Origin of the sequence: Streptomyces roseus (assembly GCF_001044425.1) — a bacterium.
GTDB lineage: Bacteria > Actinomycetota > Actinomycetes > Streptomycetales > Streptomycetaceae > Streptomyces > Streptomyces roseus.
Genome location: NZ_LFML01000161.1, coordinates 108,486 through 164,425, shown reverse-complemented (window position 1 = coordinate 164,425; position 55,940 = coordinate 108,486). Strand labels below are relative to the sequence as shown.

At 72.3% G+C, this 55,940-nt stretch carries 52 protein-coding genes and 3 tRNA genes (2 of these 55 cut by a window edge); 29 read left to right on the top strand and 26 right to left on the bottom strand.

The features are described 5' to 3' along the window. Together ACS04_RS33855 and ACS04_RS33850 are read right to left on the bottom strand one after the other, a co-directional pair. Positions 1-449: the 5' portion of a peroxiredoxin gene (locus ACS04_RS33855; protein WP_048480687.1), read on the bottom strand. The gene continues 10 nt to the left of window position 1, outside the view; the window shows 449 of its 459 coding nt (coding positions 1-449); its start codon is at positions 447-449; its stop codon lies off the left edge, out of view. 149 nt (positions 450-598) lie between these two features. After that, on the bottom strand, positions 599-1,024 hold the full coding sequence (locus ACS04_RS33850; protein WP_030869022.1) for a DUF3052 domain-containing protein: 426 nt from the start codon (positions 1,022-1,024) through the stop codon (positions 599-601). A 446-nt stretch (positions 1,025-1,470) separates the two neighbouring features. On the opposite strand from ACS04_RS33850, the gene aceE reads away from it, so the two are divergent. Together aceE and ACS04_RS33840 are read left to right on the top strand one after the other, a co-directional pair. Beyond that, the gene (gene aceE / locus ACS04_RS33845) at positions 1,471-4,203 is read left to right on the top strand and encodes a pyruvate dehydrogenase (acetyl-transferring), homodimeric type (protein ID WP_048480686.1); all 2,733 of its coding nucleotides are present in this window, start codon (positions 1,471-1,473) and stop codon (positions 4,201-4,203) included. 179 nt (positions 4,204-4,382) lie between these two features. Next, a complete protein-coding gene (locus ACS04_RS33840; RefSeq protein WP_048480685.1) occupies positions 4,383-5,204 on the top strand; it encodes a potassium channel family protein in 822 nt (273 codons plus the stop codon). On the opposite strand, the gene ACS04_RS33835 is transcribed toward ACS04_RS33840, so the two are convergent. Further along, positions 5,185-5,586 carry a peptidase inhibitor family I36 protein gene (locus tag ACS04_RS33835; protein ID WP_048480684.1) on the bottom strand — a complete coding sequence of 134 codons (402 nt, stop codon included), beginning with the start codon at positions 5,584-5,586 and terminating at the stop codon, positions 5,185-5,187. The two genes, ACS04_RS33840 and ACS04_RS33835, sit on opposite strands and share 20 nt — an antisense overlap. A gap of 228 nt (positions 5,587-5,814) precedes the next feature. Continuing rightward, positions 5,815-7,407 carry an MFS transporter gene (locus tag ACS04_RS33830; protein ID WP_048480683.1) on the bottom strand — a complete coding sequence of 531 codons (1,593 nt, stop codon included), beginning with the start codon at positions 7,405-7,407 and terminating at the stop codon, positions 5,815-5,817. A 141-nt stretch (positions 7,408-7,548) separates the two neighbouring features. Here ACS04_RS33830 and ACS04_RS33825 point away from each other — a divergent pair, with 141 nt between their 5' ends. From ACS04_RS33825 to ACS04_RS33815, 3 genes are all read left to right on the top strand, one after another. Next, the gene (locus ACS04_RS33825) at positions 7,549-8,199 is read left to right on the top strand and encodes a TetR/AcrR family transcriptional regulator (RefSeq protein ID WP_048480682.1); all 651 of its coding nucleotides are present in this window, start codon (positions 7,549-7,551) and stop codon (positions 8,197-8,199) included. Between the two features lie 91 nt (positions 8,200-8,290). After that, positions 8,291-9,520: an alpha/beta hydrolase gene (locus ACS04_RS33820; RefSeq protein WP_245236689.1), complete on the top strand. Its 1,230-nt coding sequence runs from the start codon at positions 8,291-8,293 to the stop codon at positions 9,518-9,520. 66 nt (positions 9,521-9,586) lie between these two features. Beyond that, entirely contained in the window at positions 9,587-10,447 is an 861-nt protein-coding gene (locus tag ACS04_RS33815; protein WP_048480681.1) for a DUF4429 domain-containing protein, read from the top strand. A 113-nt stretch (positions 10,448-10,560) separates the two neighbouring features. Here the strand turns inward: ACS04_RS33815 and ACS04_RS33810 are convergent, their stop codons facing one another. Further along, the gene (locus ACS04_RS33810) at positions 10,561-11,580 is read right to left on the bottom strand and encodes an aldo/keto reductase (protein WP_048480680.1); all 1,020 of its coding nucleotides are present in this window, start codon (positions 11,578-11,580) and stop codon (positions 10,561-10,563) included. Further along, positions 11,577-11,972, bottom strand: coding sequence for a MerR family transcriptional regulator (locus ACS04_RS33805; protein ID WP_245236684.1), 396 nt, complete (start codon positions 11,970-11,972; stop codon positions 11,577-11,579). The genes ACS04_RS33810 and ACS04_RS33805 overlap by 4 nt, the downstream gene beginning before the upstream one ends. A gap of 70 nt (positions 11,973-12,042) precedes the next feature. Here ACS04_RS33805 and ACS04_RS33800 point away from each other — a divergent pair, with 70 nt between their 5' ends. Then, positions 12,043-12,864 (top strand): serine hydrolase domain-containing protein, encoded by an 822-nt coding sequence (locus ACS04_RS33800; RefSeq protein ID WP_048480719.1) that lies wholly within the window; start codon positions 12,043-12,045, stop codon positions 12,862-12,864. A gap of 37 nt (positions 12,865-12,901) precedes the next feature. On the opposite strand, the gene ACS04_RS33795 is transcribed toward ACS04_RS33800, so the two are convergent. After that, positions 12,902-13,555: a pirin family protein gene (locus ACS04_RS33795; RefSeq protein WP_048480678.1), complete on the bottom strand. Its 654-nt coding sequence runs from the start codon at positions 13,553-13,555 to the stop codon at positions 12,902-12,904. A gap of 81 nt (positions 13,556-13,636) precedes the next feature. Here ACS04_RS33795 and ACS04_RS33790 point away from each other — a divergent pair, with 81 nt between their 5' ends. The 5 genes from ACS04_RS33790 to ACS04_RS33770 all read left to right on the top strand — a co-directional run bounded on the left by ACS04_RS33790 (position 13,637) and on the right by ACS04_RS33770 (position 18,524). Continuing rightward, positions 13,637-14,842 (top strand): PucR family transcriptional regulator, encoded by a 1,206-nt coding sequence (locus ACS04_RS33790; RefSeq protein WP_048480677.1) that lies wholly within the window; start codon positions 13,637-13,639, stop codon positions 14,840-14,842. Between the two features lie 89 nt (positions 14,843-14,931). After that, positions 14,932-15,849 (top strand): ACP S-malonyltransferase, encoded by a 918-nt coding sequence (locus ACS04_RS33785; RefSeq protein WP_048480676.1) that lies wholly within the window; start codon positions 14,932-14,934, stop codon positions 15,847-15,849. 19 nt (positions 15,850-15,868) lie between these two features. Further along, positions 15,869-16,873, top strand: coding sequence for a ketoacyl-ACP synthase III (locus tag ACS04_RS33780; protein ID WP_048480675.1), 1,005 nt, complete (start codon positions 15,869-15,871; stop codon positions 16,871-16,873). A 57-nt stretch (positions 16,874-16,930) separates the two neighbouring features. After that, positions 16,931-17,179, top strand: coding sequence for an acyl carrier protein (locus ACS04_RS33775; protein WP_048480674.1), 249 nt, complete (start codon positions 16,931-16,933; stop codon positions 17,177-17,179). A 79-nt stretch (positions 17,180-17,258) separates the two neighbouring features. Then, positions 17,259-18,524, top strand: coding sequence for a beta-ketoacyl-[acyl-carrier-protein] synthase family protein (locus ACS04_RS33770; protein WP_048480673.1), 1,266 nt, complete (start codon positions 17,259-17,261; stop codon positions 18,522-18,524). An 86-nt stretch (positions 18,525-18,610) separates the two neighbouring features. Here ACS04_RS33770 and ACS04_RS33765 read toward each other — a convergent pair whose 3' ends face one another. After that, complete coding sequence (locus ACS04_RS33765; protein ID WP_048480672.1) at positions 18,611-19,105, bottom strand: DUF3145 domain-containing protein; 495 nt, start codon at positions 19,103-19,105, stop codon at positions 18,611-18,613. Positions 19,106-19,353: 248 nt separating this feature from the next. On the opposite strand from ACS04_RS33765, the gene ACS04_RS33760 reads away from it, so the two are divergent. Then, positions 19,354-20,262 carry an SGNH/GDSL hydrolase family protein gene (locus ACS04_RS33760; protein ID WP_048480671.1) on the top strand — a complete coding sequence of 303 codons (909 nt, stop codon included), beginning with the start codon at positions 19,354-19,356 and terminating at the stop codon, positions 20,260-20,262. A gap of 31 nt (positions 20,263-20,293) precedes the next feature. Here the strand turns inward: ACS04_RS33760 and ACS04_RS33755 are convergent, their stop codons facing one another. After that, a complete protein-coding gene (locus ACS04_RS33755) occupies positions 20,294-22,810 on the bottom strand; it encodes a beta-glucosidase family protein (RefSeq protein WP_048480670.1) in 2,517 nt (838 codons plus the stop codon). A gap of 200 nt (positions 22,811-23,010) precedes the next feature. Here ACS04_RS33755 and ACS04_RS33750 point away from each other — a divergent pair, with 200 nt between their 5' ends. Together ACS04_RS33750 and ACS04_RS33745 are read left to right on the top strand one after the other, a co-directional pair. After that, positions 23,011-23,592 (top strand): TetR/AcrR family transcriptional regulator, encoded by a 582-nt coding sequence (locus ACS04_RS33750; RefSeq protein ID WP_048480669.1) that lies wholly within the window; start codon positions 23,011-23,013, stop codon positions 23,590-23,592. A 41-nt stretch (positions 23,593-23,633) separates the two neighbouring features. Then, entirely contained in the window at positions 23,634-24,347 is a 714-nt protein-coding gene (locus ACS04_RS33745; protein WP_048480668.1) for a carbon-nitrogen hydrolase family protein, read from the top strand. 90 nt (positions 24,348-24,437) lie between these two features. Here the strand turns inward: ACS04_RS33745 and ACS04_RS33740 are convergent, their stop codons facing one another. The 3 genes from ACS04_RS33740 to ACS04_RS33730 all read right to left on the bottom strand — a co-directional run bounded on the left by ACS04_RS33740 (position 24,438) and on the right by ACS04_RS33730 (position 28,601). After that, positions 24,438-26,033 (bottom strand): DUF2142 domain-containing protein, encoded by a 1,596-nt coding sequence (locus ACS04_RS33740; RefSeq protein WP_048480667.1) that lies wholly within the window; start codon positions 26,031-26,033, stop codon positions 24,438-24,440. A 13-nt stretch (positions 26,034-26,046) separates the two neighbouring features. After that, on the bottom strand, positions 26,047-27,801 hold the full coding sequence (locus ACS04_RS33735) for a hypothetical protein (RefSeq protein ID WP_158977789.1): 1,755 nt from the start codon (positions 27,799-27,801) through the stop codon (positions 26,047-26,049). Positions 27,802-27,995: 194 nt separating this feature from the next. After that, the gene (locus ACS04_RS33730; RefSeq protein ID WP_245236683.1) at positions 27,996-28,601 is read right to left on the bottom strand and encodes a DUF1707 and DUF4190 domain-containing protein; all 606 of its coding nucleotides are present in this window, start codon (positions 28,599-28,601) and stop codon (positions 27,996-27,998) included. A gap of 133 nt (positions 28,602-28,734) precedes the next feature. On the opposite strand from ACS04_RS33730, the gene ACS04_RS33725 reads away from it, so the two are divergent. After that, complete coding sequence (locus ACS04_RS33725) at positions 28,735-29,460, top strand: hotdog fold domain-containing protein (RefSeq protein WP_048480717.1); 726 nt, start codon at positions 28,735-28,737, stop codon at positions 29,458-29,460. Here the strand turns inward: ACS04_RS33725 and ACS04_RS33720 are convergent. Further along, positions 29,457-29,804, bottom strand: a complete 348-nt coding sequence (locus tag ACS04_RS33720; RefSeq protein ID WP_048480665.1) for a winged helix-turn-helix transcriptional regulator — start codon at positions 29,802-29,804, stop codon at positions 29,457-29,459. The genes ACS04_RS33725 and ACS04_RS33720 overlap by 4 nt on opposite strands. A 96-nt stretch (positions 29,805-29,900) precedes the next feature. Between ACS04_RS33720 and ACS04_RS33715 the strand changes: the two genes are divergently transcribed. Further along, entirely contained in the window at positions 29,901-30,827 is a 927-nt protein-coding gene (locus ACS04_RS33715; protein WP_048480664.1) for an NAD(P)-dependent oxidoreductase, read from the top strand. On the opposite strand, the gene ACS04_RS33710 is transcribed toward ACS04_RS33715, so the two are convergent. The 3 genes from ACS04_RS33710 to ACS04_RS33700 form a co-directional block, all read right to left on the bottom strand. Continuing rightward, complete coding sequence (locus ACS04_RS33710; RefSeq protein WP_078865628.1) at positions 30,818-31,729, bottom strand: EI24 domain-containing protein; 912 nt, start codon at positions 31,727-31,729, stop codon at positions 30,818-30,820. The genes ACS04_RS33715 and ACS04_RS33710 overlap by 10 nt on opposite strands. A gap of 68 nt (positions 31,730-31,797) precedes the next feature. Beyond that, a complete protein-coding gene (locus tag ACS04_RS33705; RefSeq protein ID WP_030868956.1) occupies positions 31,798-32,220 on the bottom strand; it encodes an organic hydroperoxide resistance protein in 423 nt (140 codons plus the stop codon). Positions 32,221-32,284: 64 nt separating this feature from the next. After that, positions 32,285-33,304 carry an NADP-dependent oxidoreductase gene (locus tag ACS04_RS33700; RefSeq protein ID WP_048480663.1) on the bottom strand — a complete coding sequence of 340 codons (1,020 nt, stop codon included), beginning with the start codon at positions 33,302-33,304 and terminating at the stop codon, positions 32,285-32,287. A gap of 104 nt (positions 33,305-33,408) precedes the next feature. Here ACS04_RS33700 and ACS04_RS33695 point away from each other — a divergent pair, with 104 nt between their 5' ends. Continuing rightward, positions 33,409-33,831, top strand: a complete 423-nt coding sequence (locus tag ACS04_RS33695; protein WP_048480662.1) for a MarR family winged helix-turn-helix transcriptional regulator — start codon at positions 33,409-33,411, stop codon at positions 33,829-33,831. 25 nt (positions 33,832-33,856) lie between these two features. On the opposite strand, the gene ACS04_RS35660 is transcribed toward ACS04_RS33695, so the two are convergent. After that, the gene (locus tag ACS04_RS35660) at positions 33,857-34,594 is read right to left on the bottom strand and encodes an SCO2400 family protein (protein ID WP_053081099.1); all 738 of its coding nucleotides are present in this window, start codon (positions 34,592-34,594) and stop codon (positions 33,857-33,859) included. A gap of 78 nt (positions 34,595-34,672) precedes the next feature. On the opposite strand from ACS04_RS35660, the gene ACS04_RS33685 reads away from it, so the two are divergent. Continuing rightward, complete coding sequence (locus tag ACS04_RS33685) at positions 34,673-35,254, top strand: hypothetical protein (RefSeq protein WP_048480661.1); 582 nt, start codon at positions 34,673-34,675, stop codon at positions 35,252-35,254. A 23-nt stretch (positions 35,255-35,277) separates the two neighbouring features. Here the strand turns inward: ACS04_RS33685 and ACS04_RS33680 are convergent, their stop codons facing one another. Continuing rightward, on the bottom strand, positions 35,278-35,964 hold the full coding sequence (locus ACS04_RS33680; RefSeq protein WP_053081098.1) for an esterase/lipase family protein: 687 nt from the start codon (positions 35,962-35,964) through the stop codon (positions 35,278-35,280). A gap of 219 nt (positions 35,965-36,183) precedes the next feature. Here ACS04_RS33680 and ACS04_RS33675 point away from each other — a divergent pair, with 219 nt between their 5' ends. Together ACS04_RS33675 and ACS04_RS33670 are read left to right on the top strand one after the other, a co-directional pair. After that, positions 36,184-37,221, top strand: a complete 1,038-nt coding sequence (locus ACS04_RS33675; RefSeq protein WP_048480660.1) for a rod shape-determining protein — start codon at positions 36,184-36,186, stop codon at positions 37,219-37,221. Further along, on the top strand, positions 37,218-38,789 hold the full coding sequence (locus ACS04_RS33670) for a sensor histidine kinase (protein ID WP_048480659.1): 1,572 nt from the start codon (positions 37,218-37,220) through the stop codon (positions 38,787-38,789). Before ACS04_RS33675 ends, ACS04_RS33670 begins: the two co-directional genes overlap by 4 nt. A gap of 42 nt (positions 38,790-38,831) precedes the next feature. Here ACS04_RS33670 and ACS04_RS33665 read toward each other — a convergent pair whose 3' ends face one another. Further along, positions 38,832-39,272 (bottom strand): Lrp/AsnC family transcriptional regulator, encoded by a 441-nt coding sequence (locus ACS04_RS33665; protein WP_048480658.1) that lies wholly within the window; start codon positions 39,270-39,272, stop codon positions 38,832-38,834. Between the two features lie 70 nt (positions 39,273-39,342). Between ACS04_RS33665 and ACS04_RS33660 the strand changes: the two genes are divergently transcribed. Both ACS04_RS33660 and ACS04_RS33655 read left to right on the top strand, forming a co-directional pair. Next, positions 39,343-40,014 carry a LysE family transporter gene (locus ACS04_RS33660; protein WP_053081097.1) on the top strand — a complete coding sequence of 224 codons (672 nt, stop codon included), beginning with the start codon at positions 39,343-39,345 and terminating at the stop codon, positions 40,012-40,014. A gap of 77 nt (positions 40,015-40,091) precedes the next feature. Beyond that, positions 40,092-41,444: a carboxyl transferase domain-containing protein gene (locus ACS04_RS33655; RefSeq protein ID WP_048480657.1), complete on the top strand. Its 1,353-nt coding sequence runs from the start codon at positions 40,092-40,094 to the stop codon at positions 41,442-41,444. Positions 41,445-41,510: 66 nt separating this feature from the next. On the opposite strand, the gene ACS04_RS33650 is transcribed toward ACS04_RS33655, so the two are convergent. After that, entirely contained in the window at positions 41,511-42,860 is a 1,350-nt protein-coding gene (locus ACS04_RS33650) for an MFS transporter (RefSeq protein ID WP_078865626.1), read from the bottom strand. A 196-nt stretch (positions 42,861-43,056) separates the two neighbouring features. On the opposite strand from ACS04_RS33650, the gene ACS04_RS33645 reads away from it, so the two are divergent. The 3 genes from ACS04_RS33645 to ACS04_RS33635 all read left to right on the top strand — a co-directional run bounded on the left by ACS04_RS33645 (position 43,057) and on the right by ACS04_RS33635 (position 45,442). Continuing rightward, the gene (locus tag ACS04_RS33645) at positions 43,057-44,223 is read left to right on the top strand and encodes a carboxylate-amine ligase (protein ID WP_078865625.1); all 1,167 of its coding nucleotides are present in this window, start codon (positions 43,057-43,059) and stop codon (positions 44,221-44,223) included. 222 nt (positions 44,224-44,445) lie between these two features. After that, positions 44,446-45,120: a hypothetical protein gene (locus ACS04_RS33640; RefSeq protein WP_048480655.1), complete on the top strand. Its 675-nt coding sequence runs from the start codon at positions 44,446-44,448 to the stop codon at positions 45,118-45,120. Then, positions 45,095-45,442: a hypothetical protein gene (locus ACS04_RS33635; protein ID WP_048480654.1), complete on the top strand. Its 348-nt coding sequence runs from the start codon at positions 45,095-45,097 to the stop codon at positions 45,440-45,442. Before ACS04_RS33640 ends, ACS04_RS33635 begins: the two co-directional genes overlap by 26 nt. A gap of 4 nt (positions 45,443-45,446) precedes the next feature. Here the strand turns inward: ACS04_RS33635 and ACS04_RS33630 are convergent, their stop codons facing one another. From ACS04_RS33630 to ACS04_RS33605, 5 genes are all read right to left on the bottom strand, one after another. After that, positions 45,447-46,280, bottom strand: coding sequence for a class II glutamine amidotransferase (locus ACS04_RS33630; RefSeq protein ID WP_048480653.1), 834 nt, complete (start codon positions 46,278-46,280; stop codon positions 45,447-45,449). A gap of 1,625 nt (positions 46,281-47,905) precedes the next feature. Further along, positions 47,906-48,094: a hypothetical protein gene (locus ACS04_RS33620; RefSeq protein ID WP_048480651.1), complete on the bottom strand. Its 189-nt coding sequence runs from the start codon at positions 48,092-48,094 to the stop codon at positions 47,906-47,908. A gap of 705 nt (positions 48,095-48,799) precedes the next feature. Beyond that, a tRNA-Ile gene (locus tag ACS04_RS33615) sits at positions 48,800-48,873 on the bottom strand. Positions 48,874-49,059: 186 nt separating this feature from the next. Then, positions 49,060-49,132, bottom strand: a tRNA-Asn gene (locus tag ACS04_RS33610). Between the two features lie 5 nt (positions 49,133-49,137). Beyond that, positions 49,138-49,210 (bottom strand) — tRNA-Asn (locus ACS04_RS33605). 146 nt (positions 49,211-49,356) lie between these two features. Between ACS04_RS33605 and ACS04_RS33600 the strand changes: the two genes are divergently transcribed. The 4 genes from ACS04_RS33600 to ACS04_RS33585 all read left to right on the top strand — a co-directional run bounded on the left by ACS04_RS33600 (position 49,357) and on the right by ACS04_RS33585 (position 54,999). After that, complete coding sequence (locus ACS04_RS33600) at positions 49,357-49,659, top strand: hypothetical protein (protein ID WP_048480650.1); 303 nt, start codon at positions 49,357-49,359, stop codon at positions 49,657-49,659. A gap of 72 nt (positions 49,660-49,731) precedes the next feature. Beyond that, a complete protein-coding gene (locus tag ACS04_RS33595; protein WP_048480649.1) occupies positions 49,732-51,186 on the top strand; it encodes an FGGY family carbohydrate kinase in 1,455 nt (484 codons plus the stop codon). 160 nt (positions 51,187-51,346) lie between these two features. Further along, a complete protein-coding gene (locus tag ACS04_RS33590; RefSeq protein ID WP_048480711.1) occupies positions 51,347-53,080 on the top strand; it encodes an ABC transporter ATP-binding protein in 1,734 nt (577 codons plus the stop codon). Then, positions 53,077-54,999 carry an ABC transporter ATP-binding protein gene (locus tag ACS04_RS33585; RefSeq protein ID WP_048480648.1) on the top strand — a complete coding sequence of 641 codons (1,923 nt, stop codon included), beginning with the start codon at positions 53,077-53,079 and terminating at the stop codon, positions 54,997-54,999. The genes ACS04_RS33590 and ACS04_RS33585 overlap by 4 nt, the downstream gene beginning before the upstream one ends. A 70-nt stretch (positions 55,000-55,069) precedes the next feature. Here ACS04_RS33585 and ACS04_RS33580 read toward each other — a convergent pair whose 3' ends face one another. Next, positions 55,070-55,940, bottom strand: the 3' portion of a protein-coding gene (locus ACS04_RS33580; RefSeq protein ID WP_245236682.1) for an RNA polymerase sigma factor. 275 nt of this gene lie beyond the right edge of the window; the window shows 871 of its 1,146 coding nt (coding positions 276-1,146); its start codon lies beyond the right edge, outside the window; the stop codon is at positions 55,070-55,072.

Here is a 55,940-nt window from a genome sequence, read left to right as displayed (position 1 = left end):
TCGAGGGCCTTGATGTACTCGTTCAGGTCACGCGCGTCGGGCAGCCCGTTGACGACGGTCCAGCGCACGGTGCCGTCCTTGTCGATGATGAAGGTGCCGCGCACCGCGCAGCCCTTCTCCTCGTCGAAGACGCCGTACGCGCGGGAGGTCTCGCCGTGCGGCCAGAAGTCCGAGAGCAGCGGGTAGTCGAGGTTCTCCTGCTCGCCGAAGACGCGCAGGGTCGGGACGGAGTCGTTGGAGACCGCGAGGAGCTGCACGTCGTCGTTCTGGAAGCGCGGCAGCTGGTCGCGCAGCTCGCACAGCTCGCCGGTGCACACGCCGGTGAAGGCGAACGGGTAGAAGAGCAGCACCACGGCCTTCTCGCCGCGGAAGTCTGAGAGCCGCACGGTGGCGCCGTGGTTGTCCTTGAGCTCGAAGTCCGGGGCCTTGCTGCCGACCTCGATCGCCATCTCTCGCATCCCTTCGTTCCCGCATCCCTGCGTTGGGCTGTTCGGGTGGGTCCAGCCTAGGCGGACCAGGGCCCCTGAACGCAGGCACCCCGCCGACCGGAAGGATTCCGGCGGGCGGGGTGCCTGTCCGCTTGGCTGCGGGGAACGGCTCAGCGCTTGGCCTTGGCGGCCTTCGGCGTCACCAGCTTGGTGGAGGTCCACTCCTTGCCGACGGGCAGGCCCTTGGCAAGCGAGAGGCCGGCGGTCTCGGCCGCCTCGCTGATGTCGCTGGCCTCGACGTAGCCGTCGCGGCCCGTCTTGGGGGTCAGCAGCAGGATCAGTGCGCCGTCCTCGACCAGCTCGGTCGCATCGACCAGGGCGTCCGTCAGATCGCCGTCCTCGTCGCGGAACCACAACAGCACCGCGTCGGCGACGTCGTCGTAGTCCTCGTCTGCGAGCTCGGTGACGAGCTTCTCGACGGCGTCACGGAATTCCTGATCGACGTCGTCGTCGTAGCCGATCTCCTGGACCACCTGTTCGGACTGGAAACCCAGCCGGGCGGCCAGGCTCTCCGCGTGGTCCGCGGTCGCGCTCACGGGGTGCCTCCTGCTCATGTTCGGTGAATGTCTTGGGCGGCGCGCGTACGCGCAGCATTGGGCGTAGTCCACACGGGCGCGGCGGATCGCGCAAGTACCCGGCCGCCGAGACCGTCGAAACGGTGACGATTACGGCCGTCTCGCCGCAACTTTCAGCCTTCCCGCGGGGACCTCTGGTGATTCATCCCACACCATTCCAGCTCATTCGGCATCATCGGCGCCGCTCGGCGGCTTTCCTACCTGTTTGAGGGACGAACGCCCCTCCGGGCCCGCCGATCTTCCTGAGCGTAGGGTGGCTCTTCGGCCGGACCTGACGCTCACGGCGCGCGAATCGCCGCGAACTCCAGTGATTACCCAGTGGTACGGGTGACGATTCGAACCGAGCGTAAGACGATGGGAGGCGGCGAAACCCCATGGCACGACTCCCCTGACAGCGAAGGAACAGCGTGGCTTCCGCATCCGATCGCAATCCGATCATCATTGGCGGCCTGCCGAGCCAGGTCCCGGACTTCGATCCGGAGGAGACGCAGGAGTGGCTCGACTCCCTGGACGCAGCCGTCGACGAGCGGGGCCGTGAGCGCGCCCGCTATCTGATGCTGCGGCTGATCGAGCGGGCCCGCGAGAAGCGCGTGGCCGTGCCCGAGATGCGCAGCACGGACTACGTCAACACGATCGCCACCAAGGACGAGCCGTTCTTCCCCGGCAACGAGGAGATCGAGCGCAAGGTCCTGAACGCCACCAGGTGGAACGCGGCCGTCATGGTCTCGCGCGCCCAGCGTCCGGGGATCGGCGTCGGCGGCCACATCGCCACGTTCGCCTCCTCCGCCTCCCTCTACGACGTGGGCTTCAACCACTTCTTCCGGGGCAAGGACGAGGGCGACGGCGGCGACCAGATCTTCTTCCAGGGGCACGCCTCCCCCGGCATCTACGCCCGCGCCTACCTCCTGGACCGGCTCTCCGAGCAGCAGCTCGACGCGTTCCGGCAGGAGAAGTCGAAGGCCCCCTACGGCCTGTCCAGCTACCCGCACCCGCGGCTGATGCCGGACTTCTGGGAGTTCCCGACCGTCTCGATGGGCCTCGGCCCGCTCGGTGCGATCTACCAGGCCCGGATGAACCGGTACATGGAGGCGCGCGGGATCGCCGACACCTCGAAGTCACACGTTTGGGCGTATCTCGGAGACGGCGAGATGGACGAGCCGGAGTCGCTCGGCCAGCTGTCGATCGCCGCCCGCGAGGGCCTGGACAACCTGACCTTCGTCGTGAACTGCAACCTCCAGCGGCTCGACGGACCGGTGCGCGGCAACGGCAAGATCATCCAGGAGCTGGAGTCGCAGTTCCGCGGCGCCGGCTGGAACGTCATCAAGCTGATCTGGGACCGCTCCTGGGACCCGCTGCTGGCGCAGGACCGCGACGGCATCCTGGTCAACCGGATGAACTCGACGCCGGACGGCCAGTTCCAGACGTACGCGACCGAGACGGGCGCGTACATCCGCGACCACTTCTTCGGCGACGACCAGCGGCTGCGGGCGATGGTCGAGAACATGAGCGACCAGCAGCTGCTGCACCTGGGCCGCGGCGGCCACGACCACAAGAAGATCTACGCGGCGTACGCGGCGGCCAAGGCGCACAAGGGCCAGCCGACGGTGATCCTGGCGCAGACGGTCAAGGGCTGGACCCTCGGTCCGAACTTCGAGGGCCGCAACGCGACGCACCAGATGAAGAAGCTGACGGTCGACGACCTCAAGCGCTTCCGCGACCGCCTGCACATCCCGATCACGGACGCGCAGCTGGAAGGCGGCGCCCCGCCGTACTACCACCCGGGCAAGGGCTCGCCGGAGATCCAGTACATGCACGACCGGCGCAGCTCGCTGGGCGGCTACGTGCCGACCCGCGTGGTGCGCGCGAAGCCGCTGCAGCTGCCGGACGACAAGGCGTACGCCGCGGCGAAGAAGGGCTCGGGCCAGCAGTCGATCGCCACGACCATGGCGTTCGTGCGCATCCTGAAGGACCTGATGCGGGACAAGGAGATCGGCAAGCGGTTCGTGCTGATCGCCCCGGACGAGTACCGCACCTTCGGCATGGACGCGTTCTTCCCGAGCGCCAAGATCTACAACCCGCTGGGCCAGCAGTACGAGGCGGTCGACCGCGACCTGCTGCTCGCGTACAAGGAGTCCCCGACCGGCCAGATGCTGCACGACGGCATTTCGGAGGCGGGCTGCACGGCCTCGCTGATCGCCGCGGGTTCGGCGTACGCGACGCACGGCGAGCCGCTCATCCCGGTCTACGTCTTCTACTCGATGTTCGGTTTCCAGCGCACGGGTGACCAGTTCTGGCAGATGGCCGACCAGCTGGCGCGCGGTTTCGTCCTGGGCGCGACCGCCGGCCGGACCACCCTGACGGGTGAGGGCCTCCAGCACGCCGACGGTCACTCGCAGCTGCTGGCCTCGACGAACCCGGGCTGTGTGGCCTACGACCCGGCGTACGGGTACGAGATCGCCCACATCGTCCAGGACGGCCTGCGCCGCATGTACGGCCCCGAGGCCGAGGACGTCTTCTATTACCTGACCGTCTACAACGAGCCGATCCAGCACCCGGCCGAGCCGGCCGACGTCGACGTCGACGGCATCCTCAAGGGCATCCACCGGGTGTCCGCGGGCTCCGCGGGCGCCATCGGCGCGCAGATCATGGCCTCGGGCGTGGCGGTGCCGTGGGCGCTGGAGGCCCAGCGGATCCTGGCCGAGGAGTGGAACGTCCGGGCGGACGTCTGGTCGGCGACCTCCTGGAACGAACTGCGCCGCGAGGCCGTCGAGGTGGAGGAGCACAACCTGCTCCACCCGGAGGAGGAGCAGCGCGTCCCGTACGTGACCCGGAAGCTGTCGGGTGCCGAGGGGCCGTTCGTGGCGGTCTCGGACTGGATGCGGTCCGTCCCGGACCAGATCTCGCGCTGGGTGCCCGGCGCGTACACCTCGCTGGGCGCGGACGGCTTCGGCTTCGCGGACACGCGCGGTGCGGCCCGGCGCTTCTTCCACATCGACGCGCAGTCGGTGGTGCTGGCGGTGCTGACCGAGCTGGCCAAGGAGGGCAAGATCGACCGTTCCGCGCTGAAGCAGGCGGTGGACCGGTACCGGCTGCTGGACGTGGCGGCGGCCGACCCGGGCGCCGCGGGCGGCGACGCGTAACGCCTCACGGGGGCGGACGGGCCGGATGACGGCGGGCCGGGGCGTGCGGGTGTGCGCCCCGGCCCGCTGCCGTTGCCCCGGCCGTCTGCGGCCCTGCGCGGGACGCCGCGGCACTGCGCCGGGGCCCTGCCGCACCGCGCCGCCCCCTTCTGCTTTACCCGTTCCTTACGATGCTTCGTATGAAGGAACCCTCCCGCCAGCTGCGGTGGGAGCGGCGGAGCCAGACCCCGCTGCTCGTGCTCGCCCTCGCCTTCGCCCTCGCCTACGCCGTGCCGATCGTCGTGCCCGACGCGGACGCGTCCGTGCACCGGGCGTGCTCGGTCACCGAGTGGGTGGTGTGGGGCGCCTTCGCCGCCGACTACCTGATGCGCCTGGGCCTGTCGACGGCGAAGAAGGCGTTCGTACGGACCCACTGGCTGGACCTGGGCGCGGTGCTGCTGCCGATGTTCCAACCGCTGCGGCTGCTGCGGCTGGTCTCCACGCTGCTGCTGGTGGGCCGGCGGGCCCGGATGGCCCCGCAGATCCGGCTGACCACGTACGTCGCGGGGGCGGTGGTCGGGCTGCTGATGTTCGGCTCCCTCGCCGTGCTGAGCGTGGAGCGGGACGCCCCGAGGGGGAACATCAAGAACCTGGGCGACGCGGTGTGGTGGAGCTTCACCACGATGACGACCGTCGGGTACGGGGACCACTCCCCCACGACCGGGCTCGGCCGGGTCATCGCCGTGGGACTGATGCTGTCGGGGATCGCGCTGCTGGGTGTGGTGACCGCCAACATCGCGGCCTGGTTCATCTCCCGGTTCGAGCGCGACGACCAGGTGGAGCGCGCGCAGACCGCCGCGATCGCCGAACTGACCGCGGAAGTACGGGCGCTGCGCGCCGAGATCGGGCGGCTCGGCGCGCAGGCCGCCCCGGGTGCGGGGGCCGAGGAGCCGGCCCAGGCGCCCGGGACGGCCCCGGCGCCCGGGACGGCTCCGGTCGCCGCTAGCGCTCCCACACCTTGAAGGCGCGGACCAGGTAGGGGGATTCCGGCAGCCAGACCCCGTCCCCCGGATAGGTCTGGAACTCGCCGGTTTCCGCGCATTCGGCCGACTGGTAGGTGGTCACCGGCCGTCCGATGCGGTTGATCAGGGACTGGGCGCTGGTCCCGGCGGGCAGCGCCGTACAGCTGTTGATGTCCAGGGTGCTCAGCTCGTGGGCCTGACGGGTGCCCTTGAACTCCGGCTTCGCCCACAGGCACAGCTGCCCGGTGGCGCAGGCGGGTGCCTTGCCCGGCGGCGGACCGGCGGCGTGTGCGGCGCTCGCCGTACTCGGGATGAGTGCGGCGAGGGCCAGGACGGTCGCGGCCAGGACGGTGGTGGAGCGTGCGGGTGAACTCGTGCGCATGACGGGTCAACTCCTTGTGGACGACGGCGCCCCGGACGGTTCCCGAGCGCCTCGGACACCACGCTGACCTGCGCGGACGGCCGGGCGGAAGGGGCCCGGGGCCGGTCCACCCGGATAGGCGACAGCCCCGCCGGAACCGTCCGGCGGGGCTGTCGTGCGTACGCGGTTGACGCGCGGGAGGGGCGGTCGCGCCCCCGGGGCCGGTCGCGGGGCCGCGGCGGGCCCGGCTCAGATGTGCGCCGCGCCCGCCCCCGCGGCAGCGTTCTCGCCGCGCTTGGTGAAGCAGGCGACGACCGCGGCGAGCACCGCGACGCAGCCGGCGACGGTGAAGGCGGTGCTCATGCCGTCGACGAAGGTGTCGTGCGCGACCTTGGCGATCGACTCGGCCATCGGGGCCGGGATTCCCGGCTGGACCGGGGCGATGCCGACCTGGACCCCCTTCTCCGCGAGGTCCATCTGCTCCGGGGTGAGGGCCGGCAGCTGGGCCCGCGCCCAATTGTCCCCGAACGAGTTGCCGACGGTGGTGGCCATGACCGCGCCGAGGACGGCGGTGCCGAGGCTGCCGCCGACCTGCATGGCGGCCTGCTGGAGCCCGCCCGCCACGCCGGAGAGCTCCAGCGGGGCGTTGCCGACGATCACCTCGGTGGCGCCGACCATGACGGGCGCGAGGCCGACGCCGAGGAGGGCGAACCAGAGCGACATCTGCAGGGTGCCGGTGCCCGGGGTCAGCGAGGACATCCCGAAGCAGGCGACGGCGGTGGCGACCATGCCCGTGACCAGCGGGATCCGCGGGCCGACGGCGGTGATGGCGGCGCCGGCCAGCGGCGAGCCGATGATCATCATGCCGGTCAGCGGCAGCAGGTGCAGACCGCTGTCGACCGGGCTCATGCCGTGCACGTTCTGCAGGTAGAAGGTGACGAAGAACAGGCCGCCCATGAAGGCGAAGGCCATCAGCACCATGAGCACGGTGCCGGCGGACAGCGGCAGCGAGCGGAACATGCCGAGCGGGATCAGCGGCTCGGAGACCTTCGACTCCCAGAGGGCGAAGAGCACGAAGCAGAGCACCGAGACGCCGAGGAAGAGCAGGGTCTTGGTGTCTCCCCAGCCCCACTCGGAGGCCTTGATCAGCGCCCAGATGAGGGTGAACATCGCCGCCGACAGCAGCAGGATGCCGACGGCGTCGAAGGACTTCGGGGCGTTCTCGGCGCGGTGGTCGACCAGGATGAACAGGCCGAAGGCCAGCGCGATGATGCCGACGGGCACGTTGATGAAGAAGACGGACTGCCAGCTGACGTTCTCCACCAGCAGGCCGCCGACGATGGGCCCGGCGGCGGTCGAGGCGCCGATGACCATGCCCCAGATGCCGATCGCCATGTTGAGCTTCTCGGCGGGGAAGGTGGCGCGCAGCAGGCCCAGTGCGGCGGGCATCAGCAGCGCGCCGAACAGGCCCTGCGCGACCCGGAAGGCGATGACGTACTGGACGCCGGACGAGAGGCCGATCGCCGCGGAGGCGGCGGCGAAGCCGGCGATGCCTATGAGGAAGGTCTGGCGGTGGCCGAAGCGGTCGCCGAGCTTGCCGGCGGTGATCAGCGAGACCGCGAGGGCCAGCAGGTAGCCGTTGGTGATCCACTGCACGTCGGCGAGCGAGGCGCCGAGGTCCTTCTGGATCGCGGGGTTGGCGACGGCGACGATCGTGCCGTCGAGGGTGACCATCATGACGCCGATCGCCACGGCGAAGAGGGTCAGCCAGGGGTGGCCGCGCAAACCGGTGCGGGCCGGAGCCGGACCCGACTCCTTGGCGAGGGTGATCTGACCAGTCATGCGAACAGGCTAGTGACAGCGACTGACACTTCACAAACGGCTTAACGAGGCAGTGGCTGTCAGGTCCGTCACAGGTACCCTGACCGCTCACTCAGCGTCAGGTTCGGCAGGCGGAGCCTGCGGAAAGGACACCTCTCCGTGATGACCGACGAGCGGCCGGCCCCGGTACCGGCGCCCGGGCTGCGCGAACGCAAGAAGCGGCGCACCCGGGACGCGCTGCTGCGCGCCGCCCTCCTCCTCTTCGTCGCGCAGGGGTACGAGCAGACCACCGTCGACGAGATCACCGACGCCGTGGACGTCTCCCAGCGCACCTTCTTCCGCTACTTCGCCAACAAGGAGGAGGTCGCCTTCGCCGTCCAGGACCTGGTGGAGTCGCACTTCGTCGCCGCCCTGCGCGCCCGGCCGGTCTCCGAGGGCCCGCTCGAAGCCCTGCGCCGCGCGGTGCTCGACGCCTGGGACACCCTAGACGAGGCCCTCTCCGAGGTGGTCCCGGTCGATCTCTACATGCGCACCTACCAGCTCATCGAGTCCACCCCGGCCCTGCTCGCCGTGCACCTGCGCCGCTCCGCGGAGCTGGAGGAGCGGATCGCCCTGCTGATCGCCGATCGCGAGGGACTGGACGTGGACGCGGACCCGCGGCCTCGGGTGGCGGTGGCCGCGGTCTCCGGGGTGATGAGGGTCACCGGGCGACTGTGGGGCCAGGGCGGGGACGCCAGCGTGGCCTCGATCCGGCGGATGACCGAGGCCTGCCTTGACCAGATCGGCCCGGCGCTCGCAGCACGCTGGCACTGAACGCCCGTACGAGGGGCGCACGACCGGCCGTGAACCCGGTCACCCTGGCCGTCGTGACCGGATCCGGTCTCCTACGCTGGTGGCAGTGAACCTGCCCGGCCTCGCCCCCTCCACCGCCCTCGGCGCCGACCCGCGCCCCGCCGCCCTGCGCACCCTGCTCGCGCTGGCGGTCGTGTTCATCATGCTGGCGACCACCGGCTGGACCGCGGTGCACCGCCCCGACGCCGGAACCACGCTGCGGACCGCCGCCCTCGCCTCCTGGGCCTCGGCCCGGATCGACGGGCGCCCGCTGCCGGCCGCCGACGCCCCCGCCCGGACGGTGGCCCGGTTCTTCGCCGGCCTCGACGGAGCCCAGCGGGCCCGGCTCGCCGAGGGATACCCCCTGGTCGTCGGCAACCTCGACGGGGCGCCCGCCGCCCTGCGCTACCGGGCCAACCTGCGCGGCCTGGAACTGGCGCAGCGGGCGGAGGAGGCCCGCAGCCGGGACGTCAGCCTGACCCCGGCCGACCGCGTCACGGCCGGCCGGCGCGCCCACCGCTTCGAGTCCCTGGCCGAGCCGGACCGGCAGATCCTCGCCTTCGACCCGACCGGCGGCGGGCGCGTCGCCGAGGTCTTCGGCGATCTCGACCGGGCGGGGCGGATCTCGGTGATCGTCCCCGGGGTCGACACCGACGTGCTCACCTTCGAGCGCACCCAGCGCCGCCTCATCGCCCCCGTCGGCATGGCGCAGTCGCTGTACGAGGCCCAGCGCGCGCAGGCCCCGGGCAGCCGGACCGCGGTCATCGCCTGGGCCGGGTACACCGCGCCGACCGGGGTCGGCATGGACGCGGCAACCGGCCGGATGGCGGTGGACGGCGCCGTACGGCTGGAGTCCCTGGCGGCGGGGCTGCCCGGGGACGCGAGCGTGGCGCTGTTCTGCCACAGCTACGGATCGGTGGTGTGCGGGGTCGCCGCGCACGCGCTGCCGGAGTCGGTGACGGACGTGGTGGTGGCGGGCAGCCCGGGCATGCGCGCGCAGTCCGTGGCCGACCTGCACACCTCGGCCCGGGTGTGGGCCACGCGGGACTCCGGGGACTGGATCGCGGACGTACCGCACCTGGAGGTCGGCGGGGTCGGCCACGGGGCGGACCCGGTGTCGCCGGACTTCGGGTCGCGGCTGCTGTCCTCGGCCGGGGCCAAGCTCCACACCGGCTACTTCGAGCCAGGTACCGGATCCCTGGACAACTTCGCCAGAATCGGAACCGGTGCGTTCGGTTCCGTCACCTGCGCGACCGGCGACGATGCCTGCCGGCGCGGAATATCCGGGACAGACGGGGACTGACACGTGTAGAGCCCTGGAAAACGGGCTTCGTACCAAGGGGGACGCGCGGGGGTGCGTCCCTTTACCATGTGCCGCATGGGTGACGTACTGGCCGGAAATCATGCCGTCTGGGAGTTCGACTCGGACTCGGTGCTCATCCGCTACGCACGGGGGATACGCACGCCGAGGACTCCGAGACTCCTGCACTCCCTCGGAGAGCGGCGCATCCCCTTCGAGGCGTTGTCGGGGGTGAGCGTGAGCGCGTCCGGATCCGGGGGGAGACGGGACGCGGTGGTCCTGCGCGCCGTGCCGCGGGCGGGTGCGGATCCGCTGATGGAGGCCGCCGCGGGACAGCTGCGGGAGGTCTGCGATCCGTACCGGCTGGTGCTGCCGGGCGACCGGGCCGGGCAGGCCGCCGAGTTCGCGGACGCCGTGCGGGCCCGGCTGGGCCCGGAGGCCGACGAGCCGGCGCAGCGGTTCCTCGTCCGGGTGCCGGAGCCGCCGCTCCAGCTGAAGGCGTACGACGCACGGCTCGGGTTCGACGGCTCGGCCGTCACCTTCCACTGGTCGCGCACCGGGGCCACGAGCACCAAGTGGAAGGCGGGCGACCAGCGTTACCCGCTGACCGCGCTGACCGGCGTCGAGTGGAGCTCGCCGGAGCGTCCGGGCGGCCACCTGCGTCTGCTGCTGCGGGACGCGCCCGCGGATCCGCGGCCCGACCACGACCTGGCGACCGCGGTGTTCGCCGTCGGGTACGGATCGGTGCACGAGTCGCTGCCGTTCGCGGCGGCCGTCCTCGCCGCCCTGCGCGGCCGCGCCCCGGTGGCCTCGGTCCCGGCGGCCCGCACGGACGAACGACTGCACCACCTGGGCGAGTTGTACGGCGCGGGCCTGCTCACGGACGCCGAGTACTCCGCACTGCGCGACCGCTTCGCCGCCGAGGCCTGAGACCCGGGGTCCGCCCCTCGGCCACCGACGAGCGCGGCAGCCGAGGGGCGCGTCCGGCGACGAGCGCGGCCACCGCCGGGAGGCCCCCCGGCGATGGCCGCGGCCGGAGCGGATCAGCCCTCACGGCCCGCGGACGTCCAGGTCATGTCCGGGTAGCGGTCGCCCGCGACCTGTCCGGCGATCGGCTCCAGCAGCGCGAGCTCCGCCGGCGTGAGCGTGATCCGCGTCGCGGCGGTGTTCTCCGCGAGGCGGTTGGTCTTGCGGGTGCCCGGGATCGGGACCACCGTCAGCCCGTGCACCTGCGCCCGCTGCTGCACCCAGGCCAGCGCGATCTGCGCCGGGGTCGCCCCGTGCGCCTGCGCGATCTCCCGCACCGGCGCCAGCAGCGCCGCGTTGGCCTTGGCGTTGTCGCCCGTGAACCGGGGCTGGAAGCGGCGGAAGTCCGCCGCCGACAGATCGGCCGAGGCGTCCGCGAACGAGCCGGTCAGGAAGCCGCGCCCGAGCGGGGAGTACGGCACGAAGGCCACGCCCAGCTCCGCCGCCGCGCCCACCGCCGTGTTCTCCACGTCCCGGCTGAACAGCGACCACTCCGACTGGAGCGCCGCGATCGGGTGCACCTCGTACGCCTCGCGCAGTTCCGGACCGGTGACCTCGCTGAGCCCCAGGTGGCGCACCTTGCCCTCCTGCACCAGCTCGGCCATCGTGCCCACCGACTCGGCGAACGGCACGGCCGGGTCGCGCCGGTGCATGTAGTAGAGGTCGATCACATCGGTACCGAGCCGGCGCAGGCTGTCCTCCACGGCCCGGCGGATGTACGCGCGGTCGTTGCGGATGCCGCGGTGCTGCGGGTCGTCGGTGCGCTCGATGCCGAACTTGGTGGCGAGGGTGATCTCGTCCCGGTGCTCGGCCACGAACGGCGCGATGAACTTCTCGTTGGCCCCGCGCCCGTAGCTGTCCGCGGTGTCGAAGAGGGTGACCCCGGTGGCGAGGGCCGCTTCCAGGGTGTCGCGGGCCCGCGCCTCGTCGGTCTCCCCGTAGAACTCGCTCATGCCCATGCAGCCGAGGCCCTGGACGCCCACCAGCGGGCCCCCCTTGCCGAGTTCGACCTGCTCGATGGTGGTGTTCTGCGTCATGGTCGTGTCGCCTTCCCCGCGGTCGTGCCCTTGGCATACATGTCGATCTTGAAATCCAGTACGGCGAGCGCGTCGTTCAGCTCCGTGATCCGCGCACGCACCTCGCGCCGCGTCTGCTCCAGCAGTTCGCGCCGCTGGTCGACGGTGTGCTCACCCTCGCGCACGAGTTCGGCGTAGCGGACCATGTCGGCCACCGACATCCCGGTGGCGCGCAGCTTGCCCACGAAGGCCAGCCAGTGGAGGTCCCTGTCGCTGAACCGGCGCTGTCCCGAGTGGGAGCGGTCCACGTGCGGCATCAGGCCGATCCGCTCGTACCAGCGCAGCGTGTGCTGGGTCAGACCGGTCCGGGCCTCGACTTCGCTGATCGTGTACCGCGTCTCCGTCAGGCTCATGGCGACCACGCTAAAACCTTGGAGTGCACTCCAAGCAAGTAGGCTCGGCCGCATGGAGAGCGTGGAGACCCTGCAGAGCCTGCGGACCATCGAGAACTGGCCGGTACCGACCGCCGCGGCGGCCGTGGTGCGCGCCGACGGGAGCCTGGCCGGCTCCCACGGCCCCCTGGACCACCGCTTCGCGCTGGCGTCGGTGACCAAGCCGCTGGCCGCGTACGCCGCGCTCGTCGCGTACGAGGAGGGGGCGATCGAGCTGGACGAGCCGGCCGGCCCCGAGGGTTCGACGGTCCGTCACCTGCTCGCGCACACCAGCGGGCTGGCCTTCGACGAGCACCGCGCGATGGCCGCCCCCGGTACGCGCCGGCTGTACTCGAACGCCGGTTTCGAGGTGCTGGGCGACCACATCACCAAGGCGACGGGCATCGCGTTCGCGCACTACGTGCACCAGGCGGTGTTCGAGCCGCTCGGCATGGCGTCGACCACGCTGGACGGCTCGCCCGCCAAGGACGGGGTCTCGACGGTCTGCGACCTCGTCCGGTTCGCCGCCGAGCTCCAGGCGCCGCGGCTGCTGGACGCGCGCACGGTCGTGGAGGCCACCTCGGTGGTCCACCCGGGGCTCAAGGGGGTGCTTCCGGGCTACGGGATCCAGTCCCCCAACGACTGGGGGCTCGGCCTGGAGATCCGCGACGGGAAGTCCCCGCACTGGACGGGCGCCGCCTCCTCGCCGCGCACCTTCGGGCACTTCGGGCAGGCCGGCACCTTCCTGTGGGTGGACCCGGACGCCGGCGCAGCGTGCGTGGCGCTGGCCGACCGCGCCTTCGGCCCGTGGGCCGTGGAGGCCTGGCCCCCGTTCACCGACGCGGTCCTCGCCGAGCTCGCCGCCGCCCGCTGAGCCCGCCGAGCCCGTCGGCCGCTGAGCCCGCCGCCCGCTACGGCAGCTCCCAGATCAGCAGCTCGCCCGGGGACCCGGCGACGATCTCCAGGCCCTCTTCGCCGGTGATCCGCGCCGCGTCCCCGGGACCGAGCTCCTCCCCGTCCAGGCGCAGGTCCCCGCGCACCACGTGCAGGTAGACCCGCTCCGACGCCGGCAGGGCGATCCGCTCGCCCGCGCCGGGCCTGCGCACGTGCAGGACGGCGCCGGCCGCGGGGATCTCGTACGGGGTGCCGTCGGCGATCTGCCGGACCAGCGCGTACGAGGGCTCCCCGCCGGCGGCCGACGGCGCGAGCCACGTCTGCACGAAGCGCAGCGCCACCGTGCCGTCGTTGCGCTCGATGTGCCGGGCGCCGGATCCGGCGGCCAGGTGCTGCACGTCGCCGTGCCGGACCACCGTGTTCTCGCCGGTGCTGCCCTTGTGCGTGAGCTCGCCCTCGACGACCCAGGTCACGATCTCGGTGTGGCTGTGCGGGTGCTCGTCGAAGCCCGCGCCCGGGGCCAGCGTCTCCTCGTTGCACGCCAGGACCGGGCCGAAGCGCAGATTGTCCGGATCGTAGTGGGCGCCGAAGGAGAAGGCGTGCGCGGTGGTGATCCCGGCGTCCGGATCCCCGCCCGCGTACCGGTCGGCCCCGCGGCGTACGTCAATCATGGGAGCCACCGTAGCCCCCCGGTGGAACGCCGCCGCGGGACCGGACTCCGCGCCGCCGTCCCGATAAGGCAGTCTTGTCCCGTGCCCCAACCCGAACGTGAGCATTCCCCCGCGCATCCCGCTCCCGCCCATCCGCACTCCGCGACGCTGCGCCGACTGGAGAAGTCCTCCGGCCGGCTCGCCGCAAACGCGATCGCGCGCATGGACGAGACCCTGCCGTGGTACCGGGCGATGCCCCCGGAGAACCGGTCCTGGATCGGCCTGGTCGCGCAGGCCGGCATCGCCGCGTTCACGGAGTGGTTCCGGCACCCGGAGACTCCGCAGGCGATCTCGACGGACGTGTTCGGGACGGCTCCGCGCGAGCTGACCCGGGCGATCACGCTGCGCCAGACCGTGGAGATGGTCCGCACCACGATCGAGGTCATGGAGACCGCGATCGAGGAGGTCGCGGCCCCGGGCGACGAGTCGATCCTGCGCGAGGCTCTGCTGGTGTACGCCCGGGAGATCGCGTTCGCGACGGCCCAGGTGTACGCGCAGGCCGCCGAGGCGCGCGGGGCGTGGGACGCCCGCCTGGAGTCCCTCGTCGTGAACGCGGTGCTGTCGGGCGAGGCCGACGAGGGGGCCCTGTCGCGGGCCGCCGCACTTGGCTGGAATTCGCCGGAGCACGTGTGCGTGGTGCTCGGCACGGCGCCGGAGGGCGACAGCGAGCTGACGGTGGAGGCGATCCGGCGGGCGGCCCGGCACCACAAGCTCCAGGTCCTGACGGGCGTGCTCGGGGACCGCCTCGTCGTGATCGCGGGCGGCAGCGACAACCCGCTCCAGGTGGCCAAGTCGCTGATCGGCCCGTTCGCGGCCGGTCCGGTGGTGGCGGGTCCGGTGGTGGCGGATCTGCTGAACGCGACCAAGTCGGCGCAGGCCGCGGCGGCCGGGCTGAAGGCCTGTACGGCCTGGCAGGACGCCCCGCGGCCGGTGCTCGCCGACGATCTCCTGCCCGAGCGCGCGATCGCGTCGGATCCCTCCGCCAGGGAGCAGTTGGTGGAGGAGATCTACAGACCGCTGGAGGAGGCGGGCTCCGCGTTGCTGGAGACGCTGAGCGTCTATCTGGAGCAGGCGAGCAGCCTGGAGGGGGCGGCACGGATGTTGTTCGTGCACCCGAACACGGTGCGCTACCGGCTGCGACGTGTGACCGACGTCACCGGCTGGTCACCGTCCGATGTCCGATCCGCGTTCACGCTGCGGATCGCCTTGATCCTCGGGCGTCTGGCCGACGGCGATCCGCAGTCCTAGACTTTTGTCGGACATCAACAATTACCCCGACGGTTCTTCGTCCCTGTCCCCACGGGCGGCGGGGACCGTCCGCAAGAGAGAGTGTGAGGGTGCTCGTACTCGTCGCTCCCGGCCAAGGCGCACAGACGCCCGGCTTCCTGACTCCCTGGCTCGACCTCCCCGGCGCCGCTGACCGCGTCGCCGCCTGGTCGGACGCCATCGAGCTCGACCTTGCCCACTACGGCACGAAGGCGGACGCGGACGAGATCCGCGACACGGCGGTGGCGCAGCCGCTGCTGGTGGCCGCCGGTCTCCTGTCCGCTTCCGCCCTGGGCGCCCGTACGGCCTTCGGCGCCGTGGCGGGCCACAGCGTCGGCGAGATCACCGCCGCCGCGTACGCCGGTGTGCTGTCCGACGCGGACGCGCTGTCGTTCGTACGGACCCGCGGTCTGGCGATGGCCGAGGCCGCCGCCGTCACCGAGACGGGCATGGCCGCGGTGCTCGGCGGCGACCAGGCGGTCGTCCTCGCGCACCTGGAGAAGCTGGGGCTGACCCCGGCGAACATCAACGGCGCGGGCCAGATCGTCGCCGCGGGAACGATGGAGCAGATCGAGGCCCTGGCGGCCGAGAAGCCCGCGGGCTCCATGAAGGTCGTCGCCCTCAAGGTCGCGGGCGCCTTCCACACGCACCACATGGCTCCCGCGGTCGCCACGCTGGAGAAGGCCGCGCAGGCCCTCACCCCGGCCGACCCGGAGCTCAAGTACGTCTCGAACAAGGACGGCCGCGTCGTCGCCACGGGCGCCGACGTCGTCGCCCGCCTGGTCGGCCAGGTCGCGAACCCGGTCCGCTGGGACCTGTGCATGGAGACGTTCGGCGAGCTGGGTGTCACCGGGATCATCGAGCTCAGCCCGGGTGGCACCCTGACGGGTCTGGCCAAGCGCGCGCTCAAGGGCGTGCCGACCGTGGCCCTGAAGACCCCGGACGATCTCGAAAAGGCCGCCGCGCTCCTCGCCGAGCACGCGGTCTGAGAGAAGGAGCCCACACAGCATGTCGAAGATCAAGCCTGCCAAGGGCTCCCCGTACGCCCGTATTCTCGGCGTCGGCGGCTACCGCCCGACCCGCGTGGTCTCCAACGAGGTCATCCTGGAGACGATCGACTCGTCCGACGAGTGGATCCGCTCCCGCTCCGGCATCGCGACCCGGCACTGGGCCTCGCCCCAGGAGACCGTCGCCGCGATGTCGGTGGAGGCCTCCGGCAAGGCGCTGGCCGATGCCGGCGTCGCGCCCGAGCAGATCGGCGCCGTGATCGTCTCGACGGTCTCGCACTTCAAGCAGACCCCGGCCGTCGCCACGGAGATCGCGCACCGCATCGGCGCGGTCAAGCCCGCCGCGTTCGACATCTCCGCGGGCTGCGCCGGCTTCGGCTACGGCCTGACGCTGGCCAAGGGCCTCGTCATCGAGGGCTCGGCGCAGTACGTCCTCGTGATCGGCGTGGAGCGGCTGTCGGACCTGACCGACCTGGAGGACCGCGCGACGGCCTTCCTGTTCGGCGACGGCGCCGGCGCCGTGGTCGTCGGCCCCTCGGAGGAGCCCGCCATAGGCCCCACGGTGTGGGGTTCGGAGGGCGACAAGTCCGAGACGATCAAGCAGACCGTGCCGTGGGACGAGTACCGCAGCACGGACAGTGACCAGAAGTTTCCGGCCATCACGCAGGAGGGTCAGGCGGTCTTCCGCTGGGCCGTCTTCGAGATGGCCAAGGTGGCCCAACAGGCGCTCGACGCGGCCGGGATCACCGCGGAGGACCTGGACGTCTTCATCCCGCACCAGGCAAACATGCGGATCATCGACTCGATGGTGAAGACTCTGAAGCTGCCGGAGCACGTCACGGTCGCCCGCGACGTGGAAACCACCGGCAACACGTCGGCCGCCTCGATCCCGCTCGCCATGGAGCGGCTCCTGGCGACCGGAGCTGCGAAGAGCGGCGACACCGCGCTCGTCATCGGCTTCGGGGCGGGGCTCGTCTACGCCGCGACGGTCGTTACCCTCCCCTAGGGCCCGGGATCCACATCCCGCCCCGTTTCACCCAGTTAGCTATAGAAGGAGCGCCACATGGCCGCCACGCAGGAAGAGATCATCGAGGGTCTCGCGGAGATCGTCAACGAGATCGCCGGCATCCCCGTCGAGGACGTCGAGGCCGGTAAGTCGTTCACCGACGACCTGGACGTCGACTCGCTCTCCATGGTCGAGGTCGTCGTCGCCGCCGAAGAGCGCTTCGACGTCAAGATCCCGGACGAGGACGTCAAGAACCTCAAGACGGTCGGCGACGCCGCGGACTACATCCTGAACCACCAGGCCTGAGCCTGACGAGCGTTTGTCGCCACCCGGCGGTGGCGCCGTGACAATTCAGCACCCTCTGAGACGTGGAGAAAGAATTCCTGTGAGCCCGACCAATCGCACCGTGGTCGTCACCGGTATCGGCGCAACCACTCCGCTGGGTGGCGACAGCGCTTCGACCTGGGAAGGTCTGCTCGCCGGTCGTTCCGGCGTGAAGCCCCTTGAGGGCGAGCGCTTCGCCGAACTCCCGGTTCGTATCGCCGCCCCGGCCGCTGTGGACCCTTCCGAGGTCCTGCCCCGCCCGATGGCCCGCAAGCTGGACCGCTCGGCCCAGTTCGCCGTCATCGCCGCACGTGAGGCGTGGGCCGATGCCGGCTACACCGCCCCGGCGGGCGAGGACGCCGCCATCCTGCCCGAACGCCTGGGCACCGTGATCGCCTCCGGTATCGGCGGCGTCACCACCCTGCTCGACCAGTACGACGTGCTGAAGGAAAAGGGTGTGCGCCGGGTCTCCCCGCACACCGTCCCCATGCTCATGCCGAACGGCCCGTCGGCCAACGTCGGCCTGGAGGTCAACGCCCAGGCGGGCGTGCACACCCCGGTCAGCGCGTGCGCCTCGGGCGCCGAGGCCATCGGCTACGCGGTCGAGATGATCCGCACCGGCCGCGCCGACGTGGTCGTCGCGGGCGGCACCGAGGCCGCGATCCACCCGCTGCCGATCGCGGCCTTCGCCAACATGATGGCGATGTCCAAGAACAACGAGAACCCGCAGCAGGCCTCCCGCCCGTACGACAAGGCCCGCGACGGCTTCGTCCTCGGCGAGGGCGCGGGCGTCGTCATCCTGGAGTCCGCCGAGCACGCCGCCGCGCGCGGCGCCCGGGTCTACTGCGAGGTGCTGGGCCAGGGTCTGTCCGCGGACAGCCACCACATCGCGCAGCCGGAGCCGACCGGCCGCGGTGTCGCGGCCGCCGTGCAGAACCTGCTGGACAACACGGGTCTGGACCCGGCCGAGCTGGTCCACCTGAACGCGCACGCCACGTCGACCCCGCAGGGTGACACGGCGGAGCTGAAGGCCCTGCGCAAGGTCCTGGGCGACGACCTCGACCACATCGCGATCTCCGCGACCAAGTCGATGACCGGCCACCTGCTGGGCGGCGCCGGCGGCATCGAGACCGTCGCGACCGTGCTCGCGCTGTACCACCGTATCGCCCCGGCGACCATCAACGTCGACGAGCTCGACGAGGACATCGACGCGGACATCGTCGTCGGCGAGCCGCGCAAGCTGCCGGCCGACGGCCCGATCTCGGCGATCAACAACTCGTTCGGCTTCGGCGGTCACAACGTGACCCTCGCCTTCCGGACGGTCTAGTCCGCGGGGCAGTACGCACGAAAGGGCCCGCCCGGCACTCGCCGGGCGGGCCCTTCGCGCAGCCCCGCGCTCCGTACGCCCGGGGCTCAGACGACCTGGTGCAGCCAGCGGACCGGGGCGCCCTCGCCCGCGTAGCGGAAGGGCTCCAGTTCGTCGTCCCAGGGCTTGCCGAGCAGCTTGGCGATCTCCTCCTCCAGGTCGGTCTCGCCGTGGGCGGACCGGGCGAGGGCGGCGCGCAGCCGGTCCTCGGGGATCAGGATGTCGCCGTGCATGCCGGTGACGGCGTGGAAGATGCCGAGCTCGGGGGTGGAGCTGTAGCGCTCACCCTCGGCGGTGGGGCAGGGTTCCGCGGTCACCTCGAAACGCAGCAGGTGCCAGCCGCGCAGGGCGGACGCCAGCTTCGAGGCGGTGCCCGCTTCGGCCTGCCACGAGAACTCGGCTCTCCAGGTGCCGGGGGAGGCGGGCTGCCTGATCCAGTCGAGGTTCACCCGCACCCCGAGCACCCCCGCAACAGCCCATTCCACGTGCGGGCAGAGCGCGCGCGGAGCGGAGTGCACGTACAGGACTCCACGTGTCGTCACCGGGACCTCCAGTATGGGACGAGGTCGGGAATAAACTCCAGAAAACGGACAGTATGTGACGTGATGTAATGTAACGGAAATTATTTGACAATGCGCAACGGGACCTGCGGCCGAAACGCCACGGGAAAAAGCTACCGTGCGCCGGGGGTCATGGTGTGACGTACGGTCGGTCCGAGGCTGCCAAACGCAGAGCATTCACTCAGCAGGAGGCCCCGGAGGGCCCGGGGCGACGAGGAGGGAACCACCAGATGCGCACCACCGCCATGCGACGCCGCGCGCGCACGTCCCGGCGCCGGAGGCTCGCGGGGGCGGGCGCGTCGGCGGTCCTCCTGGCCGGGGTGCTGAGCGGGTGTCAGTCGGGCGGGTCGGACACGGAGGGTGAGCGCGGGTCGCAGGCCCGGCCGCGCTGGAACACCGCGCCCGCGTCGGTGGCCGCCGTCGGCGATTCCATCACCCGGGGTTTCGACGCCTGTTCCGTACTGGCGGACTGCCCGGAGGTCTCCTGGGCCACCGGGAACGACCCCGCCGTCCACTCGCTCGCGGCCCGGCTCCTCGGGGAGGCCGGGGTGCCGGCGCGCAGCTGGAACTACGCGGTGACGGGGGCCCGGATGGCGGACCTGCCGGGGCAGCTGGCCTCGGCCGCGCAGCACAGGCCCGACCTGGTCACGGTGATGGTGGGCTCGAACGACGCCTGCCGGCCCACGACTTCGTCGATGACGCCGGTGGCGGAGTTCCGGGCCGGGTTCGAGAAGGCCCTCGCGGGCCTGCGCACCGCCTCCCCCTCCTCCCAGGTGTACGTCTCCAGCGTGCCGGACCTCCAGCGGCTGTGGGAGCAGGGCAAGGACGCCCCGATGGTGCGGCAGATCTGGAAACTGGGGATCTGTCAGTCGATGCTCGCGGACCCGCTGTCGCTGGCCACCGGGGCGACGTCCCGGCGCGAGCAGGTGCGGGCGCGGGTGGTCGAGTACAACGAGGTGCTGCGCGAGGTCTGCGCGAAGGACGCGCTGTGCCGCTACGACGGCGGAGCCGTCTTCCAGTACCCGTTCTCCGCGGAGCAGTTGAGCCGCTGGGACTGGTTCCACCCGGGCAAGGACGGTCAGGCGCGGCTCGCGGAGCTGGCGCACCGCCAGGTGACGGCGGCCGAGCCGCCGCGCTGACGTGCGAGGGCCGTGGGACCGGGGGCGGGAGTCAGGGCCCGCCCCCGGTCCGGTGCGTGGGTGATTTCCGGCCACCCCGGCGGTTCTGGATCTCCAGGGTCGCCGTCAGGCGCGTGTCGCCGTGGGCGTGGCTCGCGCGGACCTCGTAGGCCCCGCCGATCCGCTGCCAGCGGCCGGCCTCCTCGTCCCAGACCTCGAAGGCCCGGGCGGGCAGGGCGATCTCGGCTTCGACGCTCTCGCCGGGGCCCGCCTCCACGCCCGCGAACGCGGCCAGCCAGCTCGCGGGACGCTCCACGGTGGTGCCCCCGGCGCGGTCGCAGGCCCGGTCGGCGGGAGCGACGTAGATCTGGACGACCTCTCGGCCGGACCGGGCGCCGGTGTTGGTGAGGCGGACCCGGGCGGTGGCGCCGGTGACCTCCAGGGACTCGTACGCCCAGTCGGTGTAGCCGAGGCCGTGCCCGAACGGGTAGGCCGGGGCGACGCCATGGCGCTCGTACGCCCGGTAGCCGATGAAGAGGCCCTCGGCGTACTCCAGGCGCCCCCCGGCCGGGGTCACCTCGGTGACCGGCGCGTCGGCGAGGCGCGCGGGCCACGTGGTGGGCAGGCGCCCGCCCGGCTCGGCGCGCCCGAGGAGTACGTCGGCCAGCGCGGCCCCGCCCTCCTGCCCGGGGAACCAGGTCAGCAGTACGGCGGCCACCTCCTCGCGCCACGGCAGCTCGACCGGGGAGCCCGCGTTGACGACGACCACGGTGTTCGGGTTGGCGGCGGCGACGGCGCGCACGAGGTCGTCCTGGCGGCCCGGCAGACGCAGGTCGCTCCGGTCGAAGCCCTCGGACTCCACGCGCTCGGTGGTCGCGACGACCACGACCGCGGTGTCGGCGGCGCGGGCGGCCGCCACGGCCTCGGCGATCAGCTCGTCGGCGTCGCGCCGCGGGCCGAGGTGGAGCAGCGAGAACATGATCGCCCGCATCGGCAGGGAGGAGGTGTCGGGCACCTGGTAGGTCAGCGAGACCTCGACGGGCTCCCCCTCGGTGAGCGCGACGCGGCAGCGCTCGCTGGGGGCGCCGAAGAAGGCCTCGAAGGGGTCGGCCTCGTTGCCCATCGGCTGGACGCCGTCCCAGAGGGTCTCGCCGCCGACCGCGAGGGCGAAGGCGCCGAGCCCGCGGGTGCCGAAGGCGTGCTCGCCGCTCTCGCGCGGCACGAACGTACCGGTGACCTCGATGCTCGCCATGGTCGCGTACGAGGCTCCGGCGGGCAGGTCCTCGCCGATCCACTGGACCTGGCCGGTCGGCAGGCCGCCCTCGCCGAGGACGGCGCCGGAGGCGTCGCGGCAGATCGCGCGGAGCTCGAAGCCCTGGCCGGCGGGGGTGAGTTCATCGCAGGGGTCGGCTCCGACGCGGAAGGTCAGGGCCCCGTCCGGGAGGGCGGCGCCCAGCCCGTCCAGCGGGGAGACGATCCGCTCGGGGAAGACGGTGGCCGAGCCGCCGCCCAGCACGCGGGCGTCGCGGGCGGCGGCGCCGAGCAGGGCGACGGTGCGGCCGGGGGCCGCGTCCAGCGGCAGGGCCCCGTTCTCGTTGCGTACGAGGACGAAGCCGCGGGCGGCGAGCTCGCGGGCCAGCGCCTGGCCGTCGATCGGGGCCGGGACCTCGGCGACGGCGGCCGGAGCGCCCTCCAGGATCCCGACGCGGGCGGCGAGGCGCAGGACGTTGCGCACGGCCCCGTCCACGGCCGACTCCGGGACCTCGCCGGCCCGGACGGCTTCGGCGAGGGCGGGCCCGTACACGGTACGCGGTCCGGGCATGGCGACGTCGAGGCCGCCGAGGATGCCGCCGGTGGTGGAGCGGGCGGCCATCCAGTCGGAGACGTTGTACCCGTCGAAGCCCCACTGGCCGCGCAGGACCTCGTTCACCAGGTACCCGTTCTCGGTCATCGTGGTGCCGTTGACCCGGTTGTAGGCCGTCATGATGCCCCAGGGACGGGCGTCGGCGACGATCGTCTCGAAGGGCGCCAGGTACAGCTCGCGCAGCGGGCGCGGGGCGATGACGCTGTCGACGGTGAACCGCTCGGTCTCCGCGTCGTTGCCGACGAAGTGCTTGACCGTGGTGGCGACGCCGCCGTCCTGGACGCCGTTCACGTAGCCGGAGCCGATGGCCCCGGTCAGGTACGGGTCCTCGGAGTAGCACTCGAAGTGGCGGCCGCCGAGCGGGGAGCGGTGCAGGTTGACGGTGGGGGCGAGGAGGACGTGGACGCCCTTGCGGCGGGCTTCCTGGGCGAGGAGCCGGCCGGCCCGGCGGGCGAGCGCGGGGTCCCAGGCGGCGGCGAGGGCCGACGGGGAGGGCAGGGCGATGGACGGGTCGTCGGCGGTCCATTGCACGCCGCGGACCCCGATGGGGCCGTCGGACATGACCAGGGACTCCAGCCCGATCCCGGGAACGGCGGGCAGGGACCACATGTCCCGGCCGGCCAGGAGGCGGGCCTTGGTGTCGAGGTCCAGCTTGCCGAGCGCCGCTTCCACGGCGTCGTGGCGGACCTGATCGGCATCGGTCACGGCCGTGCCTCCTCATGGGGTGCGTACGTGCGGGTGGGGGCATCGCGGGTGGTGCGGGTGCCGCCGCAGGGGTCGCCTCCATCCTGGACCCGATACCGGTAGGACGGTAGGGTTCGTGATGTCTTCGTGACATTCGGATACCGTACGTACGCTCCCGCCACCGGGGCGGGCATGGCGTGAGCGGAAGAGGTACCGGAGCGATGGCCAGGGCCAGGAGCGAGGAGCGGCGCGGCGACATCGTCCGCGCGGCGGTCGAGGTGATCGCGGAGCGCGGCTACCGCGGTGCGTCGCTGGGCGCGGTGGCCGAGCGCGTCGGCCTGACCCAGCAGGGGCTGCTGCACTACTTCCCGACCAAGGAGACGCTGCTGGTCGCGGTGCTGGAGGAGCGCGACCGCTGGGACACCGGCGGCGGCTCGCGCGCCTCGGCCGGCGCCTGGCGCCTGGACCTGCTGGCCTCGCTGGTGGAGTACAACGCCATGCGCCCCGGCATCGTGCAGACGTTCTCGGCGCTGCTGGGCGAGAGCGTCACGGACGGGCATCCGGCGCGTCGGTTCTTCACCGAGCGCTACGCGCAGGTGCGCTCGGAGATGGCGGCGGTGCTGCGCGCCGAGTTCGGCGAGCGGCTGCCGTCCGGCCTGACCCCCGAGCAGGCCGCCCCGCTGCTGACCGCGGTCATGGACGGCCTCCAGTACCAGTGGCTGCTCGCCCCGGAGTCCGTGGACATGCCGGCCGCCTTCCGCTCCTTCCTGACCCTGCTGCGCGGGCCGGAGGCCGCGGCGTAGGGGGCTCCCGGGGCCCGGCGGCGGGCTGGCATGCTGGGGCCGTGAAGATCGCAGCAGCGCAGCTCACCTGCGTCCCGGCCGACCTGTCCGCCAACACGGAGCGCAGCGCCGCCCTCGCCGCCGAGGCCCGGGCGCAGGGCGCCGAACTCGTCGTCTTCCCCGAGCTGACCCTCACCGGCTACGAGTTGGACGCCCTCGCCGCCGACCCCGGGCTGTGGCTGGCCGACGCCGAGGACCCCCGGCTGGATCCGCTGCGTTCCGCCGGCATCGCCGTCGCGGTCAACGCGGCGCTGCGCACGGCCGGCCCGCTGCCCGCCCTGGCGACCCTGGTCTACGGGGCGGACGGCAGCCATGTGACCACGTACGCCAAGCAGCACCTGTACGGGCACGAGCAGGGGGTGTTCGCGGCGGGCGGGAGCCCGGGCCGCTTCACGCTCGGCGGCATCCGCTTCTCGCTCGGCGTCTGCTACGACAACCACTTCCCGGAGGTCACCGACAGCGCGGCGGCCGACGGCTGCCGGGTCCACCTGGCGAGCTCCCTGTACGGGACGGGCGACGGGATCCGGGAGCTGGCCACGGTGTACCCCGGGATCGCAGACGAGCACAACCTGTACGTGGTGGTCGCCAACCACGTCGGTCCGGCGGGCCGGTGGACCGGCTGCGGCCGCTCGGCGGTGTGGGCTCCGGGCGGCCTGCCGCTGGCCGAGGCGGACGACCGTACGGCCTCGGTGGTGACGGCCGACATCGGCGCCTGACGGACGGGCGGCCCCGAGACGGGCGGCCCCGAGACGGGCGGCCTTTCGGCGGGCGGGCCGAAGGCGGCCGGGCCGCCTCCGGCCGGACCGTCAGCCGATCGCGGGCACCTTCGAGTGCCGTCCGGTGCGCGGGGTGTCCTCGTCCCGCCGCGCGGGGTCCTCCACCGCGACGGGCTCCCGGTCCCGTACCAGCGCCGGCAGCACCAGCGCGAACGCCGCCGCCGTGTAGAGCGCGGTCCACAGGACCCAGCCGCCCGGCGGTGCCCAGTGCGCCGAGAAGGGCACCCAGGGCCCGTTGACGCCAACCGCGAAGCGGCGCAGCGCCCAGAAGAACGCCGCCGCATTCGCCAGCGCCAGCCCGGCGACGCCGAAACCGACGAGCCTGCGCCACGGGAACCCCTGCTCGGGCGCCCGGCTCGCGCAGATCAGCGCCGCCATCAGCGGCAGGCCCACGGCGAAGGGCAGCAGGTAGCGGCCCTGCCAGACCATGCCCAGCTGTTCCGCCTGGGAGGCCTGGGCCGCAACCGGCACCACCACGATGGCCACGAGCATGCCGACCAGCGCCACCGCCTCGCGACCCCGGCCGTACGCCAGCGCCAGCCCGGTGACGACCGCGATCACGCCGAGCCAGACCAGCCAGGTGAAGGCGGGCGCCGGCGTGTCCAGCCAGCCGAAGTAGCCGAGCATCTGGTGGACGTACGTCTCGGTGTTGCCGAAGGTCTGCCGCGCCGCTTCCTTGGCGGTGAGCGACGTGGGCGTGTTGATCACCGAGTTGTCGGGATGCGCCCCGGCCCAGAGCAGCGCGCCGGCCGTGGCCAGACCGAGCAGCGCGGTCCACACCCACAGGGCCTTGCGGCGCAGCACCGAGCGCAGGACACCGCGGTGGGCGAGCAGCAGACCGAAGAAGACGGCGCCGGAGAACCAGATCAGGCCCAGCGGGCGGATGTTGATCAGGACGAGCCCGCCGATGCCGACCCTGGCCAGCCGCCGGTTCAGCAGCCGCGGATCGGGCGACACCAGGACGGAGAGCAGGGCCGTCCACACGAGGATGCCGGCGGCGATCTCACCGCCGCTGGGGTTGACCATGCCGGCCATGTACAGGGCCATCGGCGTGGCCGCGGTGAACACGCCGAGCAGTGCCACCGAGCGCCGCCGCCGCCACTCGGCGGCCGTGACGACCGCACTGGCCAGCAGGGCCGAGCACAGCGCCGCCGAGACCAGCCGCATCAGGTACAGCCCCTTGGGGCCGTCGACGAGCAGGCTCGGCCAGCCGGTCACGAGGTAGTACGCCGGGTGGTAGCGGCCGGCGGCCGTGGTGACCTGGACGGTCTTCTCCGAGTGCCCGATCGCGGGCGCGCAGGAGGCCGGCCTGTCCTCGTGCCAGGCGTAGCACTCGTGCTGCTTGGGCAGCGGCTTGTACCACTCGGGCAGCCGCACTCCGGTCTCGGCGAACTCGCCCTCGATGCCCGCCACCATGTGCGGGACCATCACCTCGGTGCCGCCGATCTGGCCCCGGGCGACGGCGGCCGCGCGGATGAAGTGGGCGTGCTCGTCCGGGGAGCCGCCGAGCGGGGTGGCGACGGACCAAGAGGCCGCGAGCGTGAAGAACAGCGCGAAGGCGATGGCCCAGAGCCGCTTCGGGGTCCGGGCCGACCAGTCGGCCAGGCGCGTCAGTGCGGAGATCATCGCTTCCCTCTGATCATCGGATGTAGCTCAGCCAGCTCTGGTCGCCGTCCTTGGAGCACTCGTGCTTCGGCGCGAACTTCGGACACTTCCCGTCCTGCTGCCGGATGGTGTGTGAGACCCAGGGCAGGATGCGGTAGGTGCCGTCCTGCGCAGGCATGTAGCGGTCGGACATCGAGGAGGAGACCGTGCCGAGCAGCAGGAGCAGGGCGCACAGGGTGCCGATCACGGCGCCCTCGCGGCCCGGGAAGCCGGTGCGGACCGCGGCGGGAGCCGAGGAGCCGTCGCCTGCGGTCGCGGGCGGGGCGCCTTCGGCGGACCCGATGGCCCCGGTGGCCCCGGAAGCCGTGCGCCGCTCGGCCAGCTTCAGCGAGACCAGGTGCGCCACCAGCGCGCACAGGATCAGCCCGCAGTAGAGCAGCTGGTTGTTGGTGCGCGTGTAGAGCTGGACGGTCTGCGTCTCGTACATGTGCGAGGCGATGTACATGCGCATGACCCACGCGCTGATGAACATCGCGGCGATGGTGACGACGAGCGGCTTGCGCAGGCCCAGCCAGATCGCGACGCCCAGGCACACGAAGGTCACCAGGGCGAACAGCCCGACCCCGCCGAACTCCCCCGGCGGCGGCCAGTCGCCCACCTTGCCGGGCATGTCGGTGCGCCACATCAGGTAGTAGGCCGGGTCGGTGAAGTTGTCGAAGCGGAAGTTGTAGTCCTTGGTGGTCTGCCCTTCCTTCAGCATGACCATCAGGTAGCGCCCGGCCACCACGAGGAACGCCGCCAGCGCGCTGCCCATGAAGGCCGCGCCCTTGAGCCGGCCGGTCTTCCACGGGAAGTACAGCAGGGCGGCGAACAGCACGCCGGCGGCGCTCCACAGGAACCAGCCCGAGTACGTGAGGAACAGCACGCCCAGCACCGCGCCGAAACCGGCGCCCGTGAGCAGCAGCGGACGCCAGCCCTGCGTACCGCTGCGGCGCAGCGCCACGACCATCGCCACGAGCACGGGGATCAGCAGGACGAGCACGGTCTGGCTGTACGGCTTGTACGAGTCGATCAGCGCGAACGCGGGCACGACCCCGAAGGCCAGCGCCCGTACGGGGCTCAGCAGCATCCGCCAGGCGAGGTAGACGAGCGGGCCGAAGGCGGCGGCGCCCAGGATCTGGAGGTCCTTGAACGCGTACGCGGTGTTGCCCCCGCGGAACCACTCGGCGTAGTGGCCGAGCGTGTAGAGAGGCATCGGCGGGTAGACCGGCGAGCCCGACGGCTGTCCGTTCGCGACGGCGTGGGCCCATTCGACGATGCGGCCGCTGTCGCCGTTGAGGCCGAACATCGGCCACGGCGTGCCCAGCAGCGCGACGACGGCGCCCGCCGCGACGAAGCCGCTGGCCAGACCCGCGAGGGCGGCGGCGGCCAGGCGCGTGGCCAGGTCGAAGTGGCGGCCGCCGCGCAGCCGCATCGCCAGCACCACGGCGCCGATGAACAGGAGCCCGACCAGCGCGAACCGCAGCTGGATCGCTGCCAGACCGCTGACCTGCGCGATCCGGTTGAGCGGGTTGAGCTTGAAGCCGCGTGCCAGCAGCGGGAGGAGCAGCGCCGCGGCGAACGCCACGGCGGCTTCCAGCAGCAGGAGCCCGCCGCGGGAGCGCAGGGCGCCGCGCGGGGCTCCGGCCCGGTCCGCATCCGAGGACTTCGAGCCGCCCGGGGCGTGCGAGGCCGGTCCGCTCGGGGGAACAGGGCGCACGGCCGCCGACCCCTCGGTACTGACTGTCACTGACGGTGTCCCTACTGCTGGTCGGTGCTCGGCGCGACGGCCGGCCGTCGTTCCCGGCGATCCACTGCCCGGCTCCGGGCCCGCTCAAGGACGGTGTGGGACGGCCTCGGCGCGTGCCGCCACGCATACTATCGGGCCGCCGGTGAGGGCCACCGGTGGCGGAACGACGAGATCCGCCGCCCCGGCGGCCCACCTCAGTCGAGGACCCCGAAGCCGGCGAGCAGGAAGAGCAGCACCCAGCCGCCCACGGACAGCCAGCCGAGCACCAGCCCGATCGTCGCGAGCCCGGTGCCCTCGTCGCCCCGCGCCCGGATCTGCGCCTTGGCGACGTGGCCGGTGGCCACGGCGCCGAGGCCGGCGGCCCCGAGGGTCGGCAGGCTCAGCACGCCGAGGGCGAGCGAGGTGATCGCCATCCCGTTGACCCGGCGCGGGGGCAGGGGCATGGGCAGCGGCATGGGCATCGGCATCGGCATCGACCCGTACGCGGCGGGCAGCCCGGCGGCGGCGCCGAACGTGCCCGGCACCGGCCCGGCCGGCAGGTCCGCGACCAGCTGCCCGAGCTGGCCGTACGTCTGCGCCTTGTACACGGCGTCGAAGCGCTGACCGTACTCCTCGCGGGAGAGCCGGCCCTCGGCGTACGCGGCCTTGAGCACGTCCACCGTCCGGTCCCGGTCGGTGTGCGAGGCCCGCATCGCGGCCTGCGGGGTGGGCGCGGGCTGCCACGCCTGCCCGTACACCTGCCCGTGTGCCTGCTGCTGCGGGCGTACCGGATACGGCTGCCCCCACGGCTGTTCGGCCATCCCGCCACCTCCGAAGCCCCTGCGCGCGGTGCGCGTCCCTCCAGGATGGAGGACGAACGGGCGCCCGCGATAGTTGCGCGGCCGGTGGGCCGGGGCCTGTGACGAGGACGACGTGTGTGATGGGGTGGCCGGCATGAGCGACTTCGAGACGATCACGGTTCCGGCGCACCTCAGCGGGTACCCCGGGGTGGCCTTCGGCGGCTACGTGGCCGGGGTGCTGGCCGCGCGGTCCGCCGCGAAGACCGTACGGGTGGACTTCCGCCGGCCGGTGCCCACGCAGGCCCCGGTCCGGCTCGACCCGACCGCCGAAGGCGGCGCCCGGCTGGTGGACGGCGAGCTGCTGCTCGCGGCGGCGAGCCCCGCCGAACCGGCCGCGCAGGCCCCGGAGCCCCCGTCCTGGGAGCTGGCCACGGCGGCGGCCGACGCCTACCGGGCGGCGCCCCCGGACGGGATGGTCGACTGCTTCGGCTGCGGCCTGCACCGCACCCCCGGCACCGGGCTGCGCCTGCACTGCGGCCGGGTCCCCGGCGGCGCGCTGGTCGCGGCGGCCTGGACGCCGGGCCCCGCACTCGGCGACGCGGACGGGCTGCTCCCGCCCGAGCTGGTGTGGGGTGCTCTGGACTGCCCGGGCAACGCGGCCGGGCGGCTGCTCGACGGCCGCCGGGCCGGCGCCGTCACGGCGGCCCTGACCGCGCGGCTGCTGCGCCCGGTGCCGGTGGGCGCGGGTCTCGTCTCGTATGCCTGGCTGCTCGGCAGCGAGGGCCGCAAGTACCGCGTGGGCACGGCCCTGGCCACGGCCGACGGCGACCTGTGCGCGGTGGGCGAGGCCTTGTGGGTGGAGCCCCGCACCCAGTCCTAGGCCGGCTGGGGAGCAGGGGCCGGGAGGAGGTGTCTGGTCCCCCAGGCACCGAGCGAGCTCAGCGCCTCGTCGAGTTCCCGGCCGAGCGGGGTCAGCGAGTACTCCACGCGCGGCGGGACCTCGTCGTACACCTCGCGATGGACGATGCCGTCCGTCTCCAACTCGCGCAGCTGCGCCGCGAGCACCTTCTCCGAGATGCCCGGGACCAGCCGGCGCAGTTCTCCGAACCGCCGCGGCCGCTGCTGCAACTCCCACAGCAGCGAGACCTTCCACTTGCCGTCGATCACGGCCATCGCCGCCGCCACGCCGCAGTGGTCCGCCCCCGGCCTCCTCGCAACCGACATCGCCCGCGCCTCCCACCTGCTCGCTCACCTGGGGGTAACCACCCACCCCCAAGTGCGTACTTGAGTGCCTCACCCCTTGCCACCAGGCTCAACGTCATGACTTACGACAACGTTCCGAAGCGTCCCGTCGCCCTCCTCGGCCTCGGCGACATGGGCACCGCCCTGGCCCGCACCTGGCTCGCCGCCGGCTATCCGCTCACCGTCTGGAACCGCACCCCCGCCAAGGCCGCGGCCCTCGCCTGCGAAGGCGCCGTCGTCGCCGCGAGCCCCGCCGACGCGGTGGCGGCGGCCGACCTGGTCGTGCTCTGCCTGCTGGACGACGCGAGCGTCGGCCAGACCCTGGAGGGCGTGGACGTGTCCGGCAAGGACCTGGTCGACCTCACCACCGGTACGCCCGGCGAGGGCCGGGAGCGCGCCGCCTGGGCCGCGGCCCGCGGAGCCCGCTTCACGGACGGCGGGATCATGGGGACCCCGGTGATGATGGGCGTCCCCGCGTCCGGCGCGTACGTCTTCTACAGCGGCTCCCGCGCCCTGTTCGACGCGCACCGCGCCGCCTTGGAGGTCCCGGCCGGAGCCCGTTTCGTCGGCGAGGACCCCGGCCACGCGGCGCTGTACGACGTGGCGCTGCTGAGCGCGATGTACGGGATGTTCGCCGGGATCTCGCATGCGTTCGCCCTGATCGAGGCCGAGGACATCGCCCCGAAGGACCTGGCGCCGCTGCTGTCGGAGTGGCTCGGCGCGATGGGCTTCTTCGTGGACAACGTGGCCGAGCGGTTGACCTCGCGCGACTTCACCACGGGTGTCGTGTCGAACCTGGCCATGCAGGTCGCCGCCGCTCCCACCCTGCTGCGCACGGCGGCGGAGCAGGGTGTCGGCACGGAGCTGCTGGCCCCCTACCTGGACCTGATGCGGCGCCGCCTGGACGCCGACCGGCAGGCCCGTTCCGGCGAGGACACGACCGGGGCGATCACCCTGCTCACGCGCCAGGTCGTGTCGTCGAGTCCCGTCCGGGATCAGCGGTAGGGGGCTCCGGGCCCCCGGCCGCCGGCCGCGCCGCCGGCCGGGTACCGCGGGGGCTGCTGCGCGTACGGGTCGGACTGCGGCGCCGGGTGCGGGGCCTGCTCGTACGGTGCCGGCCCCGTCGGCGGGCCGGTCCGGGCCGTCCCCTCCTCGGCGGCCCCCTCCGCGTCCTCGCCGCGCAGCTCCCGGACCATGAGCGTGGCCCCGGCCACCGCACCCGGCATCAGGAACACCGCGACCAGCGGCACCAGGAAGGCCAGCACCAGCGGGACGCCGAAGCCGAGCGCCATCGCGCGGCGTCCGCGCAGCAGGACGAGACGTTCCTTCAGCTCCACCTCGCGGCGCTGGAGCGCCACGGCGGTGAGCTCCTCGGTGAGGAAGAACCCGGACACGCAGAACCCGATCGCGGGGACCACGGTCTGTCCGACGACGGGGATGAAGCCCAGGGCGAAGAGCAGGATCCCGTAGAGCAGCACCCGGACGAGCACCTTGATGCTGTCGCGGGCCGAGATCCACAGCTCCTTGGCCAGCGGCAGCCCGGATTCCGGGGCGTCGCCGCCGACGCTGCGGTCGACCTGCTCCGAGAGGGACTCGTAGAACGGCTGGCCGATCAGGAGGGTCACCGCGGTGAAGGTGATCACCGCGACGAAGAGGCCGAGGCCGAAGACGAGGGCGGTCAGGAATCCGCGGAAGAGGCCGAGCCAGGGAGAGCCCCAGCCGTCCGCGAAGGGGGTGGCCCAGGCCGTCAGGTCGTCGGCGCCGTAGCCGAGCCCGATGAGGGCGCCGGTGTAGAGCACCAGCGCGAGCAGTCCGGGCAGCAGGCCGAACCCCAGCCACCGGCCGTGCCGGAACACCCATCGCTGTCCGGCCAGCAGATGACCGAATCCCCCCGCAAGATCACGCATGGGGCACAGCTTACGGCGAAGGCCGCACCCCGTGATCGGGGTGCGGCCTCCGCGCGGTGCGAGCGCGATCAGACGGCGAGCTCGACCGTGATGTTGCCGCGGGTCGCCTTGGAGTACGGGCAGACCTGGTGGGCCTTCTCGATGAGGTCCTTGGCGGTGGCGACGTCCACGTTCGGGATCGAGGCGGAGATCTTGACGATCAGGCCGAAGCCGTCGTCGTTCTTGCCGATGCCGACCTCGGCGGTGACGGTCGAACCGGAGATGTCCGCGTTCTCGTTGCGGGCCACGACACCGAGCGCGCCCTGGAAGCAGGCGCTGTAGCCGGCGGCGAACAGCTGCTCCGGGTTGGTGCCGGCGCCGCTGCCGCCCATCTCCTTCGGCGGGTTCACGACGACGTCGAGCTGGCCGTCGTTGGTGGCGACGCGGCCGTCACGGCCGTTCTCGGCGGTGGCGACGGCGGTATAGAGAACCTCGGACTGCTGGATGGACATGTGAAGGGATCCTCCTGGTAATCGCCGTGACTCGCGCCCACGATCACGACGGTGTGGGGTGAGCCTAACCGGTGAAGGAAACGATCATCTTTCCGGTGTTCTCACCGCGCAGCATGCCGAGGAAGGCCTCGGTCGCGTTCTCCACGCCCTCGACGACGGTCTCATCGGCCACGAGCTCGCCGGAGCGCAGCCAGCCGGCGACGTCCTGGACGAACTGCGGCTGGAGTCCGGCGTGGTCGCCGACGAGCACGCCCTGCAGGCGCAGCCGCTTGCCGATGACCAGGGCCAGGTTGCGCGGGCCGGGGGTCGGCTCGGTGGCGTTGTACTGGGCGATCGCCCCGCACAGGGTGGCGCGGCCGTGCACGTTCAGGGAGGAGATGGCGGCCTCCAGGTGGTCGCCGCCGACGTTGTCGAAGTAGACGTCGATGCCTTCGGGGGCGGCCTCCTTCAGCTGCTCGCCGACGGGGCCGTTCTTGTAGTTGAAGGCGGCGTCGAAACCGTACTTCTCCGTGAGGAGCGTCACCTTCTCGTCCGATCCGGCAGAGCCGATGACCCGGGCGGCGCCCTTGATCTTCGCGAACTGGCCGACGAGGCTGCCGACCGCACCGGCCGCGCCGGAGACGAAGACGGTGTCGCCCTCCTTGAAGGAGGCCACCTCGAAGAGGCCCGCGTAGGCGGTCAGGCCCGGCATGCCGAGCACGCCGAGGTAGGCGGAGAGCGGGGCGAGGGCGGCGTCGACCTTGGTGGCGTGCTTGGCGTCCACGTCGGCGTACTCGCGCCAGCCCAGGCCGTGCAGGACGTGGTCGCCGACGGCGAAGCGCTCGTCGGCGGAGGCGACGACCTCGCCGACCGCGCCGCCGTCCATCGGCCGGTCCAGCTGGAACGGCGGGACGTAGGACTTCACGTCGTTCATCCGGCCGCGCATGTACGGGTCCACCGACATGTACAGGTTGCGCACCAGGATCCGGCCGGGGGCCGGGGCCGCCACCTCGACCTCGCGCAGGGCGAAGTCCTCGGCGACGGGCCAGCCCTGCGGACGGCGGACGAGGTGCCACTCGCGGCTGACGGCAGGGATCTCAGACATGGGTGCTCCCGATCGAGGAATGGAATCGACTGAATACTTCAGCAGGTGAAACAACCATGCTCCTGGATATTTCATGTTGTCAAGTAAATGGGTACGCTGGATCCATGCCCAGTCGCCGCACAGACCCCCTGACCCTTGAGGTCGTCGAGCTCATCGGTTCCGTCGTGGCCCGCTACCACGAGGAGTACGAGGACGCGGCGGCCAGCCACCAGCTCACCGGCGCCCAGGCGCGGGTGCTGAACCTGCTGTCCCTGGAGCCGATGCCGATGCGCCGGATAGCCCAGCAGCTGAAGTGCGAGCCCTCGAACATCACGGGCATCGTGGACCGACTGGAATCGCGCGGCCTGGTCGAGCGCAGGCCGGACCCGGCGGACCGCCGGGTGAAGCTGGCCGCCCCGACGCAGGAGGGCCTGCAGACCGCGGACCGGCTGCGGGAATCGCTGGACTTCGCGCGCGAACCGCTGGCCGGACTCTCCACGGCGGAGCGGACGGTCCTGCGGGACCTGCTCAAGCGGATGCTGGGCTGAGACGCCCGGAGCGCCGCTCCGTGGCCTATTCCGTGCAGAAGAGCTGCCACCACTTGCACTTGGGCGGCAGCGGCGTGGGACTGGGGCTGGGCGACGGCGGCTGCGCCGACCCCGAGGCACTCGGCGACGGCTTCCCCGACTGACCCGGCTTTACGGAGGGCCCCGGCCCTGTGGCCCCCTTCGTCGGCCCCGTCTTGACCGAGGCGGAGGCGGACACGGTCGGACCCGGCTGCGCGGACCCCTCGGCGGACCCCTCGGGCCCGGGCGTCTGCGCACCGCCCGCGGTGGCCTTCGCGGACCCGGAGGCCTTCACCGGCTTCAGCGCCGGGGGCGCGGCGGGGGTCCCCTTGCCGCTCGGCAGCGGACCCGGGTCCTTCGGGCCGTTCCCGTCGGTGAGCACCACCTCGGCGGCCCGGTCGGTCTTCTGCCCCTCGGTGACGATCCGGGCCAGCGCGACCGTGCCCCCGACCGCGAGGGCCAGGCCCACCCCGAGGGTGAGCAGGGTCCGGCGGCGCCTGCGGTGCGTGGCGCGGCGCCGCGATCCGGCCCGGCCGCCCCGGTCCGCACCGGACAGCACGACGAGCGAGTCCGCGAACGGATCGGCGAGCGGGTCCTGCGCCCCGGTCCGCGCGGAGCCGTACGGGTCGGCGGGCACGGCGGACACCCCGGGTGCGGCGGGCGGCAGGTACTCGATCGGGGTACCGCAGCCGGCGCACGCCAGGGCGCCGTTGAGGTGTCTCCGGCACGCGTGGCAGTAGTCCATGACGACCGCACGCTACGTGGTTCCCCGCAACATCCGTATCGCGGGTTCGTGGAGGTCCTGTGTGGAATCGTGGCCTCCATGACTGCGTCCGCCTCCTCGGGATCCTTCGGTCCGGCCGCCTTCCAACTGGTGCTGCTGCGCCGGATGGCGGACTTCCGGCCCGAACTCGCCGAGGAGGCGCGGCGGCTGCTCGGCGCCTCGCTCGCCGAGCAGCGGGAGGCGAACAAGCGCTGGCAGGCGATGGTGCGCTCACCCCGCTCGCGCGGCGCGCTGGCCCGCTACCGCTCGGTGCTCGGGCCGCCCGAGTCCACGGCCGCCCGCACCATCGGCGACCTGGAGTGCGAGGCCCTGCTGTGGCGGCTGCCGCTCTGGCCGGACCTGCGCTTCGAGGTGCTGGCGGCGCCGGACGGGGCGGTGTGGAACGAGTGGCTGATCAGGGCCCCGGGTGCGCCGGGGCCCGTACTGCGGACCCCGGAGGACCTGAGGCCCTGGTCGGCCACCGTGGACGAGGTGGCGCGGGCCTTCGCCCCGGTGCGCCCGATGGAGGGCACCGCGCCGACCCGGTGGCGCCTGGCGTTCGCCGCGCAGGGGCGGCCGTGCGTGGCGGAGTTCACGTACGGCCTGCTCCAGCGCGTCGCGGTCGACGGGGTCGAGGTGTAGGAGGCACACCCCTAGGCACACCCCTACGAGGCGAGGAAGGCCCGGACCCCCGCCGAGGTGGCGTCGTCCCCCAGCAGGTCGTTGTGCCCCAGGCAGCCGACCGGCGTGTTGGCCGCGCCGGCGAGCGGGACGCTGGCGTCGGGGTTGACGACCTCGTCGCAGTTCGACCAGAACGTCGCGTACTTCACCGCGCCCGGGGTCTCGTCCCCCGCGTTCAGGTTCTTCACGACGTAGGAACCGGGGGTCATGTCCCGGCAGGCCTGGTCCCACAGGGCGCAGGCCCACGCGGTGGAGGTGCCGTGGTTGGGGCCGGCCAGCGAGACCCAATGGTCCACGGTGGCGGTGCCGCCGCCGAACTTCACGTACCAGCGACCGACCAGTGAGCCCAGCGAGTGCGCCACGATGTCGACCCTGGCGGCGCCGGTCTGCCGGCGGACCTGGTCGACGTACGCGCCGAGCTGCCCGGCCACGACCTCGTTCACCGACTGGTGCGTGTCGTAACCCCACGAGAAGAGCTCCGAATCCGCGTACCCGGCGGCGCGCATGTCCTCGCGCAGGCCGCCCCAGACGCCCGGGTCGGCGTTGTAGCCGTGGATGAAGACGACCGGGTTGTGCGGCTGCACAGGGGTGGCGGCCCGGGCCGGGAAGGGTGCGAGGAACGCCAGGCAGAGCGTCAGGAGCGCGAGCGGTTTCTGGCGGGGCGTCAGCATGGGGTCCCCTTTACCTCGTTACGCGCGAGTAGCGCGGTCAGTGGCGGCATCGTGCTGCCTGTCGGTACAGAAATCCACCCCCGTGCAGCACCTCTCGCCCCGTGCGACACACCCGGCCGGAGCAGCCCAACGGGCGCTATGCACCATTCGACCGAGAAGATATGAAATGCAACCGGCAGCCGCCGGACTCTTGCGCCAGCGCTCTCGGGAGGATCTGCCGTGACCGTCAGTCTTGAGCAGTTGCGCCGCTGCCACGTCGCCGTCGACCTGGGAGCAGCCAGGACCCGCGTCTACGTCAAGGGCGCCGGCCTGGTCGTCGACGAGCCCAGCGTCGCCGCCGTCAACACCCGCACCGGCGCGCTCATCGCGGTCGGCACCTTCGCCGAACGGATGACGGGCCGCACGCCCGACTACATCCGCGTCGTACGCCCCGTCTCCGGCGGCACCGTCGTCGACATCGAGATGGCGCAGCGGATGCTGCGCCACCTGCTCGGCGAGAAGCTGCGCCGCGCCCTGCGCCGCAAGCCCCGGCTGCGCGCCGCCGCCTGCACCCCGCACGACGCCGACCCCCTCGCGCAGCGGGCCGCCGTGGAGACGATGGTCGGGCTCGGGGCCCGGCGCGTCGAACTCGTCGACACCCTGATCGCGGCGGCCGTCGGCTGCGGCCTGCCCGTGGAGCAGCCGACCGCGACGATGATCATGGTGTGCGGGGCCGCCGCCACGCAGGTCGCCGTCCTCTCCCTCGGCTCGATCGTCACCGCCCAGCGGATCCCGATCGGCGGCGAGGCCATCGACCACGCCGTCGTCCAGCACCTGCGCCACGCGCATGAGCTGATGCTCCCGAGCCAGGCCGTCCGGCCGCTCCAGCTGGCCCTGCACGGCAACGGCATCACCGACGGCGGCCCCGCCTCCACCCTCATCCACGGCCGCGACGTGGCCACCGGACTGGCCCGCTCCGTCCACGTGGACACCGCGGCCGTCCGCGACGCCATCCACACCCCGCTGACGGCCGTCATCGACGGCATCGGCAAGGTGCTGCGGGACTGCCCGCCCGACCTGGTCGCCGACCTGACGGACCGGGGAATCATGATGGTGGGAGGCAGCGCCCTGCTGCCGGGCCTGGACCAGATGCTGCGCGACGCCACCGGAATGCCCGTCGCCATCGCCGAACGTCCGGACGTGTGCGCCGTCCTCGGCCTCGGCATGATGCTCGAAGGGAAGATCGCCCCGATGGTCCTCAACCCGCTGGCCGAATGACGGACGCGGCGCCCGAGCCGGCCGGCCCCGCGGAGCGGGCCGGCCTGCCCGTACTGCTGGAGGCGGTGCTCAGCGTCGGCTCCGAACTGGAACTGCAGGCCACCCTCCAGCACCTCGTGGACTCGGCGACAGCGCTGTGCTCGGCCCGGTACGGAGCGCTCGGGGTCATCGACCCCGAGCGCATGCGGCTGACCGAGCTGTACACGGCCGGGCTGAGCGAGGCGGAGCGCGCCGCGATCCCCCACCTGCCCGACGGGCGCACCGGTGTGATCGGCGCGCTGATCACCGATCCGCGCCCGCTGGTGCTGGAGGACCTGTCGACGGACCCGCGTTCGTCGGGGATCCCACCGGGCCATCCCCCCATGCGCAGCTTCCTGGGCGTCCCGATCCGGGTCCACACGGAGGTCTTCGGCAACCTCTACCTCACGGAGAAGCGGGGCGGCGGACGCTTCACGGACGAGGACCTCGCACTGGTACGGGTCCTGGCCTCACAGGCGGGGATAGCGATCGGCAACGCGCACCTGTACGAGACGGCGCGCCGCCGGGAGCGCTGGATCGAGGGCGCCGCCGCCGTCACCACCACCCTGCTGGCCGGCCGCCCGGCCTCCGACGCGCTGATGTGCGTGGCCGAACGGGCCCGGCTGCTCGCGGACGCGGCGGCCGGGGTGGTCCTCCAGCCGACCCCGGAGGGCGGCATGGAGATCGTGGCCGCCTCCACGCAAGGGGACCCCGGGGACCTGGTCGGGACGGCGATCGCCCCAGGCTCACCGGTCCTGGTGCAACTCCTGGGCGGTGAGCCCGTCTTCATAGAGGACTCGGCGACCGACCCCCGGATGACCACCCACGTGCGGGAACGTTTCGGCCCGAGCATGATGCTGCCGCTCCAGAGCGGCGGCCAGCTGATCGGCACCCTGGCCCTGCCGCGCACCCGCGGCGGCCGCCCGTACGACGCCGTGGACCGGCTGCTGGCCTCGCAGTTCGCCTCCCAGGCCGCGCTGGCCCTCGTACTGGCGGACGCGCAGCACGACCGCGAGCAGCTGGCCGTCTACGAGGACCGGGACCGCATCGCGCGGGACCTGCACGACCTGGTGGTCCAGCGGCTGTTCGCGACGGAGATGATGCTGGAGAGCACGAAGAAGCGGTCGGCTTCCGCCCCGGCCGGGGACACGGTCGGCGAGGAACTGGCCCGGGCCGTGGACGAGCTCGACTCCACCATCCAGGAGGTCCGCACCGCCATCTTCGCCCTCCAGCAGCCGCCGAGCGACGCCCCGACGACGGTCCGCGGCCGGATCCTGCGGGAGACGGGCGGGGCGGCGGTCCTGCTCGGCTTCCAGCCGTCGGTCCACTTCTCGGGCGCGGTGGACGCCCTGCTCCCGGAGCCGGTGGCGGGCGACCTGCTGTCGGCGCTGCGCGGCGCCCTGGCCGCGGCCCACCGCCGCTCGCAGATCGGGGCGATCGAGGTCGAGGTGGAGGCGACCCCGGCCCGCGTCCGCCTGACGGTCACGGACGACGGCCGAACGGAGTCGGGAACGCGGGGTACGACGCTGAAGTGGGAGTCGGCGCTGTAGGCGGCATACAGCTCTTGGGCAGCCTTCAGCTGGAGGCGGTCTTCAGGGGATGGCGGGCCCGTGGGCGCCCTTGAGGGCGATCCGGGTGCTGGACTGCGCCACGCCGGCCTCGCGCTTGAGCCGGCGCAGCAGGGCGTCGAGCGCGGCGGGATCGGCGGCGCGGGCCCGGACGAGGTAGTCGTACTCCCCGGTCACGTGCACCACTTCGGTGATCCCGGGAAGCCGCACCACCCGCTCCTCGAACTCCTCGTTGGTGGTGTCCTGCCGCAGGCTCAAGTCGATGAAGACGACGAGCCCGCCGCGGGTGTCGGCGGCCGGATCCACGATGACGGTGAACCCGCGGATCACCCCGTCCCTGCGCATCCGGCGCACCCGGTCGGCGGTGGCGTTGGCACTGAGCCCGACGCGCACGCCGAGATCGCGGTACGAGATCCGCGCATCCTGCTGCAAGATGCCGAGGATTTCGCTGTCGAGACGGTCCATGCCGCGATTCTCGCAGCGCAGGCCGATAAGCGCCGCTGCACCGGATGCCGCTGCCCGCACCCTCGTCCGCATGAACGGACTCCTCTCCCCCGCGCTGTCGGGAACGGTCGCCGGCTTGGGCGTGGCCATGCCGATGGGTGCCATGAGCGTGCTGCTGCTCCAGGAGGCGATGCGGCACCGCCGTACGGCGATGGCCGCGGCGGCGGGCATCGCGACGGTGGACCTCGCCTACGCGGCCCTCGCCACGGCCCTCGGCCCCTGGGTGGCCTCCCACGTGAGCCCGGCCGAAGCCTGGATCCGCCTCCTGTCGGCGATCATCCTGCTGTCGCTGGCGGCCCACGCCCTGTACCGCGGCCGCGCCCTCCCGGCAGCGGAGCCGGAGCCGGAGCCGGCGGCGACAGCGACGGCGACGGCGAAGCCGCCGACGATCGAGGCTCGGGGGGCCGGCGGCGCCCGAGCGGCCTTTGCGCGGTACGTCGCGCTCACCGCCGTGAACCCCACCACGGCCCTCTACTTCGCCGCCCTCACCACCGCGCAGGCCTCCACCCTCACCGCCCGCGCCCCCGCCGCCGCCTTCCTGGCCGGCGTGGCCGCCGCGTCCCTCCTGTGGCAGCAGACCCTCGTCGCCATCGGAGCCGCCGCAGGCCGCCGCATCTCCCCCGCCGCCCGCGCCTGGACCTTCCGCCTCGGCTACGGCCTGGTCGCCGCCTACGCCCTCAAGCTGGCCTTCCCACTGCCGTAGGGGGTGCCCGCCGAGTCCCGTCCGTCAAAGCCCTCCTGCCCTAGGTCGGCACGAGCCGGTGCCCCTAGGGTGATCCCGTGACGACGACCCGCCTCTCGGCCCGCGCGGCCATCGCCTCCGTGACCGACCCCGGCGGCTTCACCGAACTCCCCGTACCGCACCGGGACTGCGCCCCCGACGGGCCGCTGGCCTGGGCCGGCTACGACGACTCCCGGGCCCGCGCCACCGCCCGCACCGGCGAGGAGGAGTCGGTCGTCACCGGAACCGCCCTCATCGGCGGCCACCCGGCCACCGTGATCTCCTTCGAGTTCGGCTTCCTCGGCGGCTCCCTCGGCGAACGCACCGGAGACCGCCTCGAAGCCGCCTACACCCACGCTCGCGAACACCGCCTCCCCCTCGTCTCGCTGATCGCCACCGGCGGCTCCCGCATGCAGGAGGGCATGCTCGCGCTGACCCAACTCCAGCGCGTGGCCCGCCAGTCCGCCTTGACCCGGGCCGCCGGGCTCCCGCAGATCGCCGTGCTCCGCGACCCCACCACCGGCGGCGGCTGGGCCACCCTCGGCGCCGGGGCGGACGTCGTGCTCGCGCTCCCGGGAGCGCAGGTCGGCTTCGCGGGCTCCCGGGTGCGGCCGGCGGACGCGGACCCGGCGGCGTACACCGCCGAGGGCCAGTACGCCGCCGGGCACGTGGACGCCGTCGTCCCGCCCGCCGCGCTGCCCGCGACCCTCGCGGACTGGCTGCGCGTGCTGGCCGCGCCCCGCTCCGCCGAACCGGTCGCGCCCCCGGCCGCGCTGGGCGGCGTACCCGGCGGTCTGCCGCCGAAGACGGGCTGGGACGCCGTACGCCTCGCCCGCCACCCCGACCGGCCGCGCGCCGAGGCGTACCTGGACGCGTACTTCGGCCTCCGGCTGCCCCTCTCCGGGGACCGGGCGGGCGGTACGGACCCCGGGATGCTGTGCGGGTTCGGGCTGCGGGAGGGGCGGGCCGTCGCGTACGCCGCCCAGTGCGGCACCGCCACCCGCCCGGCCGGATACCGTACGGCGGCGCGCGTGATCCGGCTCGCGGACCGCCTCGGGATCCCCGTGCTCACCCTGGTCGACACCCCGGGCGCCGCGAACGACGCCGCAGCCGAGCACGCGGGCGCCGGCGCGGCCATCGCGGACACCTTCGCGGCGCTCGCGGCGGCCGCCGTGCCGGTGACCACCCTCCTGATCGGCGAGGGGGGTTCGGGCGGGGCCCTCGCGCTGGCCGCGCCGGGGAACACCTGGGTCACCCCGGACAGCTACTTCTCGGTGATCGCACCCGAACTGGCGGCGGCCATCCTCAAGCGCCCCGCCTCCGAGGCCGCGTCCACGGCGGACCAGCTCCGCATCCGGCCCCAGGACCTCGTCGCCCTGGGCGTGGCGCGCGGCGTGGTCGGCCCCGCCTGACCTGCGACGGGTTCGACGGCGACCCCGGCCCGGCGCGGCCGGCGGCCGCCCGTGCGCCGGGCCGCGTCACGCCTGCGGCGACCTCGCGTCGTACCGGGCGAACCCGCGCCAGCGCAGCGCCAGCAGGAGCAGCACCAGTACGCAGCCCAGCCCGCCGCCCGTGATCGCCACGGCCGGGGAGGTCAGGTCGGCGGTGGTCCCGGCGAGGAAGTCCCCGAGCCGGGGCCCGCCGGCGACGACCACGATGAACACGCCCTGCAGGCGCCCGCGCATCTCGTCCGGGGTCGCGGCCTGCATCATCGTGGAGCGGAACACCATGGAGATGGTGTCGGCCCAGCCCGCCAGGGCCAGGAAGAACAGCCCGAGCCACAGGTTCCGGGTGAGCCCGAAGACGGCGATGGCCAGTCCCCAGGCGGCCACGGAGATCAGGATCGCCAGCCCGTGCCGGCGGATCCGCCCCTGCCAGCCGGAGAACAGCCCGCCCAGCAGCGCCCCGACGGCGGGGGCCGCCACCAGCAGGCCGACCGTCTTGGCGTCACCGCCGTACCAGAGCACGGCGATGGCCGGGAACAGCGCCTTCGGCTGGGCCAGCACCATGGCGGCCATGTCGGAGAAGAAGGTCATCCGGATGTTCGGCCGCGTGCCGAGGAAGCGCAGCCCGTCCAGCACGGAGGCCCGCCCCCGCTTGCCGCCCTCCCGCTCGGGCAGCATCGCGGGCAGCCGCCACACCGCGTAGAGCGCGGCGCAGAAGGTGACCGCGTCGATCAGGTACGCGGCCTGATAGCCCCACCAGCCGACGATGAGCCCGCCGAGCACCGGGCCGATCATCGTGCCGGAGGTCATCGTCACCGAGTTCAGCGCGTTGGCGGCGGGCAGCTGCTCGGTCGGCAGCAGCCGCGGGATCATCGCGGAGCGGGCGGGTCCGTTCAGGGCGCCGCAGACCGCCTGGAGGGCGACGACCGAGTACAGCAGCCAGACCCGGTGGTAGCCGAGGAGCGCGGCGCCGGCCAGGGCGATCGACAGGCCCGTCAGACCGAGGGAGCTGTACAGGCCGAGCTTGCGCCGGTCGACGGTGTCGGCGATGGCGCCGCCGTAGAGGCCGAAGACGACGAGCGGGACGAGGGAGAAGAGGCCGACGAGCCCGACGGAGAAGCTGGAGCCGGTGATGTCGTACACCTGGAGCGAGATCGCGAGGGCGGTCATCGCCTGGCCCATCCAGGAGATGGTGCTGCCGACCCACAGCCGCCGATAGTCCGGGGACGTGCGCAGGGGGGTCAGGTCCGCGAATATGCGCGTGGGACGTCGGGCGGGGGCGGGTGTGGGGGTGCTCGTACCGGTCACAGCGGATGATAACCAGCGGCCGTTCGACGACCCCAGGCAATAACGCGCCGGGCGGCCGGGCCCCGCGGGGAGCATCCCGGCCCGTGTCCCCTTGGCCGCCGCATGCGCACGCGCACCCGCACCAGTCGCCCCACCCGGATCCACGACCCCAGAGGGGGTCGGCCCTTGCCGGTAACTCGCCACTATCACACGACATTTGACTGAATCGACGTGTGCTCCTCCCCTGCCGTTCGGCTCATGATGAAACGACTCGTATGTCCAGGGAGGCGTAGTGATCGAACCTGGCAACAGCACCACGAGCACCGGCAGCGCGGACAACGGAGTCCATGCGCGCCCTCTCACGGCCCCGCTGACCGTGGGTGTCGAGGAGGAGTTCCTCCTCGTCGACGCCCGTACCCTCCGGGTGGTCCCGGCCGCACCGCTCGTCCTGGCCACCGCTGCGGGCCTGCCCCACGAAGTGCACCCCGAGGGCACCCGCTACCAGGTGGAGATCTCCACCCCCGTCGCCGACTCGGCGACCGCGCTGCGCGAGGAGCTCGCCACGCTGCGGCGCACCCTCGCCCGGGCGGCCGGCGCCCACGGCTGCCGGCTGCTGGCCGCGCCCTCGCCGGTCGTCGCGGTGGAGGGGCCGCTGCACCTGACCGACGACGAGCCGCGCCAGCGCGAGCAGCACCGCCGCTTCGGCTCGCTGACCGAAACCCTCGTCAGCTGCGGCCGCCACATCCACATCGGCACCCTCGACGTGGACACGGCGGTGGCGGTGTCGAACAGGGTCAGACCCTGGCTGCCCACGCTGATCGCGCTGGCCGCCAATTCGCCGTTCTGGGGCGGCCGTGACACGGGTCACGCCAGCTGGCGGGCGATGGCCTGGGCGGGCTGGCCCTCGGCCGGCCTGCCCCCGCACTTCACGTCCACCGCCCACTTCCGGCGCTCGGTGCAGATCCTGCTCAGCTCGGGCGCGGCTCTGGACACGAAGATGGTCTATTGGGACCTGCGCCCGTCCGGGCACTGGCCGACGCTGGAGATCCGGGCGCCCGACATGTCCCCGGACATCGACACGGCGGTCCTCCAGGCGGAGCTGGTCCGCGCCTTGGTGGCGACGGCCCTGCGGGACATCGAGGAGCTGCGTCCCGAGCCCGCGCTGCGGGACGAGGTACTGCGCCTCGCGCGCTGGCGGGCGGCCCACGACGGCCTGGAGGGCTTCGGCCTCGACCCGTACACGGGGGCGGAGATCCCGGCGGCGGACCTGGCGGAGGCCATGCTGGACCTGGTCGCCCCGGAACTCGCGGCGTCGGGCGAACTCGACCACGCGGCCAAGACCCTGGCGGCCCTCCTGCGCGACGGCTCGGGCGCCCACCGCCAGCGGGCGGCCTACGCCCGCCGCCAGGACCTGAACGACGTACTGCGCCACCTGGCGGACGAAACGGAGAACTTCTAGGGGGTTGCCCCCGCACGGCAGCGCCGTCCCCCCGCGGAGGGCGGTCCTGAACGGCGGAAGCCGCAGGTGCGATCGTTTCCGCACCTGCGGCCTGGGGGCGCACCCTGCCACCCAGCGCGCGTGCAGGGTCCGGGGCGGGCGCGCAGCATGGAAGGGCAGGCGGCCCCCTCGACGGCAGTGCGGCCGGGCCGGCCGGCGTGCCTCCTTACACCTGGAGCCCCCATGTCCCGCCACCCGATCCCCGGCAGTCCCCGGAGCGCCCGCGCCGTCCTCGCGGCCGGCCTGGCGGCCGCCCTGGCCGTCCTGCCGAGCGGCACCGCCCATGCCGCCCACGCCTTCACCGGCGGCAACCACGAGGACATCACCCGGGCGGCACTTCCCTGGGAGCCCGTCACGCTGACCGCGATGGCCGACGCCCACGACGGGGCGATCAACGCCAACGACCGCCGCCCCTACTTCGACGTCGGCCCTCTGCACTGCGACAACGCGGACTACTTCGCCCCCCGGTACTCCGCGGGCTACCCCCGCACCAGGGACGAGGCGACCACGGAGCTCCTCGCCTGCGTCCGTACGTCCGTCACCCGCTTCCGCAACGCGGTGCGGGCGGCCGACGGCCTCGTCGACGCCGACGGCAGGGTGCGCGCCGACCAGAGCGATCTGTCCACCCCCTGCGCGTGGGACGGGAAGCCCGGACGGGCCAAGTGTGCCGTCCTCGAACAGCTCGGCCGCGGCTGGCACCAGATCGAGGACTTCTACGCACACTCCAACTGGAGCGACCGGGCCACGGCCGGCCCGATCGGCCTCGCCAACCCCCCCCGGCCTGGAGCGTACGAACCACCCGCCGTTCCTCGACATCCGCCGCTACAGCGCCATGAAGGATGCCGACTGGACCCGTGAGGCGCGCGGGCGCGTCCCCGCGGACCTCGCCACGGGCTGCTACCCCGACTTCGACTCCGCGGGCGTCAAAGCCGCCGACTGCGAGGGCCGCGTCGCCCACAACCGCACCCTGAACAAGGACACCGCGGCGTCTTCGCGCGCGAGGGCCGGTGCGAAGACGGGAGACAACTTCCGCCGCGCGACCGCCGGGGCCACCGCCGAAATCACCCGCCAGTGGAATGACTTCAGGGTGGAGCTGCTCGCGGCGTACCCCGGTCACGGGCGCGGCGCGCAGATGGTCTGCGCCCTCGTCCACGACGACCCGGCGGCCGCCTGCCCCTGACGCGTCAGGCCGCCTGCGGGGTGAAGGGGAGCAACGCGTCCGCTCCCGGCCGTACGACGCCGTAGCTGCTCTCCGGCACTTCGTTCCAGGCACCGGGCAGGTCACCGAGGGGCTCGGAGACGACGAGGCGGGTCTCGTCCGAGACCCCTTGCAGGAAGGCCATGTCGGGGTGGAGCTTGCGCAGGCTGTCCACACGGCTGCTGTAGAACAGCGACCTGGACTTCCCCTGGCTGGAGTACCGGAAGGCCCACACGCTCTCACCGTCGCTCACGGCCACGGTCATCTGCAGCGGGAACTCCACGCCGCGCTCGCGGCCGGCGTGCTCCACGACTCCGGCCATGCGCGCCACGGCGCCGGGCGGGTCCTGGTCCAAGCCGAAGGTGATGGCGAGGTAGAACATCACCTCGGAGTCCGTCGTCCCCTCGATGTCGAAGAACAGCGCGGGGTCGACGAGCAGGCAGAGCTCGCGGCGGATGAGGTGGAAATCGGCGATGGCCCCGTTGTGCATCCACAGCCAGCGGCCGTGCCGGAAGGGGTGGCAGTTCGTCTGCTGCACCGCCGTTCCGGTCGACGCCCGGATGTGGGCGAAGAACAGGGGCGACTCGACGTGGTCGGCGATCTCCCGCAGGTTGCGGTTGTTCCAGGCCGGCCCCACGTCCCGCAGGACCGCCGGAGTGTCGGCGTGGTCCGTGTACCACCCGACGCCGAAACCGTCGCCGTTCGTCGTCTCCACACCCATCCGGGAGTGCAGGCTCTGATCGATCAGCGAGTGCGCGGGCTTGTACAGGATGGTGTCGAGCAGGAGGGGCGAACCTGAATACGCGAGCCATCGGCACATGGGCGACCACCTGTTCTCGTTCACTACCGCGGTCCGGCGGCGGTTCGAGGGCCCCGCGCCTCGGGGGACCACCCTGCGTCACACTCCGCCCGCCACCACTGCGCGAACCCCTGATCTGCCGGCAGTCCCATGGTCGGCCCATCCCCCGGTGATCGCCACGCGGGCGCCATCGGCCCAGCGCCTGCCCTTCTCCGCCCCATCGGCACGTACCGTCCTGGCGCCCAGAAATGCCGACGCGCCGTCCTTGGCTCGTACACCGCCCTCGAAGACCCTGGGCCGCCTCACCGTGACGATCACCACGGGCCGTACACGGCCGAGAGGGCGGCCCCCTCCCGACGCGCCGGCGGCGCGAACGGGTCCGGCCGGGGACCCTTGCTCCCAGGCAGTTCCCAGCCAAAGACCTGAGCCCGGCTCACCTGACGGTGCGACAGCTCCCGACAACGCCGTCCCGCCTTTGTCGGCCTCTTCCTGCCTTTGTGTCCCCCCGGCGTCCCCTAGACGTCCCCTGGCGGAACCCGCCACCTGAGGCCGCACCGCTCCCCTGGCGCCGCTGCGCCGGGTCATGCGCGGAGATCCCCGAAACGGGGCCGCCATGCCACCAGTAGCGGACCCCAGCCGCCAGTCAGACAATGGACGCAACGGCGCAATGGCCTGCCGCTATGCGCGGTACTGACCGATCGCTTGCAGGCCCCCACTTTCCGCATGCATGCGAAGAGCGCTCTGATCTCACCCTTCCCCAGCAGTCCGTACGGCATTGCTTTGCCAGGAGGTGCTTCGGACATGCCCCCAACCGCTCACGAAGATCCACAACCGAATCTCACCGATGCTCAGCGCGAAGCGTTCAGGCAGAATGAATCCGACTTCGCCGAATTGGAGAAGCAAACCCTGTCAGTACGCGAGGCCGCCAGCACTCGGCTGCGGGACGCGGACTGGGATCCCGGCGGCAATTCCGGAAATTCCCCGTGCTTCCTCTGTTGGTGCGCCGACTACCTTGGCGACGGAGGATTGTGCGAACGAGAGTTCTGCCGACACCAGCTGACGAGGCATGGCTGATGGGCTCGCACGCACGGGCGCCGTCACAGTGAGGCACCCGCAGCAGCAGTTACATCACACATGGGGCACAGGCATCACCGAGGACAGAACGTGAGGCCCGCAGAAGAAGCCGGTGCTCGAAGTGACGAAGCCCAAGCGGAAAGGCGTGATACGAATGCCTGCCGACCCACAGGAGACCGGGACTCAGAAGAATGTCCCGGCCGAAATTATCGCCGAGCTGGATGATGCTGAGGCGCGTCTTCGAGAGGTGAAAATCAAGGCCCGTCAAGTATTGGACAATGATCACTTCGAAGACGGGCACTGCCTCCGATGCTCGTGCCCTTGCTACAAACCGCCTCCCCCCCATCCGCCCCCGCATACAGACAAATGCTCTCGTGAACACTGCGGCCACCCGTACACATCGCACGAAATCGAATAGCCCCTGCCGCCACATACACAGCTCGAAACCATCCGGGGCAGGCCCCCAACTCTCGAGCGGCGGATTCGGCTTCCAACGCCAAGGGCTCGCCCGTGGCCGGCGGCCCGGCGGTGGGTGCGGGGGCATCCATCGTGAGGACGCAGCCCGAATTGACTCACGCCCCATCGCCTTCCCACTTGGAGCGTTCGTGCTCCTGGTTGCCCCGGTGCCTGGTGAGTACGTGGCCGGAGTGAGTGCTGGTGCTCATCGTGCGGACGCTGTCGACCTCGGGCTCTTCGCCGTAGAGGCGGTACGCGACTTCGACGAGCTGGGCCGAGATCCGCAGAACGGGGCTGCACTTCACCCAGCCTCGCCCTGCTCGCTGGCACCGGCATCAAGGTGGTCCAAGAGCGTCTCGGCCATAGCTCGCGGCAGATCACTCCAGACACCTGCACCAGCGTCCTGCCCGAACGGTTCCGGACCGAGGCCGAGTCGAAGGTCGCCGTCGTGCCTCGCGGCACGGAGGTCTCCTACACGGTCGAGAAGGCCCTAAAGATTTTCGCGCAGGACGTGGTGCTGCTGTTCGCCAGAGCGGCCGGCACTGGGCGCACGTCGCGGTGGGCCATTGACGTGCAGGCAGCCGCCGGCGGTGAGATCTTCGGCCGGATCCACACGGAGGCCCAAGCGGCTGAGCGGGCTGCCGAGGCAGCCGAGGCGTGGTTGCGGACGTGCTGTACGGAGCAGGGCTACGAGGCATCCGAACCTCACGGACAAGATCCCGGAGGACCAGAAGGCGCCCTTCGCAAAGATTCGCCTTGTGCTCGACCGCGCACCGGCCGGAAGTCGCCACGACGAGCCAGTGACTCGGCTCCCGGCAGGCACCCGCAAGGCTTCTTCCAGCACGGGAGGGACGCCTGTCCCCGCGTAGCCGCCCCCGCGTCCCCGCTGTGTCCCCACAGCGGCTTCAGAACGCGAAAGGCGGCCCCGAAGGGCCGCCAGCGGTCGCCGTAACAGCTCGCGTGACCAGGGAAACCCCTGGTCAGATCGTTTCTGCACACCTGATGTGCGGTGGGGCGGGTGGGACTCGAACCCACGGCCGACGGATTATGAGTCCGCTGCTCTAACCGGCTGAGCTACCGCCCCTTCACGGCGTGGCGCGTACATGTGTGCGCGCCGTCTGCCGCAGCATAGCCGCTCATACGATCTCCTGCCTCGGATGCCTCGCATGATCGGCTTCGCCTGCTCAGGGAGACCGTTCTGAGGGCTGCCCGGTTCCCGAACCGGGGCAAAAAGAAAGAGGACCCCGTCGTGAGGTCCTCTTCTTCCGTGCTCCCCCGACTGGACTCGAACCAGTAACCTGCCGGTTAACAGCCGGCTGCTCTGCCAATTGAGCTACAGGGGACTGCGCTCCCCCGACTGGACTCGAACCAGTAACCTGCCGGTTAACAGCCGGCTGCTCTGCCAATTGAGCTACAGGGGATTGCTGCGGTGCACCGAACAGCCCACCTCCGGCCTAGCCGGAGGGGCGAGCGCCCGTTGCGAGTCATAGATTAGCGCAAGCAGGGGGGTGCTCCGCCAATCGGTATCGGCAGCCGGCCGGGCACCACACGACGAAGGGTGGCAGGCATGCGGTACAAGGTCACGTTCGCGGTCGGACTGGCCCTCGGGTACGTCCTCGGAACCCGCGCGGGGCGCGAGCGTTACGAACAGCTGAAGAAGTCCGCGCGCGGGATCGCGCAGAACCCCGCGGTGCGCAACGCCGCCGAGAGCGCCGGGCAGACGGGGCGCGAGTACGCCGGGAAGGCCCTCGCCACCGTGAGCCACAAGGTGGGCGACGCGATGCCCGCCTCGCTGGCCGGACGGGTACGGGGCCTGCGCGACCGGGCCGGCGGCGGCGCCGAGGACGAATGGGGCACCAGCAACACCTGATACGCGGGACCGGGCGGGATCCGGCGCCTCCGGGCGGCGGATCCCGCCTCTGCGTGCGGCAGAATTCTCCGCATGGGGATAGTCGCCGGGCTGGACAGCTCTTCCGCCTTCACTCGTATCGTCGTCTGTGACACCGACACGGGTGCCGTGCTGCGCCAGGGGTACGCCCCGCATCCGCAGCCCGCGGGCGATCCCGAGAGCACCCACCCCCACGAGACCGACCCGCAGGCCTGGCTGCTCTCCCTCGGCGAGGCCGCCGGCGGCGGGCTCCTGGAAGGCGTGCAGGCCATCGGCGTCTCCGCGCAGCAGCACGGGCTGCTGCCGCTCGACCAGCAGGGCGCCCTCGTCCGTCCGGCCCTGATCGGCAACGACAAGCGCGGCCAGGTCGCCGCCGCCGACCTGATCGAGGCGCTGGGCGGACGGCAGGCCTGGGCCGAGGCCATCGGATCCGTACCGCACTCCGCGCAGCCGGTGGCGAAGCTGGCCTGGCTGGCCCGCAACGAGCCGGAGGCGGCCCGCCGGGTGGCCGTGCTGATGTCCGCGCACGACTGGCTGGTCTGGCAGTTGCTGGGCCGCCCGGCCCGGCGGACCACCGACCGGGGCGGTGCCTCGGGTACCGGGTACTGGTCGCCGGCCACCGGTTCGTACCGCCCCGACCTGGTCGAGCTGGCGCTCGGGCACATGGCGCTGCTGCCCGAGGTGCTCGGGCCGGCCGAGGCCGCCGGGATGACCCCGGAGGGGCTGCTGATCTCCGCGGGCACCGGGGAGACCATGGCCGCCGCGCTCGGGCTGGGCCTCGGCCCCGGCGACGCGGTGGTCTCGCTGGGCGCGTCCGGCTCGGTCATGGCCGTGCACCACGAGGCGCTGTCGGAGCCGGGCGGGCTGATCACCTCGCTGGCCGACGCCAGTGGCATGCACCTGCCGGTGGTGAACACCTCCAATGCCGTACGGGCGCTGCGCGGCACCGCCGAGCTGCTCGGCACCGATCTGGAGGGGCTGTCCGAGCTGGCGCTGAAGTCGACGCCGGGCGCGCACGGCCTCGTACTCCTGCCCTACCTGGAAGGTGAGCGGACGCCGAACCTGCCGCACACCGCCGGAACCCTCTCCGGGCTGCGGCGGGACTCGATGAAGCCGGAGCACCTGGCCCGGGCCGCGTTCGAGGGCATGCTGTGCGGGCTGGTCGACGCGCTGGACGTGCTGCGCTCGCGCGGGGTGGAGATCCGCAGGGTGTTCCTGCTGGGCGCGGCGGCCGAGCTGCCCGCCGTACAGGCCGCGGCTCCGGGGCTGTTCGGGACGCAGGTCGTCGTACCGGCGCCGGCCGACTACGCGGCGCTGGGCGCGGCGCGCCAGGCCGCGTGGGCGCTCGGGGTGCAGCAGGGCACGCTGGCCCCGCACACCCCGCCGGTGTGGCCGGGTCCGGCGGCGCAGGTTTTCGAGCCGGGCGAGGAGTACCCGGCCTGGCAGGCGGTGCGCCAGCAGTACATCGCGACGCGGGAGCAGATCCACCCGGGGGCCTTCCAGGGCTGAGCTCCGGGGGCGGTTCGGGCGCAGGGACTACTGCCGCTGGAGTAGGCCCGACGGCCGGTCTACTCCTTTTGACCGGCCTTTGCGAAAACCGGTGGGGATCGGCCGTGCGGTGGCCGAAGATGGAGTGAACCCCCTCGATCTTGCCGACCGGAGCCTGCGCGTGCTCATACGACTTCTGCGGACCCATCTGGGTCCGTACCGGAAACCGATCGCCCTGCTGGTCCTGCTGCAACTGCTGCAGACCAGTGCGAGCCTCTACCTGCCCACGCTGAACGCCGACATCATCGACAACGGTGTCGTCAGCGGCGACACCGGCTACATCCTGCGCTTCGGCGCCCTGATGCTCGGCGTCTCCCTCGTCCAGCTGGTGTGCAACTGCGGGGCCGTCTACTTCGGCGCCCGTACCGCCGCCGCCGTCGGCCGCGACATCCGCGCCTCGGTCTTCGACCGGGTGCAGAGCTTCTCCGCGCGCGAGCTCGGCCAGTTCGGCGCCCCCTCCCTGATCACGCGCACGACGAACGACGTGCAGCAGATCCAGATGCTGGTCCTGATGACCTTCACGCTGATGGTCTCTGCGCCGATCATGTGCATCGGCGGCATCGGCATGGCGCTCTCGCTCGACGTGAAGCTGTCGGGCGTGCTGCTGGCCGTGGTCCCCGTCCTCGGTCTGTCGGTCGGCACGATCGTGTTCAGGACGCGGCCGCTGTTCCGGAAGATGCAGGTCCGTCTGGACACCGTGAACCGCGTGCTGCGCGAGCAGATCACCGGCAACCGCGTGATCCGCGCCTTCATCCGCGACGACTACGAGAAGGACCGGTTCCGGGAGGCCAACGCCGACCTGACCGGGGTCTCCCTCGCGGCCGGCAAGCTGCTCGCGCTGATGTTCCCCACCGTCATCGTGGTCGTGAACATCTCCAGCGTCGCCGTCATCTGGTTCGGCGCGATGCGCATCGACAGCGGCGGCATGGAGATCGGCCAGCTGACGGCCTTCCTCGCCTACCTGATGCAGATCGTCATGTCCGTGATGATGGCCACCTTCATGTTCATGATGGTGCCGCGCGCCGAGGTCTGCGCCGAGCGCGTCCAGGAGGTCCTGGACACCGAGTCCAGCGTGGTCCCGCCCGTGGACCCCGTACGCAAGCTGCTCGCCCGCGGCCGCCTGGAGCTGCGCGGCGCCGACTTCCGCTACCCGGGCGCCGAGGCGCCGGTGCTGCGCGGGGTGGACCTGGTGGCCCGCCCCGGCGAGACCACCGCGGTCATCGGCTCCACGGGCAGCGGCAAGTCCACGCTGCTGGGCCTGGTCCCGCGGCTGTTCGACGCGACCGGCGGCGATGTGCTGGTCGACGGTGAGGACGTACGCCGCCTCGATCCGGAGCTGTTGGCCAAGACGGTCGGCATGGTGCCGCAGAAGCCGTACCTCTTCTCCGGAACCGTCGCCTCCAACCTGCGGTACGGGCGCCCCGACGCCACCGACGAGGAGCTGTGGCACGCGCTGGAGGTGGCGCAGGCCAAGGGCTTCGTCTCCGAGCTGGAGGGCGGTTTGGACGCGCCCATCACCCAGGGCGGCACCAATGTCTCCGGTGGCCAGCGCCAACGCCTGGCCATCGCCCGCACGCTGGTGCAGCGCCCGGAGATCTACCTGTTCGACGACTCCTTCTCGGCCCTCGACTACGCGACGGACGCGGCACTGCGCTCGGCGCTCTCCCGTGAGACGGAGGAGGCGACGGTGGTCATCGTCGCGCAGCGGGTCTCCACGATCCGCGACGCCGACCGGATCATCGTGCTGGACGAGGGCCAGGTCGTGGGCGAGGGACGCCACCACGAGCTGATGGCCGACAACGAGACCTACCGGGAGATCGTGCTCTCCCAGCTGACGGAGGCGGAGGCCGCATGAGCGGGCCCGGAGGACGGATGATGATGGGGCCGGCCGAGCGGTCCATGGACTTCAAGGGATCGGGCAAGCGGCTGCTGGGCCAGATCGCGCAGGACCGGGGCAGGCTCTGGGGCATGGTCGCCGCCGTCGTCGGCAGCGTCGGCTGCTCGGTCGTCGGTCCGAAGATCCTCGGCCAGGCCACCGACCTGGTGTTCGCGGGGATCATCGGCCGCCAGATGCCGGCCGGGATCACCAAGGAGCAGGCCCTGGACGGGCTGCGCGCCAAGGGCGAGGGCGGGATGGCGGACATGCTGTCCGGCACCGACTTCACCCCCGGCGAGGGCATCGACTTCGGTGCGGTCGGGGTCGTGGCGATCTGGGCGCTGGTGGTCTTCACCCTCGCCGGTCTGCTGATGCTGGTCGCGACGAGGCTGTCGAACCACATCATGAACGGCACCGTGTACCGGCTGCGCGAGGAGCTCCAGGGGAAGCTCTCGCGGCTGCCGCTGTCGTACTTCGACCGGCAGAAGCGCGGTGAGGTGCTGAGCCGGGCCACGAACGACATAGACAACATCGGGCAGACGCTCCAGCAGACGATGGGGCAGCTGCTCAACTCGCTGCTGACGATCGTCGGCGTACTGGCGATGATGTTCTGGATCTCCCCGCTGCTGGCGCTGGTCGCGCTGGTGACGATCCCGGTCTCGGTGTTCGTCGCGGCGAAGATCGGCAAGAAGTCGCAGCCGCAGTTCGTGGCGCAGTGGAAGTCGACGGGCGCGCTGAACGCGCACATCGAGGAGATGTACTCGGGCCACACGCTGGTCAAGGTGTTCGGCCGGCAGAAGGAGTCCGCGGCGGTCTTCGCCGAGCAGAACGAGGCGCTGTACCGGGCCTCGTTCAAGGCGCAGCTGGTCAGCGGGATCATGCAGCCGGTGATGTTCTTCATCTCGAACATCAACTACGTGCTGGTGGCGGTCGTCGGCGGTCTGCGGGTGGCCTCGGGCTCCCTGTCGATCGGTGACGTGCAGGCGTTCATCCAGTACTCGCGCCAGTTCTCGATGCCGCTGACGCAGGTCGCCTCGATGGCGAACCTGGTGCAGTCCGGGGTGGCCTCGGCGGAGCGGGTGTACGAGCTGCTCGACGCGCAGGAGCAGGAGCCGGACGCGGAGGTTCCGGAGCGTCCGGAGCAGATCCGCGGCCAGGTCACCCTCGACAAGGTGGCCTTCCGCTACGAGCCGGACAAGCCGCTGATCGAGAACCTGTCGCTGACGGTGGAGCCCGGCCACACGGTCGCGATCGTCGGCCCGACGGGCGCCGGCAAGACCACGCTGGTGAACCTGCTGATGCGGTTCTACGAGGTCACGGGCGGCGAGATCGCCCTGGACGGCGTGGACATCGCCAAGATGACCCGCGAGGAACTGCGCGGGGCCATCGGCATGGTGCTCCAGGACACCTGGCTGTTCGGCGGGACCATCGCCGAGAACATCGCCTACGGCGCGGCGCGCGAGGTCACGCGCGCCGAGATCGAGGAGGCGGCGCGGGCCGCCCACGCGGACCGGTTCATCCGCACCCTGCCGGACGGCTACGACACCGTGCTGGACGACGAGGGCGCGGGCGTGAGCGCCGGCGAGAAGCAGCTGATCACCATCGCCCGGGCGTTCCTCTCGGATCCGGTGATCCTGGTGCTCGACGAGGCGACGAGCTCGGTGGACACCCGTACCGAGGTGCTGATCCAGAAGGCGATGGCCCGCCTCGCGCACGGCCGTACGTCCTTCGTGATCGCGCACCGGCTGTCCACGATCCGCGACGCCGACGTGATCCTGGTGATGGAGAACGGCGCGATCGTGGAGCAGGGCACCCACGGGGAACTGCTGGACGCGGAGGGTGCGTACGCGCGCCTGTACGCCGCGCAGTTCGCGCAGGCGGTGGCCGAGGTCGACTAGCGCCGGGGTCGCGGTTCGGTGTGGGGTGCCCTCCGGAGGGGGCACCCCTTCTCCGTGTCCGTCTGCGTACTCAGTCCAGGTAGCCGCGGAGCTGGTCGGCGAAGGCGTGGTCGCGAAGCTTGTTGAGCGTCTTGGACTCGATCTGGCGGATGCGTTCGCGGGTCACGCCGAAGATCCGCCCTATCTCCTCCAGGGTGCGGGGCCGGCCGTCGGCCAGGCCGTAGCGCAGCTGCACGACCTTGCGCTCGCGCTCGCCGAGGGTGGAGAGCACCGCTTCCAGGTGCTCGCGGAGCAGGAAGAAGGCGGCGGACTCCATGGGCGAGGCGGCGTCCCCGTCCTCGATCAGATCGCCGAGGGCCACGTCGTCCTCCTCGCCGACCGGCGCGTGGAGCGAGACCGGTTCCTGGGCGAGGCGCAGCACTTCCAGGACCCGCTCGGGGGTCAGCTCCAGGTGGACGGCGACTTCCTCGGCGGTGGGCTCGTACCCGCGCTCCTGGAGCATGCGGCGCTGGACGCGCACGACGCGGTTGATCAGCTCCACGACGTGGACGGGCACGCGGATGGTGCGTGCCTGGTCGGCGAGGGCGCGCGACATCGCCTGCCGGATCCACCAGGTGGCGTAGGTCGAGAACTTGTAGCCGCGGGCGTAGTCGAATTTCTCAACGGCCCGGATCAGTCCGAGGTTCCCCTCCTGGACCAGGTCGAGCATGGTGAGCCCGCGGCCCACGTAGCGCTTGGCGACGGAGACGACGAGCCGCAGGTTCGACTCGATGAGGCGCCTCTTGGCCATCCGGCCCATCACGACCAGCTTGTCGAGGTCGAGGGCGAGGCCCAGGTCGAGGTCGGGGCTGTTGCCCAGCTTCTCCTCGGCGAACAGGCCGGCTTCGACGCGTCGCGCGAGTTCGACCTCCTCGGCGGCGGAGAGCAGCGGGATCCTGCCT

Excerpts from the sequence above, each read along its gene's own strand:
- ACS04_RS33840 (WP_048480685.1), top strand. The coding sequence starts at position 4,383 with ATGAAGGAACCCTCCCGCCAGCTGCGGTGGGAGCGGCGGAGCCAGACC.
- ACS04_RS33835 (WP_048480684.1), bottom strand. The coding sequence starts at position 5,586 with ATGCGCACGAGTTCACCCGCACGCTCCACCACCGTCCTGGCCGCGACC.
- ACS04_RS33830 (WP_048480683.1), bottom strand. The coding sequence starts at position 7,407 with ATGACTGGTCAGATCACCCTCGCCAAGGAGTCGGGTCCGGCTCCGGCC.
- ACS04_RS33825 (WP_048480682.1), top strand. The coding sequence starts at position 7,549 with ATGACCGACGAGCGGCCGGCCCCGGTACCGGCGCCCGGGCTGCGCGAA.
- ACS04_RS33815 (WP_048480681.1), top strand. The coding sequence starts at position 9,587 with ATGTGCCGCATGGGTGACGTACTGGCCGGAAATCATGCCGTCTGGGAG.
- ACS04_RS33810 (WP_048480680.1), bottom strand. The coding sequence starts at position 11,580 with ATGACGCAGAACACCACCATCGAGCAGGTCGAACTCGGCAAGGGGGGC.
- ACS04_RS33805 (WP_245236684.1), bottom strand. The coding sequence starts at position 11,972 with ATGAGCCTGACGGAGACGCGGTACACGATCAGCGAAGTCGAGGCCCGG.
- ACS04_RS33795 (WP_048480678.1), bottom strand. The coding sequence starts at position 13,555 with ATGATTGACGTACGCCGCGGGGCCGACCGGTACGCGGGCGGGGATCCG.
- ACS04_RS33780 (WP_048480675.1), top strand. The coding sequence starts at position 15,869 with ATGTCGAAGATCAAGCCTGCCAAGGGCTCCCCGTACGCCCGTATTCTC.
- ACS04_RS33775 (WP_048480674.1), top strand. The coding sequence starts at position 16,931 with ATGGCCGCCACGCAGGAAGAGATCATCGAGGGTCTCGCGGAGATCGTC.
- ACS04_RS33760 (WP_048480671.1), top strand. The coding sequence starts at position 19,354 with ATGCGCACCACCGCCATGCGACGCCGCGCGCGCACGTCCCGGCGCCGG.
- ACS04_RS33750 (WP_048480669.1), top strand. The coding sequence starts at position 23,011 with ATGGCCAGGGCCAGGAGCGAGGAGCGGCGCGGCGACATCGTCCGCGCG.
- ACS04_RS33740 (WP_048480667.1), bottom strand. The coding sequence starts at position 26,033 with ATGATCTCCGCACTGACGCGCCTGGCCGACTGGTCGGCCCGGACCCCG.
- ACS04_RS33730 (WP_245236683.1), bottom strand. The coding sequence starts at position 28,601 with ATGGCCGAACAGCCGTGGGGGCAGCCGTATCCGGTACGCCCGCAGCAG.
- ACS04_RS33725 (WP_048480717.1), top strand. The coding sequence starts at position 28,735 with ATGAGCGACTTCGAGACGATCACGGTTCCGGCGCACCTCAGCGGGTAC.
- ACS04_RS33720 (WP_048480665.1), bottom strand. The coding sequence starts at position 29,804 with ATGTCGGTTGCGAGGAGGCCGGGGGCGGACCACTGCGGCGTGGCGGCG.
- ACS04_RS33715 (WP_048480664.1), top strand. The coding sequence starts at position 29,901 with ATGACTTACGACAACGTTCCGAAGCGTCCCGTCGCCCTCCTCGGCCTC.
- ACS04_RS33710 (WP_078865628.1), bottom strand. The coding sequence starts at position 31,729 with ATGCGTGATCTTGCGGGGGGATTCGGTCATCTGCTGGCCGGACAGCGA.
- ACS04_RS33705 (WP_030868956.1), bottom strand. The coding sequence starts at position 32,220 with ATGTCCATCCAGCAGTCCGAGGTTCTCTATACCGCCGTCGCCACCGCC.
- ACS04_RS33700 (WP_048480663.1), bottom strand. The coding sequence starts at position 33,304 with ATGTCTGAGATCCCTGCCGTCAGCCGCGAGTGGCACCTCGTCCGCCGT.
- ACS04_RS33695 (WP_048480662.1), top strand. The coding sequence starts at position 33,409 with ATGCCCAGTCGCCGCACAGACCCCCTGACCCTTGAGGTCGTCGAGCTC.
- ACS04_RS35660 (WP_053081099.1), bottom strand. The coding sequence starts at position 34,594 with ATGGACTACTGCCACGCGTGCCGGAGACACCTCAACGGCGCCCTGGCG.
- ACS04_RS33685 (WP_048480661.1), top strand. The coding sequence starts at position 34,673 with ATGACTGCGTCCGCCTCCTCGGGATCCTTCGGTCCGGCCGCCTTCCAA.
- ACS04_RS33680 (WP_053081098.1), bottom strand. The coding sequence starts at position 35,964 with ATGCTGACGCCCCGCCAGAAACCGCTCGCGCTCCTGACGCTCTGCCTG.
- ACS04_RS33670 (WP_048480659.1), top strand. The coding sequence starts at position 37,218 with ATGACGGACGCGGCGCCCGAGCCGGCCGGCCCCGCGGAGCGGGCCGGC.
- ACS04_RS33665 (WP_048480658.1), bottom strand. The coding sequence starts at position 39,272 with ATGGACCGTCTCGACAGCGAAATCCTCGGCATCTTGCAGCAGGATGCG.
- ACS04_RS33660 (WP_053081097.1), top strand. The coding sequence starts at position 39,343 with ATGAACGGACTCCTCTCCCCCGCGCTGTCGGGAACGGTCGCCGGCTTG.
- ACS04_RS33650 (WP_078865626.1), bottom strand. The coding sequence starts at position 42,860 with ATGCTCCCCGCGGGGCCCGGCCGCCCGGCGCGTTATTGCCTGGGGTCG.
- ACS04_RS33640 (WP_048480655.1), top strand. The coding sequence starts at position 44,446 with ATGTCCCGCCACCCGATCCCCGGCAGTCCCCGGAGCGCCCGCGCCGTC.
- ACS04_RS33635 (WP_048480654.1), top strand. The coding sequence starts at position 45,095 with ATGAAGGATGCCGACTGGACCCGTGAGGCGCGCGGGCGCGTCCCCGCG.
- ACS04_RS33630 (WP_048480653.1), bottom strand. The coding sequence starts at position 46,280 with ATGTGCCGATGGCTCGCGTATTCAGGTTCGCCCCTCCTGCTCGACACC.
- ACS04_RS33600 (WP_048480650.1), top strand. The coding sequence starts at position 49,357 with ATGCGGTACAAGGTCACGTTCGCGGTCGGACTGGCCCTCGGGTACGTC.
- ACS04_RS33595 (WP_048480649.1), top strand. The coding sequence starts at position 49,732 with ATGGGGATAGTCGCCGGGCTGGACAGCTCTTCCGCCTTCACTCGTATC.
- ACS04_RS33585 (WP_048480648.1), top strand. The coding sequence starts at position 53,077 with ATGAGCGGGCCCGGAGGACGGATGATGATGGGGCCGGCCGAGCGGTCC.